Source organism: Faecalibacterium sp. Marseille-Q0746 (assembly GCF_017377595.1).
In the GTDB taxonomy this organism is placed as follows: Bacteria; Bacillota; Clostridia; order Oscillospirales; family Ruminococcaceae; genus Faecalibacterium; species Faecalibacterium duncaniae.
This window is the reverse complement of record NZ_JAFREI010000002.1, coordinates 1-56,677: the sequence shown is the minus strand read 5'-3', so window position 1 is coordinate 56,677 and position 56,677 is coordinate 1. Positions and strand designations below refer to the sequence as shown.

Here is a 56,677-nt window from a genome sequence, read left to right as displayed (position 1 = left end):
TATGCTGCCTACTTGTGGCGGCTGGAACATCTGGGGCACAACTGGAACCTGATCATGGCAAGCCCCGTACCGCCGCTGGACCTGTTTGCAGCAAAGTTTGCGGTGGTGACAAAGCTGGCGCTTCTGACCCACGGCTTTGTGTTTGCGCTGTTCGTGTTCTGCGGCAAGGTATTTGCCCATCTGCCCGGGCTGCCGCCGGTCACCTTACCTCTGTTTTTACTGCGGGGACTGTTGGGTGCGTTGGCTGTCATTGCCGCACAGCTGGTGCTGGCCATGGTCATCCGCAGCTTTGCTGTGCCCATTTTTCTGGGGCTGCTGGGCGGCATTACCGGCATCTTTATCAGCTCCAAGGGGCATGGGCTGTTGTGGCCCTATTCCCTGATGCAGCTGGGTATGAACTCCAACAGAAGTGCGGATGCTCTGGCTGGCAGCTACGGGCTGTTTGCCTTCAGCTGCATCTTCTGGCTGGGGACAATGTTCCTTCTGGCATGGCTCCTGCTGAAAAAACGGGATGTCCGGGCATAGCACAAAGGGGAGAGCACCTTCACGGTTGCCCTCCCCTTTTTTCAGCTGTTCAGCTGCCGCATGATTTCCCTGACCTCGCTGCTGGAGTATCCCTCCTTGAGCAGCTGGGTGCGGATGGCCGTATCACTGCGGCCCTGACTGCGCATCCTCGCCGCGCTGTACGGCACGGTGCCGCCGCTGGAAACGCCGCTTTTGCCCACCTTCAGGCCGGTGTCACCCGTCAGGCTGCCGCGCTTCGCCGCTGCATCGGCGCTGGCTTTTTCGGCAGTCCGGCTGGCCTTTTCCTGCTTGGCTGCCCACTGGCTCTTGCTCAGGTCCAGCCGCTCTGCCGCAAGGGCATTGCTGACCTGCTGCTGGCGGAGTTTGTCCTGATATTCCTGCTGTGCCTGCTCGTTTTTGTACTGCTGCTGTGCCAGCTCATCCTGCCGCAGCTGCTCCTGCATTTTCTGCTTCCATGCCGTGTCGGCCCGTTCGGCTTCATAGGCGCGGTTGCCTGCATAGATGTTGTACCCGGTGTTCAGCAGGCTGCCTGCCATGCTGCCCAGACCCGTGGTGCCGGTAATGGCCAGCTGGGCCGCATCGCCCAGAAGGCCCAGCACGGTCATCACATTGTTGAATCCCTGCTGGCGGCGGGCCGCCTCCTGCTGTTCCTGTGCCGCGTAGTAACCGTACAGGCTGTCCAACTGGCCCAGATAATCCTGATAGCGCCCGTAATCCTGGGTGTAAGCCGTGTTGTAGGCATTGCCCTTTTGTTCCAGCTGGGTGTAGTAATCCGCCAGCTCCCGCTCATACTTCTGCTGGGCATTCTGCTCCTGCCCGTTCAGCTGGTCGATCTGCTCCACCAAGGCATCGCCGCCGCTCTGGTAGGTATCCAGCGCCAGCCGGTACAGCGTGGGGATGGCCTCGCTCAACGCGCCGATCTGCTGCTGGTATGCCTGCCGGGCCGCACTGGCCGCGTAGCTGGAACCATAGCCACCGGTCAGGGCAGCGGCCTGCGCCGCCGCGTCGGCACTGGCGTTCTGGGCATTCTGGGTGTACAGCTGGGCGTACTGGCGGTACAGTGGGTCGGCACCATAGCTGTAACTGAATTCCTTCCGGTCCAGCAGATCCTCCATCAGGCCGTCAATGCGGCCCTGATAGGCGCTCTCGTAATCGCCGGGGCGGTTGGCCTGCCACTGCTTCAGGTCGCTGGCCGCGTCCGTCACCTCCTGCGAGGGCCGGTACTCTGCCGAAGCCAGCGCGTTTTCCACATCCTGCCGGTTTTTCAGTCCGCCTGTGGTGTACTCCTGCTTCTTTTTCTCGCTCATGTCTCCTCCTTTCCCAAACTGCCGGAAAGCCTGCCCCGCAGCTCCTCCGAGAAATTCTCGGTGTCCAGATTGCAGAGCACATACTGCAATTGCTCCTGCATCTGGTACAGATAATTCCGCAGGGCCCGGGCATCCTCCGGGTCCATATTCTCACTCAGCCTGGGCAGGCCGATCTTGCCCAGGCCCGCAATGCTTGCCATGGTTCATCCCTCCAGTTCCATCCAGTTTCCCTTTGCCCCGCTGAAGGTCTTGGCCAGGCTCCGCAGGGTGATCTGCCCATAGCCCCACAGCCGCAGCCGGAGCGAGGCGCACCGCCGGGGCACAAGGTGCAGATCACAATTGCGGCGCGGGCCCTCCACTGTCAGGGCAGCGGCGGTCTCCCAGGGGCCGCCGTCATAGCTCACTTCCACAGTCACCCGGCTCCTGCAGGCGGCATCCAGCCGCAGCGTCAGCCGGGAAAGGTACCGCTCCTCGGGGCTGTCCAACCCCAGATCTCCGGTGGTCAGGGCAAACTCCACGCCCTGTTCCGTTCCCTCGCTTCTCTGCCCTGCCGCTTCCCGGCTGGGATCAGCGGCCCAGAGCGCCCGGCCATCCCAGAGATAGAGCTGCCCGCCGGTGCTGGCCATCTCAAAGGAGCAGACATTCTCCTCGTGCCAGAGGCCCCGCTCGGTATCATAGACCAGCAGACGCACCTCGTTTTCCCGGCTGACATGCAGATAATACCGGCCATCCAGCGCACCGCCCACAGCCTGCTTCACATTGGCAAGCCGCCCGGCATCCAGCGCCGCCGACACCTTGGCCGGGATGCTGCCGTCCCACGCCATTACGCCGTCGGAGGAGAGATAGTACAGCGTCTCGTTCAGCACGCAGAGACTGCGGGCCGCGTTTCTGGCCACGCCCCGGCAGCGCAGGGAGCTGAGCTGGAAATCCGAGGGCTTGGAGCCGTAGAGCTTGTGCAGGGTGTTTTCCTTGAAGAACAGCGCATAGCCCATGCAGGTGGCCGCCCCGGTAAAGGGGCCGTCGCTGCCCACGGTCACGGCATAGCTGTCTGCCGCGATGCCCCGGTAGGAGAACCAGTTGGTGGGGTCGCCCAGCTTGCAGGCGTAGATGACATTCTCGCTGCTGGAACAGCCCCACACCCGGTTGTCGCATTCGGTCAGGTACTCAAGATCGGGCACCCGGCGCTCCACCTTCACACCCTCCGCCGGGAAATACTCTTCCCGCTGTGTGCCGTCCATGCTCACCCAGACAGCACTGCCGCCATTGTGGACAAGCCTGCCGTAAAAGTGTTCGCCGCCCGGGTCAGCCCGCAGGCGCAGGGTGGTCTCGGTCACACCGTACACGATGCGGTCGCCGTCCAGCCCGGCCCACTGGCCTGCCTGTTCAGCCCCCGTACCGGTCAGGGTCACAGTATCCCACACCCGGAACTCCGCCCCGATGCCCTCAGCGGTCACAAGGCAGTAGTCCAGCGGGATCACCGTCCAGTTGCCCGAAGCCTCGCTGTACACCTCCAGCGTATTCTCTGCGGAATAGGGCTTGTCCGGCTCGTTCAGCTTCAGAAACAGCTGGCCGTCCTGCGGGTGTTCCGGCTCCTTCGTGCCCTTGTCCTTCACCTCGTAGGTATTCCCCGAAGCATCACAGGGTGCAAAGCTCACGCTCAGGCTTCCCGCCTCCCAGGCAGCACCCAGCGGAGCCGCACTGCCGTCGGCCGTATCGAACGCCACCTTGTCCGGGAAGATCAGGATCTTTGTTCCGATGCCCACCATCGTCTTGCGGCTGTCTGCCACGGCATTTTTCACGGTGACGGGCTGGGCCGGGGCCTCGTCCGGGGTATAAACCAGGTCCCGCCCGCAGACGGTCAGCAGACCGTTCAGGTGATACATCCCGTTCAGCCCGGCCAGCTCCTGCAGCCTGCGGCGGGGCAGCCGAGTGCTCAGGGCCGGGAAATCCCGGGCCGAAAAATTCATTCCCCCGCTGTACTCAGCCTCGGTGCAGCCGTAGGTCTCGTTCAGGCCGCCAAAGGCCCGCAGCAGATCCCGGGTATTCTTCACACCGGTCCGATTTGTCAGAAGCATCCACTTTCCTCCCTTTCACCACCGCCACTGCGCACCGCGCTTCGGCTTTGCCCGCCGCCGCAGCCAGGCGCTCAGCTCGGCCAGAATGCTGTTATACCGGGCCTGCTCCCCGGCGTAACGTTCCGTCTCGCCCAGGGCAGCATCCAGCTTTGCGCAGAGGTAATGCGGGTAGAGCGCATCAAAAGGCACGGGTACCAGCAGCTCTACGGCATCGTCCAGACCGCCCTCCGCAGGCCAGGCAAGGTCTGCCCCCACTCCGGCCCGCAGCCCGCAGCCGGAGAACAGCAGGGCCCGCAGCATCCCGTCCTCCTCACAGAGCCAGCGCTGCCGGGTGCGGCTGTCCACCTTGCAGCCCGGCCGCAGTTCCTCGGCCCGTTCCAGAGCCTCTCCCACCGTCATGCGCTCACCCCTCGATCCTCTCGGCGGCGGCAATGCGGGCGGCGGTGCGCTCATCCTGCACCTGGCTGTGTTCCAGCACCTCTGCCACCTCGGGCGGCACTTCCACCTCCACGCCACGGCGGATCTTATAGCTCACGCCGTTCACACTCACAAACAGGTCGCCTTTGTACCGGCTGTTGTCCTTGAACAGCCGGATCCTTACGTTTTTCTTGTCCATTTTTCATCCTTTCTGCCCTCTGTCGCAGGGGCACTGCCTTTTACGCCTCGCCTAGTTTCGTTCATCCAGCAGGGCTTGCCCGGTTTGCCAAGGGCTCCCCTACTGGGGGAGCTGACACGAAGCGCCTGAGAGGTTCAGTTGGCACTCGCATTCTCCGAATAACTGGATACGCTCTCAATGCGCACCATGTACTGCTCCACCAGACGCTCGGCGGCGCGCATCCCCTTCCAGCCCACGGAAGCGCGCTGGTTCAGTGGGTCGTCGCCATAGCCCAGCTGCTTGACGATGTGTTCCAGGCCGCCGCCCTCCAGCTCGGTCACACCGTAGGCATGGGCACCCAGCACCAGCGTGCCGAACACGGCCAGACCGCTGGGGCAGGTGGTGTCCTTCCAGATCTTGGCCTCGCTGGTCTCCACAAAGCGGATATTGCCCAGCTTGCCGATCTCGCCGCGGTACATGGTCTCAGGGTCGGCATACTTGTGCGCCTCAATGAATTCCCTGCAGGTCTTCAGGTCATAGGCGGCATAGGGGTGGATGATGGCAATGTAGCTGTCGCCGATGGGGTCCGCGTTCATGGCACCCAGCTGCGCCGCCGCCCGGAAGAACAGCTTCGGGGTCAGGGTGCAGGTCTTGTCCAGCTCCTTGCGGCTCTTCACCTCCGTTTCGGTGCCGTCTGCATTCTGCTTGGGAGCATACAGCACATTGGTGCCGCCCGCCAGCACATCACGGGTGATGCTGTCCATGGTGCGGCCCGCCTGGCTTGCCAGCACACGGGTGGCCTGCACCACATTGTTGTCGATGGCGGTCATCTGCAGCACGTCAGTCAGCGGGGTCCAGCCGCCATACTGGTGCAGGTCGCTGGTGATGGTGGTCACGTTCAGAGCCTGACCGTCCGGGGTCACGCCCTCGGTCAGCGGAGTGGAAGCCTTGGGCAGGCTGTCGTACTTGCGGAACTCGATGGTCTTGCCGCCGTTCTGGGGCACAGGATAGTAATCCGCAAACTGGTCATGCACCAGCCGGGGCTCTGCCTGGTCGATGAGGCGCTTCTCGTAGAAGGTCTTCATCTCCGGGGTCATGGTGGTGGTGGAGTTCAGGGGAGTTTCGGCAAACAGCTGAATGTTGAAGTTGTTCATAGTCATTATCCTTTCTTTCATTGATTTCAAGCTCCCCCTTCGGGGGAGCTCCGCAAGACGCTGGCAAAGCCAGACCGAAGCGGTGAGAGGGTTTTCCCTCAAAAACTGATCTTTGCGCCATGGAGCGCCTGACGTTCCAGCGCTTCCCGCTGGCTGCGGGTCATCCGGTTCACATCCGCACCGGTCACGGCAGCGCTGCCGGGGTGGGTGCCGTTTTCAGCAGGGCGTGCCCCGCGCTGGCGGATGCGCTCCACCACGCCCTGCTCCACGGTGCGGGCAGTCTGGCGCATGGCATCCCCGTAGTGGGCCAGCCGGTAGGCATCCAGCATCCGCATCCCGGGCAGCTGCATCAGGCGGCGCATCTCGGGGTCTGCCAGCTCCTTTTGCAGGGAAAACTCCGGCACCGCCCGGCGCATCATGGCCTCCTCGGCAGCCCAGCGCCGGTGCAGGGCATCCACAGCCTGGCTTCCCGGGAAACGTTTTGGCAGCGCGGGGCGGGGCGGTTCCTGTTCCTGCCCTTCTTCCGCCTTGACCGGTTCGGTCTCTTTCACCTCCTTCTCCCCCTCCGGGGCGGTCGTCTCCTGCTTTGCGTCCGCTTTCTCACCGGGCTTCAGGGTACCCGATGCCACAGCCTGCTGCTCCTGGGCCGCGCTCAGGGCAGGAGCAGCCGCTTCGCCGCCGTCAGCAAACAGCTGCAGGTCCATCATCTCCTGCTTGCCCCGGGCACTCCGGTCGGCAAAGCGTACATTGTCCGGGTAGCGCTCGGCCAGCAGGGCAAAGCCCGCCTTGGCCAGCTCAAAGGCTCCCTCGACCCATGCGGTACAGGGCCGGGCAGCAGTCACCGTCAGGCGGGGGCCATCTGGCTCGTCAAAAGCATCGCTGTGGGCGTTTTCCTCGCCCGCCAGCAGGCTGACCAGTGCCTGCATCAGGGTGCTGACACCGGCGCACACGATATCCTGCCCTGCCGGGGCATAGCCTGCATGGCCCGCCGCCTCCAGACGCATGGCCGGGCCGTAAGGGCCGTCCAATTCCGTATAATTCACCTTGATCATTTCTGCCTCCTTCTCATGTAAAACCTCTCCGTCACCTGCGGTGACACCTCCCCTCATAGGGGAGGCAAGCCAGTAGCAGCGTGAACCTGGCTCTCCTGTCAGGAGAGCTGGCGCAAAGCGCCGGAGAGGTTCTTCGCCAATGCTCTTGTGCTCAGATTTTCCTCCGCGCCGCTCAATTTCTCGTTGAACCGCGCGATCTGCATCTGGGCCGCCGTCAGCTTCTGTGCCAGCGTGCCGTTCTGCCGCACCCTCTGGCGCACTTTTTCGATGCCCTCAAAGTCCATCATCTCCAGTGCCGCCAGGGCCGCGTCGGCATTCTGGGGTGCAAAGAAACCCAGCTGGTAGCACTCCTTCGCCGTTTCATTCTGGGAAAGGCGGCTGAAGGTGGATTTCTTCTCGGCGCTCACCACGATATCAAACACCGGTTCCCGGCTTCCCAGCTCCACGCCGCCCATCAACCCCATGGGGCGGGCACGCAGCGCTGCCCCGGAAAAGGGCACGAACTCCCTGCCTCCGGCAGGCCCGATGACACGGAACACCCGCTCCTCATCGTAAAACTGCCGCATCAGGTCAATGATGAGGTAGCACTCCCTTGCAAAGGCCCGGTAGGCGCTCTTGAGCATATCGCGGGAGAGTTTGCTGCCCGCCTCCTGCAGGGCCGCAATGGCACTTGCCGCCGTCACGCCGCCTGCGGTGCCGCCCTGGGTCATATCCCGGTTTCCGCTGATCTCCTTCAGCTCCTCAATGCGGCTGTTGCGGTAGCTCAGGCTGTTCCCCTGCAAACCGGCGGTCTGCAACGGGCGGAAACTCTCGTCTCCCAGCCGTCCGGCCACATGGACGATGTCCCGGCTGAGATCCGCCAGTTCCTCCTCGTTCACGCCCGCCGTGTCGCTGAGCACATACCGCTGCTTGGATGCCAGCAGGACATTTTCATCCATAGCATGGTTCATCCTGTCGATGGCGGTCTGGCATTCCTTCATCACATCGATATAGCCAAAGCCCGCCGGGCTGTCCTCCTCCATAAACAGCGGGTCGAACACGAAGGGATATTTCCCGTGGTCGTAGAAGCCCCGCCCGGCAAGGGCCGGGTCGTTCTCGCTGGCGTAGAGCACCACGCCGTTGCAGAACTTGCAGTAGTGGAGCAGGGTGTGTCCGGCCTCGTCCGGCTTTTTGTAGTACCAGTCCACCACCACGCTTTTTTCGGTGGTGTCCAGCCCGCCGTCGTGGAGAAAACGGGGCACATCCAGCACACTGGCGCTGTGGCCCTTCAGCTGGGGCCAGCGGTTTTCCAGCTGTTTGGTGTTTTCCATGCTCAGGGAGAAAAAGTGGGGCGAGGCCTGGATATCCGCCACGCCCGGCTCCCAGTAGAGCATGAGCAGGTTCATGGGCCGGATGGCGATCTCTCCCACGCCGCCCCGGGCCTCCGGGTCCCAGAACACGCCCTTGACCCCGGTGCCCTGCTTGAGCTTGCGCCACCAGGTGTCGCTGTACACCTGCTCATAGTCTGCCTGCTCCAGCACCACCGGCAGGATGCTGGAAAGCACCTGTGCGGTCTGCGCATCGTCTGCTGCCCGGGGCAGAACGTTGGGGGCCGGGTAATTGTCCATGGCATCGGCGTGCTTGTTGGCAATGCTGTTGAACAGCCACCCACTGGCAGGCTGGGGCTTGCCCTCCATCATGGGGTTCTGGTAGTTCTTCCAGTGTCCCATCCGGAACCACAGCTCGTTGTCCACAATGCGTTTGTCCAGCGCGGCTTTTCCGGCCTTGTATTTCTGTAAAATGGCAGTGGCTTCGGCCACCTGCTCTATACCGATCACGTCCATAATATTTTCCAAGTTTACCTCCTTGCTGCCTCTCAGGCAGGTTTCGTCTTTGTCCAACCTCTCCGTCATTGCTTCGCAATGCCACCTCTCCTAATAGGAGAGGCCTTGGCAGTCCCCGCAAAGTTCCCGGTTTCGCCAGAGGCTCCCCTACTAGGGGAGCTGTCGAGCGTATGCGAGACTGAGAGGTTGTACAGAGCAGAGCCTTTCCATAGCTACACCCTATACACCCTCGCCCTCCGGTGCAGCTCCAGCGGGTCGTCCCCCACCGGAGGCTGCACGGTCTGCCGGGGAGGGGAGATGGGATTTTCCATCAGCACATAGCGGCACTCGTCATAGATATGGTCCTCCTGCCGGGTGTCGATGTCCTCCACATTGCTCTCGTCATAGACCAGGTTCGGGAGGGTGCGGATGAAGTGCCTGCAGGTGTTGAACACCTGAAACATGGGCCGCCCCTCCCCATCGAACGCCAGCCGGTAGTGGAACTGCATCTTCCCCGCCAGCCGGGTGTGGTCACCGGGGACCCAGTGGAGAAAATGGGGGCCCCGCTCCATCATGGCGGCAATGCTCTCGCCCCGGCTCTCATCAAAGATAGCGGGGTCAGCCACCCCCAGAATGGTGCGGCCCTTGAGCATCGGGTCGTTCTGCTCCACCTCCCGGATCCGCCTTGCCTGCTCCACCGGATCGATGCGCAGGCCCTCGTTGGGGCGGCCCGTGCAGCCGTACAGCTCCTTGATGCGGTAAAGCCTGCCCTCCTCATCCGCCGCGTACCACCCCACCGAGAACGGCTTCGAGAAACCGAAATCGTACCCCCGGTAGATCTTCCAGTGTCTGGGGATGGCAAAGGGCGCAATGACATGGGTCCAGCGCTGGTCCTGATAATGCCCCGGGTCGTTCCTCCACTCGGTGAACACCTGCCCCGAAAAGCTGTCCCAGCTGCCATAGAGCAGGGCCTGCTTTTCTGCCTCGGGCAGGCTTGCCAGACTGGCAAGGTAGTCCGGGTCATTTTCCAGCAGAGCGGGGTTGTCGAACACGCTGGACGGGATAAACACCCTTGCCCGCTCCAGCACTTTCTCGGTTCCGTCCGGCATCCGCACCGGGAACTGTTCCACAATGGGGGTGCCGGGCGGGGCAGGCGTGATGAACCGTGCTTTCACCCAGCCGTGCCCCACACCGCCGGGATTGGTGGTGGCCCGCAGGTAGACCCGGGTGCCCGGGCCGGTAGGGCGGTTGCGGCTCATCATATAGCTGTACTCTTCCCACTCGAAATGGGTCAGCTCATCGAACCCGATGAAGTCGAAGGCCTTGCCCTGATAATTTGTGCGGTCCTTGGTGTACTGCATGGAACCAAAGTAGATCTTTGCCCCGCTGGGGAACACCCACACATGGCTGGTGGCGTTGTACTGCGCCGTGGGAAAAGCCCGCTTGTAGTAGGCCATGCTCTTGTCCACCAGATCACTGAGCTGGGGGTAGGTCTTGCGCAGGATGAGCCCCCGATAGTGGGGGATGTGCACCTGCCGCAGGGCCTCGATCACCAGCGCGTCACTCTTGCCGCCACCTGCCGCGCCCCCGTACAGGGCTTCCGGTTCCGGGCGGCGCATGAACTCCGCCTGCCGGGGCTGGGGCCGCCATACGATCTCTGCATTCATACGTCCTCCACGGCTGGCAGAAGCACCACACCGCACGCCCGGGCCTCGGCATCCGCCCCCTGATCGTTCAGGGTCTTGGCCACCGCGGCCAGATCCTTCAGCACCGCCGTAGCCTCCTTGAGCCCCTTCATCAGGGCGGGGTCAGAGCCATCGCCACGCTGGACCTTCTGCCGGGCGTTCAGTTCCTTGACCTCCTGTGCCAGCATGGTGCTCAGGGTGTCGGTGGCCTTGTGCAGGCTGGCAAGGCTCTTGTCCCTGCCCGGCTGTTTTGCTTGCGCCATCCTGTGTTCTCACATCCTTTCTGTTTGGCTTGGCACAAGGATACCAGCTTTTCGTCCCCTGCAACAGCGCGCACTTTTGCAAGGCCGTTTTGTACTTTTAGCGTCATAGAATCCCATCTGTATAAAATAATCTTTCATTTTTCATCGCTGTATCGCGCCGTGCGGAAATCTCCGTTTTTCTCCCGGATTTTCCATGCGCAGGCACATCAGGTGCGTGAAGTACCTTTTGCGCAAAAAAGCAGGCACTCCGCCCGCCCCGTCCGGGGCAAAGGCAGAGTGCCTGCTTTCGTTACAGATTCAGTTTCGGTTCTGCTTACAGGGTCTCGATGCGGTCAAACAGCTGCTTGCCTGCTTCCACAGCGTCCTTGCTGCCAAAGGCCACACGGGTGGCGTTTGCCATCCGGTCTGCAAGGTCTGCAGCCTGTGCCCGGATCGTTTCAGCTGTCACACTGCACATGGCCTTGCGGTCCGCGGCCAGCATGGCATCGGTGATGCCGCAGAAGTACCGGCGGTCCAGCTCCTTGGCCTCAGCGTTGGGCTTTTTGGGCGAATCCATCTCGGACACCGCGCCCACGATGAACTCGGTCAGGTCTTTTTCGGTGTACTCCCGGCCTGCCAGCACCTCGGGGGCCTTGGCAAAGGTCTCGTAGCTCTCGGTCAGGTGGGGGTCACGGTAGGTGTACAGTCCCTCGGTCTGGGCACGGGTCAGCATTCCGGTGCCGTAAGCGCCGCCCACCTCACGGATGTTGTGCCACAGGTATTCGTAGCTCATAATGCGGGCCAGCACCCGGCGGTCGGCCTGCCGCTCCATGGGCCAGGTCAGGATATCATAGTTCACGCCGCCGTCAATGATAAAGGCCTCGTTCACGGGGGCAGTCAGCACCTCTGTGTAGGGCTTGGCAGCGGTGCGGCCCTGGGCAGCAAAGGCACTGCCGGGCAGCAGGGCACGCAGCTTTTCCAGCGCTTCCTCGCTGCCATGCAGGCTGACGGTCAGGGCTGCATGGTTCAGCACCTTTTCCCGCACCGCTTCCAGCTTTTTGCCCATGGCGGCCCAGTCGGCCTGTTCCAGCAGGCCGCACAGGAAGTGGTACCCGGTCACGCCGCTGCACCGCTCACTCAGGGCATACTCCACTGAGTAGTGGGCGGCGGCACGCACGGCAGCGTACTGGTTGCCCTGCCGGATGAACTGCTGCTCCATGTTCAGCTTCTGCTGGCTCAGCACCCGGGCAAAGGCTTCCTCGGCCTTGGGGCCGGTCAGGCAGGTCTTGTAGAGATACTCACTGCCCAGCGCAATGGCCTTGTCCAGATTCCGCTCCAACAGGCTCATGTTCCAGGTGAGCTTTGCGTGGCAGGGGCTGCCCTCCTGCCGCCCGGTCCAGAAGCTGATGCAGGCCGTGCTGTTGCCCAGCCAGGTGGCGCGCTGGGTCTGCAGCTCCCGGGCAGTGTGCTCCGGGGTATCCAGCTCGTCCAGAATATCGGTCAGCAAGTCAAGATACTGCACCTCTTCCGGGGTGCACTCGCCCAGGTCGTAGTAGAAATTCAGATACAGGCTGCCCTTGGAGGGGTGGTGCAGCAGCTCCGCACCGGCCAGCGGTTCCACCGTACCGGCAGCGCTCCTGTCACCATCGCCCAGGTCGGCCACGGTCAGCGGATGGTCCAGCACCAGCTTGCCGTCGTTGCGGGCAGGGGCAGCATCCTCTTCGTCCTTCTTGGGCAGGGCCGGGGTCTGGATCACCTGCACCGGCTCGGCCAGCAGCAGATCCTTCAGCAGGTCGTTGAACCAGCCGGTGGAAAGCTTCTCCCGCAGGGAAGCAAACAGTTTGTCGGTGTGGAGCAGCAGGGCCGGGTCTCCGGTGTGGAGCCAGCCGGTGGCGGCATAGATGGCATCCAGCACACCGTCGGGCAGGCTGCCCGGGCGCTCCAGGGAGGCAAACTCCATGGCGTTCAGGCTGGCCAGCAGCAGTTCCTCGGGGATGCCCCCTGCCAGCAGGTCGGTCACAGCCTGTTTCACGCCAGCTGCAAATTTGGGGGCAGTCTCTGCGGTGGCCCCCCGCAGCACCAGCTCCAGCGTGGGCTGCAGGGTGCTGTCGTCAAAGCCAATGTCGATATCCGCGCCCAGCTTCTGCTCCAGCAGAGCTGCCTTCAGCGGGGACTGGTTGGTGCCCAGCAGGGCATCCAGCAGGATCTCCACGCCCAGCTGGCGCTCTCGGTCAGCAAACGCGCCGGTGTACCAGGCCAGCGCACACTGCACCTGATCCGGCTCGGGTTTTTCGGTGTAGTACGGGATGTGCACACGCACACCGTTCTGCTGGTCCTGCACCGTCAGCCGGGGGCGGCTGGTGCCCTTGGGCATCCTGCTCAGATAGTGCTCATCCAGAAACGCCAGCTTCTCGGCCATATCCATCTTGCCGTACAGGGTGATGCAGCAGTTGTCGGCGCTGTAATGGCGGCGGTACACCCGCTGGTATTTTTCATAGGTCAGGGCCGGGATGGAGGCCGGGTCGCCGCCGGACACAAAGCCGTAGGCCGTATCCGGGAACATGGCCCGCTCCAGCGCGTTCTGCAGCTGCGCGTCCGGGGAGGCCAGCGCACCCTGCATCTCATTGTAGACCACACCGCTCACCGTGCCGTCCGCGTCCCGGTGCCAGCCCTCCTGCTCGAACACGGCCTTGTCCACCATGGCCAGCGGGCAGAACACGGCGTTCAGGTACACGTCCATCAGGTTCCTGAAGTCGGTCTCGTTGGGGGTGGCAAAGGGATACACCGTCTTGTCCGGGAAGGTCATGGCGTTCAGGAAGGAGGCCATACTGCTCTTGAGCAGCTGCAAAAAAGGCGAGTTCACGGGGTACTTCTCGCTGCCCGCCAGCACCGAGTGCTCCAGAATGTGGAACACACCGGTGTCGTCGGAGGGGAAGGTGCCGAAGCCGATGCCGAACGCCTTGTTGGTGTCCTCGTTCTCCACCAGCAGGACAGTGGCCCCGCTCACATCGTGGTTCAGAACCGTCAGCACACCGTGCTGCTCCGGGCAGTCCTCGCGGCGCACCAGCGTATAACCGGGATAGTTCATGTTGTTTCTCCTTTGGGTCATATTTTTTCAAAGTGTTTGGCCCTATTGTACCACGCCTTCCGGTAAGACGCAACGAACAAAAAAGCCCTCCCAAAGGGAAGGCTCTTGCGGTTAAACCCCACCGTCATCCCTGCGGGATGCCACCGCCCCTGATAGGGGCGGCCTTGGCAAAGAGGTCAGGCTTTGCGAAATGCCAAGGGCCCCACTACTAGGGGGGCTGTCACCGCAGGTGACTGGGGGGTTCAATTCACTTTTGATCCGACACCCGGAACAGCACGAATCCCACAATGAACAGCACGATCAGGCTGCCCACGCCCACATTGGCGCTGCCGGTCAGCTGGCTGCCCACACTGACGATCATGGTGCCCAGAAAGGATGCGCCCTTGCCGCAGATATCGAACAGGCCGAAGTACTCGCCCGATTTTTCCGGCGGGATGATCTTGGCAAAATGGCTCCGGCTCAGCGCCTGGATGCCGCCCTGGAACATGCCCACCACAACGGCCAGCACCCAGAACTGCCACTGGTGCTTCAGGAAAAAGGCAAACAGCGCAATGCCCGCATAGGCTGCGATGCAGACCGGGATGAGGGTGCCCGAGGGGTATTGCCCGCTCAGCCGCCCGAACACCAGTGCCGAGGGGAAGGCCACGATCTGGGTGACCAGCAGCGCCAGCAGCAGGCCGGTGGTGTCCAGCCCCAGGGCCGTGCCGTAGGCCGTGGCCATATCGATGATGGTGTATACGCCATCGATGTAGCAGAAAAAGGCCAGCAGGAACCAGAACACCTGCCTGTCCTCTTTCAGGTGGCGGAGGGTGTGGCCGATGCGGGCAAAGCTCTGCCGGATGGCATGTTCCTGCACCTCCACAAAGTGTACCTGCTTATACTGGCGCAGCAGGGGCAGGGTGGTCACCAGCCACCAGACGGCGGTGATAAAGAGAGTAAGGTTCAGCGCCGTCATCTGGGAGATACCGATGCTCCCGGCCCCCAGCACCAGCGCCAGACAGACCACAAAGGGCACACAGCTGCCAATGTAGCCCCAGGCATAGCCTTTGGAGGAGACCTCATCCATCCGGTCCGGCACAGTCACATCGCTGAGCATGGAGTCATAGAACACCAGACTGCCCGAAAAACCCACCTTGGCAAAGATGAAGATGAGCAGGAACGGCAGCCAGGTGCTTGCCATCCCCATGGCGCAGCAGCCGATCACGCCCACTGCCACGCAGAAGGTGAAAATGGGCTTTTTGAAGTTGCGGGTATCGGCCAGTGTGCCAAGGATCGGGCTGAGCACCGCCGTGATGACCGTGACTGCCGAGGCTGCATAGCCCCAGTAGGCCAGATACTCCACCGAGCTCAGGCCGCCCCCCTCAGCCAGTGCGTTGAAGAAGATGGGGATCAGCGTTGCCACCAGCAGCACAAACGCCGAGTTGCCCACATCGTATAAGATCCACGCCCGTTCCAGGCTGGTCAGGCGAAATTTTTGCTTTGCTTCGTTCATTTGCATTCCTCTCAAAATTCTCCGAAGGTGTGGTCATAGGCCTTGTCCAGCGGTGCGCCGTTGGAGAGCCCTTCCACATATTCCGTGATGAGCCGCACTGCCAGCGGGAGAGCCTGCTGATACAGCGCTTCCAGCTCTTTGTCGCTGGTCTCGCACCGGGGATTGGGCTGGAGGTTCGCCACCAGCCCGTGCATGACATCATAGGTACCTGCCGCTTTCAGGGCCGTCAACACCACCCAGCGCTTGACCGGGCTGGTAGCCTGCAGCAGATGGTGCACCCGCACCATGCCCCGCATGGCTCCGTAGGTCTCGTCTGCCGTGACATTTTCGTAGAACGGCGCAATGATCTTTGCAAACTCCCGGTTGGGGCGGATATGCCCCGCCGTGAAAAAGTGCATCGGGTCAAGCCCGTCCTCCCGCATCAGCTGGTTGTCAAACTCCGTCTCGATCTCGCAGTGGCTCACACCGCTTTCCCGGGTGTAGCGCTCCACATAGGGGTGGCAGGTGCTGTCCAGTGCAAAGTGGCAGACGAACCCCAGCGCATAGGCCAACGCAGCATTCTTGTTGCGGGCCGTGTTCACCACGCCCCGGGCCCGGGTAAAGAACACCCGGCCCGGCTGCTCGTGCATGGCGTTGCCCAGCCGGTTCACGGGGTTGGACTGCAATGCCCGGTAGTAGAACATCAGGTCAGGCCCGTGCAGGCCCATATCATACAGCGGCCGGTACGGGGTGATCCTTTCCCGCAGCTCCCTGGGCAGCTGCACCAGAACATCCGCACCAAAGCGGCGATGTGCATACGTAGATGGCATATCCTCTCTCCTCCTTTTCGTACCAGAATCAGTATAGCAGAATCCCACCCCCGCCGCCACCCTTCCGGGTCTGATTTGTGTAAAATTTTTGAGATATTTTTCATCACGCCCATCCCATAGCGCAAAAACGCCCCGCCGGTCTCCCGGCAGGGCGCTTTCGCAGGGTGGTATTGCAGACCAGTTCGGTCTGTGAAACACCCGGCAGCCAAAAGCCGCCGGGCGTTTTTGACCCGGCGGCTTTCAGCTATTCCAAACGATCAGTCTTTCTTCACCATCATCTTGCTGGCCTTATAGATATCGCCGCAGCCCAGGGTGATGACCAGATCGCCCTCCCGGGCATTCTGCTTGACCCAGTCAGCGGCAGCCTCAAGGCTGTCCACCAGCACAGAGTTGGGGATCTGCGCCGCCAGCTTTGCGCTGGTAATGGTGGGGTCGTTGGGCTCGCGGCTGCCCATGATGGGGGTGATCACCGTGATATCAGGGATCTTGAACACATCCACAAAGTCGTTGAACAGCATCTTGGTCCGGCTGTATGTAAACGGCTGATGGACTGCGATGACACGATTGTAGCCCAGCTCCTTGGCGGTGTTCAGGGTCGCGCGGATCTCGGTGGGATGGTGGGCGTAGTCGTCCACGACCACCGCGCCGTTGCACTCGCCGTAGACCTCAAAACGGCGGCCTGCCCCCTTGAAGTTCAGGGCAGCGTTGGCGCACTCCTCCACGGTCAGGCCCACAGAGCGGCAGACAGCACACATGGCCAGTGCATTGTAAATGTTGTGGCGGCCCGGCACTGCCAGACGGATGTGGCCCAGCTCATTGGTATCCCACTCCTTCAGATCAAATTCAAAGAAGCCGGGCTTGTACTCCTGCACGTTGACAGCACGGTAATCAGCCGCATTGTCAATGGCAAAGGTGCGCACGCGGCGGTCCAGGGTGTACATGACATCCATGGTGTTCTTGTCGTCCGCATTGGCAAAGATCATAAAATGGGTCATCAGGGCAAAGCGCTTGAAGGCAAACTTCAGCTCGCCCATGCTGCCGTAATAGTCCAGATGGTCGTTATCGATGTTCAGCACCACGGACATATAGGGGGTCAGCTTGAGGAAGGTCTCGGAGAACTCGCAGGCCTCAATGACGATATCATCACCCTTGCCGGCCTTGCCGTAGCCGCCGATGAGGGGCAGCTTGCCGCCGATGACTGCAGAGGGATCACGACCTGCCAGCTCCAGTGCGGTGGTGATCATGGAAGTCGTAGTGGTCTTGCCGTGGGTGCCGGAAACGCAGATGCTGTCCTTGTACAGACGGCTCACATAGCCCAGCAGAACGCTGCGCTCCACAGTGGGGATGCCATAGGAAGCGGCGGCGTTCAGCTCCACGTTGTCCTTGGCAATGGCGGCAGAGTAGACCACCAGGTCAGAGCCGATCACGTTGTCCGCAGCATGACCCAGGCTGACCTTCACGCCCATCTCCCGCTCCGAGCGGATGATGCTGCCGTCCAGCACATCGCTGCCGGAGATATCATATCCCTTGGCAGTGAGGATCTGGATCAGCGGATACATACCGCTGCCACCGCAGCCGATGAAGTGGATCTTTTTTACATGATCCAGCAGATGCATGGTATAATCAGTAACGAACATAAGCAGGCAAACCTCCAATAAACAAACGGCCGCAAGGCAGACCGAATCCATCTTAATTCTTGGGTACTACTTATTATATAATTTTTGGCCGACAAAATAAACAGTTCCGAGCGAATTTTCGGAAAGAACCAGAAACTCCGGCACATTTTTGTTACAACTGTACAGATATCCCATGGATTTTCGCCCCTTTTGCACACTTCATAAAAGATTTACATTTTTTATCGGCTTGATAGCTAACAATTTTGAAGTATTTGTGGTATGATAGTTGCAAATTTCGAACTATCACGCTGCCGCCGGACGCGCGGCTGGAAAAGAGGAATCTCATTTTGAACATCAAGATCACTGCGGACAGCACCTGCGATCTGTCCGAAGCGCTGCTCCGGCAGTGGAACATCAGCCTGATCCCCATGCACATTCTCATGGGGGAGGAAAGTTATCTGGACGGCGTTACCATCCACCCCGCCGATGTATTCGCCCATGCCCAGAACGGCGGCAAAATGCCCAAATCTGCCGCCCCCAATCTGGTGGAGTACACCGACTTCCTCGCCCCCTTTGCCAGAGACTACGATGCCGTCATCCACATCAATGTCGGCTCCAAATTCTCCTCCTGCTTCCAGAACGCCCGGCTGGCGGCGCAGGAGTTCGACAACGTCTATGTTGTGGACAGCGAGAATATCTGCACCGGGCAGGGCTATCTCGTCCTGCAGGCAGCCAAGTGGGCCGCTGACGGCCTGCCGCCCAAGAACATTTCCATGCGCTTACAGGGCCTTGCCAAGCGCGTCGAGTTGAGCTTTGTGCTCAACCAGCTGGACTACATGGCCAAAAGCGGCCGCTGCTCCGGCGTGCTGGCCTTCGGGGCCAACATTCTGGGCATCAAGCCCAGCCTGGCCGTCATCGATGGTGAACTGAAAGTCGTGCGGAAGTACCGGGGCAGTCTGCCCATCTGCGTGGGCAAGTATATCACCGACCAGCTGGCGAACCGGGAGGACATCGACCGCAGCATGGTGTTCATCTCTTCCACCCAGGCGAAGCCCGGCTGCATGGAGGCCATCAAGGCCGGACTGCGGCAGTACGGCAATTTTGAGAATGTCTACGAGACCGACATCGGCACCACCATCGGCGGCTATTCCGGCCCCGGTACCATCGGCATCGTGTTTGCACGCAAGCAGTAAATTTCTCCCTGCACACAAAAAAGACGCGCTCATCACAGAGCGCGTCTTTTTTGCTTGATATCCGGTTTTCTCAGCTCAGCCGTCCGCTCTCTACCGAGAAGCTCAGGTCGGCCACGGCCATGGTGGATCTGCGATGGGAAACCAGCAGGACGGTCTTTTCCCTGCACTCATCCCGCACGGCCTTGAGGATGATCCCTTCGTTCAGGCTGTCCAGATTGGAGGTAGGCTCGTCCAGCAGGAGAAAGGGTGCATCGTGCAGGAAGGCACGGGCCACACCGATGCGCTGGCGCTCACCGCCGGAGAGTGCACCGCCCAGCTCGCCCACAGGGGTATCATATCCCTTGGGCAGGCTGTTGATAAAGCCATCCAGCGCGGCCTTTCTGCAGGCAGCCTCCACCTCGGCACGGGTGGCATCGCGCCGGGCGATCCGGATGTTGTTTTCAATGGTATCGTCAAACAGCTCCGTTTCCTGGGTCACAAGACTTTCCTGGGCGCGCAGGGCGGCAGTGTTCACGGTGCGGATGTCTCGTTCACCAAACCGGATGGTGCCGCTGCTCACATCCCAGAAGCGCATGAGCAGCCGCAGGAAGGTGGATTTGCCGCTGCCGGAACGGCCCGTGATGCCCACGATCTTCTTTTCCGGGATAGTCAGGCTCAGGTCGTGGAGCACCTCTTCCTTGGCGTAGGCAAAGCTGACATGCTCAGCCTGTGCACCGGTAAAGACGGTATCCGCGCCGTCGGTCACATCGGCAGTCACGGGGTCTTCGTCCAGCAGGTCAAGGACACGGTCGGCACTGGCGAACACCTGTGTCAGGCTGGCACCGAGGTTGGCCAGCGCCACCACCGGGCCAAAGGAGCTCAGGGCCGACAGGGTGCAGACCAGCACTCCCTCCGCGCCCAGCTGGCCATTCTGATACAGCCGGATGCTCACCCCCAGCACAGCCAGCGCCGTCAGCACGATGAGGGTGTTGGCGGCACCCACAGTCACGCCCTCGCGGTACTTCATGGCCTTCTGCTTCTCCCCCAGCGTCTCGCTGTGGGCCGTGATGCCCTCGGCACGCGCGGCGGTGTTCTGGTACTGCAGGATATCCCGCAAGCCGCGCAGGCTTTCCAGCAGATAGCTGTTGGTGTCGGCCAGGGCCTGCCGGTACTCGCGAGCGGCTTTGTCGCCCCGTCTGGCAGACCACACCGGCAGAGCAATGCCCACCAGCAGATAGCCTGCCAGCAGCACCAGTGCGGGCAGAATATGATAACTGGCCGTAAAGCAGGTCATGCCAGTCACACAGAGGATCGCGATGCAGACCGGCGAAATAGTGTGGGCATAGAACACCTCCAGCTGCTCGATGTCGGCGGTGATCAGAGAGATCAGGTCGCCCCGGTCACGGCCCTCCAGCTTGGCGGGGGTCAGGCGGCGGAGTGCGCCGAACACCTTATCCCGGATGAGGGCCAGCAGCTTGAAGGCGATATAGTGGTTGGAAGCCTGCTCTGCGTAGCGCAGCACGCCGCGCAGCAGGGCAAAGACAAGGATGCAGACAAAGGCCGTGCCCACGCCTGCCAGCGGGCTGGGCAGGCCTGCCGCCGTGAGCAGGACAAAACCGCCGAAGACCGTGATAAAGGTGGCGCAGAAGTGGCCGATGACACCCATGACAATGGCTGCCAGCATGATGGGCAGCATGGGCCGGACCAGCACGATCAGCCGTGCGGCAATGGCAAACGGACTGCGGTGTTTTGTGTTGTTCATGCGCTCACCTCCCCAAGGTCTTCCAGCTGTTTCTGGGCGTTGTACAGGCGGCTGTACACCCCCTGTGCCGCCAGCAGGTCGTTGTGCGTTCCCTGCTCGGCGATGCGGCCTGCCTCCAGCACATAAATGCAGTCGCTGTCCACCACATTGGCCAGACGGTGGGAGATCAGGATCACTGTTTTCTTTCCCGCCAGGCTGTGGATGGCTTTCATGATATCGTTCTCACTCTCGGCATCCACATTGGAGGTCGCCTCGTCGAACACATAGATAGGTGAATCATGCAGCAGGGCACGGGCCATGGCAAGGCGCTGGCGCTGCCCGCCGGACAGGTTGGAGCCGCCCTCGTGGAGCACCGTTGCAAGGCCGCTCTGGCTGCGGCAGAAGTCTGCAAGGTTCACCTGCTCCAGCGCCGCCCAGAGCTCGGCCTCGGCTACATCGGGCCGGGCCATCCGGAGGTTGGCCTCCACCGTGCCCTTGAAGATGGCCGCATTGTGGGGCACCAGTGTCAGCAGGCGCAGACGGTCGGCCTGCTTCCATTCGCTGACCGGGATGCCGCCCAGCGTGACCTCTCCCTCCGTCGCGGTGCGGGCACCGGACAGAATGGCCGCTATGGTGCTCTTGCCGCAGCCGCTTTCGCCCACCAGCGAGACAAAGCTGCCCTGCGGGATGGTCAGGGACACATCGTGCAGAATAGTGCGCTCCTTCTCGTAACCAAAAGTGACATGCTCCAGCGCAAGGGTGCTGTCGGCCGGGTCGGCGGTCTTTTCGCCATCTTCAGGCTCCTGGGCAGAGAGCAGCCTGAAGATCTTCTCAGCCGAAGCCGCACCATTCATGGCAATGTGGAAGTAGCTGCCCAGCAGGCGCAGGGGCAGGAAGAAATCCGCCGCCAGCAGGAGGATGGTCAGGGCGCTGGTCAGGCTGAGCTGGCCCTTGGCAAAGGCCGATGCCGCGCTGATGATGCCAAGACCCGCACCGCCGTAGGCCATCAGGTCCATCAGGGTCACGCTGTTCAGCTGCATGGTCAGCACCTTCATCGTGATCTTGCGGAACCGCTCGGCCTGGGCATTCATCTCCTCGTGCTTCCAGCCGTCTGCCTGATAGATCTTCAGGGTGGTCAGGCCCTGGATATTCTCCAGAAAGCTGTCGCCCAGGGTGGTGTACTCGCCCCAGTAGTTCGCCAGCAGCTTCTTGGCGAACTTCTGCACCGCCACAATGGACAGGGGGATGAGCGGCACACAGCACAGCAGAAGGATGGCCGAGCGCGCGTGCACGCCCACCAGCAGCACAAACAGGGTCACCGGGGCCAGCAGGCTGTAAAACAGCTGGGGCAGATACTTTGCAAAGTAGGTGTCGATCTGCTCTACACCCTCGCTGGCCAGCATCACGGCTTCACTGGTGGCCACCGTCTCGCTGTAACCGGCCCCCAGACAGGTGAGCTTTGCATAGATGCTGCTGCGCAGGGTGCGCTTGACATCCTTGGAAGCCCGGTCGCTCATATCGGAGGCGCAGAGGGTAAGGCCATAGCGCACCGGCACAGTCAGCAGGCAGAGCAGCATCCCCTGCCAGAGGGCATTGCCGGTCAGGCTGCCCGCAAACACACCGCCGATGAGGCGGGATACCGTCATCACCAGCACCACATTGCACAGCATCCCCAGCCACTGGAACAGCACGTTCAGCCCCACATAGCGCAGGGCCTTCCGATCGAAGGAAAGCAGTTTTTTGTTGATCACGAAGCGTTCTCCTTTTCAGATTCATCCGGGCCGAACAGGCGGTCATATTCACCGGTAAAAGCCCGTTCGGGCAGGGCCGAAGTCAGAGCCAAAGCGGCATTATAGCGTTCCTCCTCGGTCATGTCGATGCGCACGGGCGGAAAATGCGTCAGCACCGTTTCCAGTTGAGCCCTGACCGCCTTTGCCACAAAGATGCCCCGATCGGTCAGATAGATCTTGCCATAGTGTTCCTTCACGATCATTCCCCGATCCATCAGCAGGTTCATAATGCGCACCACGCTGGGCTTAGTCACGTTCAACTTTTCGGCAATGCTGCGGGAGCAGATATCCAGATGCGTCTGGGAGACCTCATAGATGGCCAGGAGATACCGCAGATGGGCTGCTGTCAGTTCCATAGTATCACTCTCTCCTATAATAATGTAAGCCGCTTCCAGTGTTATCCAAAGCTAACTTTTTTCATTCTAAAAAAGGGCGCGGGCCGATTGGATGTTCGACCCGCGCCCAGCGGTTTTTACCGATCAGTGGCAGCCGCTGCAGCCGCCGCAATTGCCATTGCAGCCGCCTTCGCCGCAGCCCCCACAGCCGCCATGCTTGTGGGAGTGCCATGTGGCCCAGCCCACACCGCCAAACACGATAGCACCTACAATAATGGTAGGCAGATTAAAGTTCGTGGCCAGGAATTCCATCATACAGAACACACCCTTTCAAACTGGACAGATGATTTTACTTGATCTTGGAAACGTCGATCTTGACCTCGTTGTCGCCAACGTACTTGTTGGGGCGGAACATCAGGTACAGGAATGCGGCAAAAATCACGATTGCCACGATGGTGAAGAAGTTGAAGCCAACCTCACCGGTGATCAGGCCGCCGATCTGGTACACGACCAGAGCCGCGCAGTAAGCCAGAGCGCACATATAACCGATGGCGATGGCAGTCCACTTGCCATTGTTCATCTCACGCTTGATCGCGCCCATAGCAGCGAAGCAGGGAGCGCACAGCAGGTTGAAGATCATAAATGCGTAAGCGGACAGAGCGGTGTAATCCTGCGCAACTGCTGCCCAGATCTCATCACCGTTCTCAGACAGCTCGCCGCCGAAGTGATACAGAACACCGAAGGTGCCAACCACGTTCTCCTTTGCGATCAGACCAGAGACGGAAGCAACGGTTGCACGCCAGTTGCCGAAGCCCAGAGGAGCGAAGATCCAGGCGATCTTGGTAGCGATAGCGGCCAGGACGGAGTTGTCCTGATCCTCGACCATGCCGAAGGCACCATTCTCGAAACCGAAGCCCTGCAGGAACCACAGCACAACGGTAGCTGCCAGAATGACGGAACCGGCACGCTTGATGAAGGACCAGCCGCGCTCCCAGGTGGCACGGAAAACGTTGCCCCATGCAGGCACATGGTAAGCGGGCAGCTCCATAACGAAGGGTGCGGGGTCGCCAGCGAAGAGCTTGGTCTTCTTCAGAATAACACCGGAGCAAATGATGGCAGCCATGCCGATGAAGTAAGCGGAAACAGCAACCAGAGAGGAACCACCGAACATTGCACCTGCGATCAGGCCGATGATGGGCATCTTAGCGCCGCAGGGGATGAAGCAGGTGGTCATAATGGTCATGCGGCGGTCACGCTCGTTCTCGATGGTACGGGAAGCCATAACACCGGGCACGCCGCAGCCGGTACCGACCAGCACGGGGATGAAGCTCTTGCCGGACAGGCCGAAACGGCGGAAGATACGGTCCATGATGAAGGCGACACGGGACATATAGCCCACATCCTCCAGGATGGACAGCAGGAAGAACAGAACCAGCATCTGGGGAACGAAGCCCAGCACCGCGCCGACACCGGCCACGATACCGTCCATGATCAGGCCGTACAGCCAGCCTGCCACACCAATGCTCTCCAGGAAGCCGCCCAGCGCGCCCGGCACGATCTCACCAAACAGGACATCGTTGGTCCAGTCGGTCGCAAAGGTACCGATAGCCCAGCCGCCATCTGCAATGGAGGTGCCCATGGACAGGGAGTACATCAGGAACATGACCAGCGCGAAGATGGGCAGAGCCAGCACACGGTTGGTCACGATCTGGTCGATCTTATCGGAAACGGTCAGGTGCTCCACACGGGCCTTCTTTTTGACCGCCTTGTCAACGACACCGTTGATGTAGGAGTAGCGCTGGTTGGTGATGATGCTCTCCGCATCATCGTCCATCTCCTTCTCGCAGTCTTTGATGTGCTCATCAATGTGGTCAGCCAGAGCCTTGTCGAGCTTCAGCTCTTCCATGACCTTCTCATCCCGCTCGAACAGCTTGACCGCGTACCAGCGCAGGAAGCGGTCATCGACCTTGCCCTGGATGGACTCCTCGATGTGTGCGATGGCATGCTCCACACTGCCGGTAAAGACGTGGGGCAGCTCACCGGCCTTCTGCTTCTGGGCAGCGGCAACCGCAGCCTTGGCAGCAGCCTCGGTGCCCTCGCCCTTCAGAGCGCTGATCTCAACTGCCTGGCAGCCCAGCTCGCTGCTCAGCTTCTTCAGGTCGATCTTATCGCCGTTCTTGCGGACCAGATCGATCATGTTGACCGCCATAACAACGGGGATGCCCAGCTCGATCAGCTGAGTGGTCAGGTAGAGGTTGCGCTCAATGTTGGTGCCATCGATGATGTTCAGGATGGCATCGGGCTTCTCCTTGACCAGGTAAGTACGGGAGACGACCTCCTCCAGCGTGTAGGGAGACAGGGAGTAGATACCGGGCAGGTCCTGGATGATGACATCCTTATCGCCCTTCAGCTTGCCTTCCTTCTTTTCCACGGTAACGCCGGGCCAGTTGCCAACGTACTGGTTGGAGCCGGTCAGGTTATTGAACAGGGTAGTCTTGCCGCAGTTCGGGTTACCGGCCAGTGCAATTTTAATACTCATTGCGTGTCCTTTCCTCTCTTTGGAATCAAACCACTTCGATCATTTCAGCGTCGGCCTTGCGCACACTCAGTTCGTAGTTGCGCACGGTCAGCTCCATGGGGTCGCCCAGAGGTGCCACCTTACGGACATAGATCTCAACACCCTTGGTGATGCCCATGTCCATGATGCGGCGCTTGACCGGGCCTTCGCCATGCAGGCGTGCCACGGTGCAGGTCTCGCCGACCTTCACGTCCTTCAGAGTTTTCATGCAAATTTCCTCCTCTACTTGTCTTTATTCAGAGACCATTCCAGTGTCGGAGCAGGTCCCAAACAGCGTACTGCGCTGTTCAGCCGATCATAATGCGATTTGCCATCGTCCTGTCGAGTGCCAGGCGGCTTTCCTTGACCTGTACGATCAGGTTGCCTGCAATCTCGTTGACCACGGTCACTTCGCTGTCCACCACAAAACCAAGCTCTGCCAGATGCAGGCGGACTTCATCTTTGCCGGTAATCTTCTTGATGGTGACGGTCTCGCCCGCCTTCGCCATTGTCAGTGGCATCATAACATTCCACTCCCTTTTTCATACTGTTTGTGGGCTGCTGATGCACCGGAACAGTTAGTCAGTCGGAACTATCAGCATAGATAGTTTACGCTTACTAACCTTTGTTGTCAACAGTTTTTTCATTATTAAAAGTTAGTTTATATGAACAAACAGTTTTTCTGCCCAAATATCCCAGTTTTTTTATCACAATCAACAACAACTAACTCAAATTCCTGAGTAAAAGTTAGCCATTGTTTACATTTTACCGTTATTTTTTCTATCCATGAAATGACACAGCCGCCCGGTGCAGTGGTCAAGGCTGCAACGGACGGCCGCGTGTCAAAAGGAGGATTTCTTCCCACCGGAGCGTGGTTTGTTCCGGTGGGTGCCAGGATAAAAAGAGAGTATTGGTAGAGAATGACTTGTCAAGCCGCCACAGCAAGGCGGAAAATGGGGGTACCCTCATGGAACAGGCGCAGATATACTCTGGTGCACTTGTTCAACTGGGCAAAATGACGTGCGGCGGCATCAGGGTCGCCGTAAGCCTTCCAGCAGCCGCAGCAGGTGAAGTTGCGGCCCTGATTTTCGATAAAGCCCACCACATCGGTGAGCGGATAACCAAGAAACACACCGATCTCATGGGGAAAATCGGCTTCGCAGCACAGCCGCCGGGACAGCTGCCGCAGCATACCGTCACAATCGGAAGCATCTTCCGGCAGGGCATAGCCCTCGCGTTGCAGGAACTCCCGCACCGCCTCATCGGCCAACACCTGACGCAGGCGGCTCTCGCGGTAAACATAAATGAGATACCGGTGGGTTTGAGCACAGCCCTTGAGGACCCGGACCTTCAGCCCCTTCTCCCCCAGCTGGTCATTCCAGCGGCGCACCCGGGCAGCCAAGTCGGTACAGTCCCGAGTCTCATAGCGGAACAGCCCGGCAGGCTTCAGCCCTGCCAGCACAGGTGCGCACTGTTCGATCATCACGGTCTCAAAATTACGCTCCATGGCTGCTTTCCCTCCGCTTTTATCCATTTAAGGAACAGCGTTCCCCGCCGCACCGCATTCTATGCAGGCGTTGCAGTTAGATATTTCTAACCTCAAACTTTAAAAGAATGCGGCTCAGACCATTTGTTTGCTGACCGCTTCGTGGTTAGTTATTTCTAACATGGCATTATCTTACCACAGCTCTGGGGTGGTGTCAAGGGGTTTTGACAAGTTTTCTGCATCAAACTTTTTGCGCGTGTTGCGGCGTGTCGAAATTCATGGTATAGTATAGTCAGCCGCCCGCAAAGGCGGCGAAGGCGCTGTCTGCATCATTGGTGGTCATGCTTTCCAATCCCGTATCGCTGATTCTTCCTACATGGAATAAAGCAGGATACCGGGGACGGAACTTTTTTGAAGGAAACTTCCCGGAGCCTGATGGCGAAGGGAGGGATGTCGAATGACGCTGTTGGAAACTCTGGCACTGCTCACTTTCATGCTTGGCTTGCTGAGCCTGATTGTGGATGTGGTCCGCCTGACTCTTGAGGTCATGGATAAGTTTTCGCAGAAGAAAAACGATGATAGCAAAAAAGATTGACTGCCTCAGCGTACCAAACCTGACAGTCAATCTTTTTTGATTCTCGGGAAGGAAAGCTGACCGATGTGGATCAGCGCCTTTTCTATTTGTAGTATAGTCAATTTCCTTTATTTTGTCAAGGAAAGGCCGGATATAAACCTATGCCATCAATCTTTGATTACAAGCACTTCTTTGATGATTATTGTAAAGAACGCTCCCTTGATCTGCACTTATCCTTTGATATGCCCTCTGATTATGAGACCGCTTGCGGAACATTTGACCCTGCAAGCAAAACTGTGTTCATCAATGCAGAGCATCTGAACGCCAAACCTGACTATGAGAAAGCATTTTTTCTGTTTCACGAACTGCGTCACGCATCGCAGTATCTCTGTCCGGAACACTTCGGTTCCGAAATACACCGAAGCCTTCAATATGTCATTGGCTATGATGGTACATGCTATAAGCTGGTAAATGGCCATTACATCTCCTGCAAATTGGATGGCAATGAAGATTATTTTACCAACCTATATCTTGGTCAGCCGCACGAAGTCGATGCCAATACATTTGCTTACAAACAAGTCAAACAGCTCTATGGAGATTCTAAAGAGTTAAAAGCACTGTTTGATTTTTGGATGCCTCGCCATCCTCTCCCTGCCCACGCATACGATCTCATATTTTCGCAAATCGACAAAAGTATTTCTTGTATATCACCTTTGGAGGAAACGATATGACTTTCACACCTTTTGAAACCGCCCGGCTTCGCCTGCGCCCGCAGGAAGCTCGGGATGCCGGGTTTGCACTCTGCATCTGGGGTGACCCCATCACCGGAAAATATTTGTCCGACCCGGTGCTGGACGATATCGATGACCTGAACGAATATATGGAATTGCTCCGCAACCTGAGCGACAGCACCGACTGCTATTATGTCATTGCAGAGGACAAAGTCACCCACCAGCCCATTGGTACCTGCTGTGCTGTGGTCAAGGATGGCGGCAGCTGCTGGGATATCGGTTACTGCATCCACCCTACCTGCTGGCGCAAGGGTTATGCCAAAGAAATGGTAAACGCTCTGGTGCAGTTCGGTGCACAGAACGGTATAAAAACCGTTCTGGCCGATGTTGCCGCCGAAAATGCCGGTTCCTGCGGTGTGATGCGTGCACTAGGTTTCACACCCACTGAAAATGGAACCTTCCGCCGAAGCGGCTCTCAGACCGAATACAAAAATCTGACGTTTAAGAAGGAATTATGATTTCAACCACCCTTTCCCCTCTCGTGGAAAAACTCTCCAATTTTCTCTCTGCCCATCCTGCCGCCCCGGTGCTGGTGGCGCTGGACGGCCGGTGCGGCAGCGGAAAAACCACGCTGGCGGCACAACTGGCCCGGCAGTTCCCCCAGAGCATCACGGTGCATACCGATGACTTCTATCTTTCTCCAGCCAGCCGTGTGGCAAACTGGGAGCAGATCCCTTGCGCCAACATGGACTTGGAGCGTCTGCGTGCCCAGGTGCTCACCCCCGCCCGGGCCGGGCAGGCAATCCCCTACCGTGCCTACTCCTGCCGGGCGGGTGCCTACCTGCCGGAACAATGCTTTGCGCCCCAGCCGCTGGTCATCGTGGAGGGCAGTTACAGCTGCCACCCCACCCTTGCGGACTGTTATGATCTGAAGGTTTTCGTCACCTGCTCCAAGGAAGAGCAGGCCCGCCGTCTGCTGGCGCGGGAGGGAGAACGCTATTCCGGCTTCACCGCCCGGTGGATCCCGCTGGAAGAGGGGTATTTCGCAAAATTCCAGATCGAGCAGACCGTTGACTTTATCCTTGATACGACCTGTTAACTTTTTGCAAATTCCAGCGCTTTGCCCCTGCAAACCTGCTGCAAAATATGTTATAGTTAGGATGGAACAATCATTTTTTCAAGGCAAGGAGCAGCATATGGAACATTTTGTGCAGTTTGAGGATGTTTCCAAATATTATCAGACCGGCAGTGTCCGCATTGCGGCGGCCGATCACCTGAATTTTTATGTAGATAAGGGCGAGTTTTGCATCATTGTGGGTCCCTCTGGTGCAGGCAAGACCACCCTGCTGAACATTCTGGGCGGCATGGACACCTGCGATGAGGGCCATGTCTGGCTGGACGGGCAGGATGTGAGCCATTTTTCCGAAAAAGAGCTCACCACCTACCGCCGGTATGATGTTGGCTTCGTGTTCCAGTTCTACAATCTGGTGCAGAATCTGACTGCACTGGAAAATGTGGAGCTGGCCAGCGAGATCTGCCGTGATCCGCTGGACCCCGCCGCCACGCTGGAAAGTGTGGGTCTGGGCGAGCGGCTCAACAACTTCCCTGCCCAGCTTTCGGGCGGCGAGCAGCAGCGCGTTTCCATTGCCCGGGCGCTGGCCAAGAACCCCAAGCTCCTGCTCTGCGATGAGCCCACCGGTGCGCTGGACTACAAGACCGGCAAGCAGGTGCTGGCCCTGCTCCAGCGCACCTGCCGCGAAACAGGGCGCACCGTCATCGTCATTACCCACAACACGGCCCTGACGGCCATGGCGGACCGGATCATCCAGGTCAAGAGCGGACAGATCCTGTCCAACAAGGTCAACGAACACCCGGTGCCGGTGGAACAGATCGAGTGGTGACCGCTATGCAGAAAAGCTATCGTAAAAATATCCGGCGTGACTTCCGGAGCAATCTGAACCGGTTTCTTTCCCTGTTCGGCATCGTGGCGCTGGGCGTGATGATGCTGACAGGCCTGGTCAGCTTTGCCCCCAGTATGCGCACCGCCGGGCAGAAGTACTATGTCCAGCAAAATGTGTTCGACCTGCGGGTGCTCTCCACGCTGGGCCTTTCGGAATCAGATCTCTCCGCCATTGCCGCCACGGAGGGCGTGAGCGCCGTGATGCCCGTGAAGTATCTGGACACCGAGGGCCGCTGGTCAAGCTCTACCGACGGAGCCGTGCTGCGGGTGCAGCAGCTTCCCGCCGACCCGGCTGCGGATACCGAGGCCAATATGAACCGCCTGACCCTGCTGGAGGGGCGGATGCCCGAAACCGCCAACGAGTGTGTGGTACAGGTGCTGGGCCACGCGGACCCCATCCCGCTGGGCACCGTGGTCACCCTGCCCGAGGACACCGAGGATATCCGCCGCACCGAATATACCGTGGTGGGCCAGGTGCAGGACCCTCAATATTTTTCTGCCAATCAAGAGACCAGCACCGTCGGCGACGGCATCCTGGATGCTCTTGTGTTCGTGCAGAACGGTGAATTGACCGCAGATTATTATACCGTCTGTTATCTCAAAGTAGCAGATGCCGCACAGTATGACAATTACAGCGACGAATACCAGACCGCTGTGGATACTGTGGCTGACCGGCTGGATGCCATCAGCAAGGAGCACTGTGTGGCCCGCCGGGCCCAGCTTATTGAGGATGCCACTACCCAGCTGGACGATGCCAAACAGACCTACAGCGAACAGAAGGCCGAAGCCGAGCGCCAGTTTGCACAAGCCGAGCAGAAGCTGACCGACGCGCAGCGGGAGCTGGATGCCGCCAAGGCCCAGCTGGACGCAGGCGAAGCCGAGCTTGCCGCCCAGAAGGCCGCCCTGCCCGATACCATGCAGAGCGGTGCCTCTACGCTGGTGAGCAGCGAAGAGCAGGTGCTGGAATTTGAGGATCAGCTTCAGCAGATCCAGCTGCTGGTCAATCTGAAACAGGTGGCTGACCCCCTGCTGGGCTATGCCGAGACTGCCCTGAACAATGCCCAAAAGGCGCTGGATGAGGCCGAGCCCGAGGACGAGGAATACACCGAGCTGCGGGACGCGCTTGCCAAGGCACAGGCAGCCTACGATAACATCAAGGGCCAGCTGGACGGTTATCAGGCCCAGCTGGATGCCGGCAAGCAGCAGATGTACGCCAAAGGGCTCATCTCCTCGCCCAACCTCTCCAACACAGACCTTGTCACCGAGGCCAAAGCCGCCCTGCGCAAAATGAAGGTACAGCTGCTGCAGGGCCAGCTCCAGCTGAGCACCGGTACTGCCACAGCCTACACCCAGTTTGAGGCCGCCCGCGCCCAGCTGGACGAGGGCTGGGCACAGTACCGGTCCGGGCAGGAGCAGCTGGACGCTTCCCGCACCGAGTACGAGACCCAGAAGGCCGATGCGGAGCAGAAGCTCGCCGAAGGCCAGCAGCAGATCAACGATGCGGAAGAGAAGATCGCGGACATCCAGAACGGCGAGTGGTATGTGCTGGACCGCGGCAGCACCCTGAGCATTGTCACGCTGGAACAGTACGCTGACCGGATGGCCGCCATTGCCCGGGTGTTCCCGGTGTTCTTCTTCCTGGTGGCGGCACTGGTGGCTTCCACCACCATGACCCGCATGGTGGACGAGAACCGCCTGCAGATGGGCACCCTCAAGGCGCTGGGCTACTCCAACGTCAGTATCGCAGGCAAGTACTTACTGTACGGCATTGCCGCCAGCATTCTGGGCAGCATCGTGGGCATTGCCGTAGGCTTTGTGGTGTTCCCCACCATCTTCTGGTACGCCTACCGCACCATGATGTTCTCCATCCCCACCTTTACGCTGCACTTCTACCCGGGCCTGGCATTGGGCAGCATGGCCCTCAGCGCGGCGGTCATCGGCCTTGCCACCCTGCAGGCTTGCCGCGCCAGCCTCAAGGAAAAATCCGCCGCCCTGCTGCTGCCCCGTGCGCCTGTAGCGGGCAAGCGCATCCTCCTTGAATATCTCACCCCGCTGTGGAAGCGGATGAGCTTCTCCCAGAAAACCACCGCCCGCAACCTGTTCCGCTATAAAAAGCGCTTCTTTATGACAGTTCTGGGCGTGGCGGGCTGCACAGCCCTGCTCCTCATCGGCTTCGGCATCCAGGATTCCCTGCTGCCCATGCTGACCAAGCAGACCACCGAGCTGACCCACGCCGACCTGACCATCTCCCTGAGTGACGAAAAGGCGCTGACCATGGAGAACGGTCTGGCCGACCTGCTGGATTCCAGCAGCGGCATCACCAGCTGGGGCCGCTATTACACCAAGAGCGTCACCCTCTACAATGATGCGGGGGAAAAGGAGACCGTCAGCCTGGTTGCCGCCAATGACGAAAGCCAGATGACCGAATACTTCACCTTCCGCACCCGGCAGGGCCACAAGGCCATTGCCTTTGACGATTCCAGCGTCATCCTGACCGAAAAGACCGCCGAAAAGCTGGGGCTTTCGGTGGGCGACAGCTTTGAGGTGGAGACTGCTGACGGCGGGCGCAGGTCCCTGACCCTGACCGGCATCACCGAAAACTATGTCTTTACCCGGCTGTACCTCTCGCAGGCGCAGCTCAAAACGCTGAACGGTGGTGCTCTGCCCGCCTGGAACGCCGTTTACGGTCAGACCGACTGCCCCACCGATGCAGCCCGTGCCTCCCTCTCCTCCGCCATTCTGGCCTGCAACTATGTCAGCTCCGTCTCCTTCATCGAGGACACCACCCAGATGTTCGATGGCCTGATCGGCTGCCTGAACTATGTGGTCATGTTGGTCATCGTCTGCGCTGCCGCATTGGCCGCCGTGGTGCTCTACAACCTCATCAGCGTCAACCTGGGCGAGCGCAAAAAGGAGCTTGCCACCATCAAGGTGCTGGGCTTCTATGACAAGGAGGTCTACCGCTACATCTTCCGGGAGATCGACCTGCTCTCTCTCATCGGCTCCCTGGTGGGTCTGGTGGTGGGCATTCCCCTGCACCAGTTCATCATCCGCACTGTGGAAATGGACCAGATGATGTTCATCCGTTCCATCGCCCCCCGCAGCTTTGTGTTCAGCGTGGCGCTCACCATGCTCTTCAACTTTGCCGTCTGCCTGCTCATGCGCCGCCATGTCCGCCAGATCAGCATGGTGGAAAGCATGAAAGCGCCGGAATAATTCCCTTATAGACAGAACAACGCCCGCCGGGTGTGGTACTTCTCGTACCGCCCGGCGGGCGTATTGTTTTTGCGTTCTATCCGGCTGCAGTCTCAGCCGCCCAGATAAGCGTTGCGGACGCGCTCATTGGTCAGCAGCTCTGCACCAGTGCCGTCCATGACCACGTGGCCTGTCTCAAGAACATAGGCGCGGTCGGCCACGGAAAGGGCCATCTGTGCGTTCTGCTCCACCAGCAGGATGGTCATGCCTGCCTTGTGGATATCGCGGATGATATCAAAGATCTCCTGCACCAGCAGCGGGGAAAGGCCCATGGAGGGCTCGTCCAGCATCAGCATGGAGGCGTTGCTCATCAGGGCACGTCCCATGGCCAGCATCTGCTGCTCGCCGCCGGACATGGTGCCCGCCAGCTGCCTGCGGCGCTCCTTCAGGCGTGGGAAGAGGGTGAACACCTTCTCCTTGTTGGCCGCAATGGTGGAAGCGGGCTGGGTGTAGGCCCCCATATCCAGGTTTTCCTCCACGGTCATGTGCAGGAACACATGGCGGCCCTCCGGCACCTGTGCCAGACCGGCCTCCACGATCTTATGGGCGCGCACGCCCTTGATGCTCTTGCCCTTGTACAGGATGTCGCCCGTTTTGGGGTGGAGCAGGCCGGAGATGGTTTTCAGGGTGGTGGACTTACCGGCACCGTTGGCACCGATCAGGGTCACGATCTCGCCCTCGTTCACCTCAAACGAAACATCCTTGACAGCGTGGATGTTGCCGTAATAAACGTTGATGTTATCAACTTTCAGCATCGTTTCTGCCATCGGTTCAGCCCTCCTTCTTGCCCAGGTAGGCCTCGATGACCTGGGGATTGTTGCGGATCTCATCCGGGGTGCCCTTGGCGATGATGCGGCCAAAGTTCAGCACCGCAATGCCCTCGCAGATGCCCATGACCAGGCTCATGTCATGCTCGATCAGCAGCACGGCAATGTTGAACTCATCGCGGATGCGGCGGATGGTCTCGGTCAGCTCAGCGGTCTCCGAGGGGTTCATACCCGCGGCAGGCTCATCCAGCAGCAGCAGCTTCGGGCTTGTGGCCAGCGCGCGCATGATCTCCAAACGGCGCTGTGCGCCATAGGGCAGGCTGCCAGCCTGCGTATAGGCCATATCTGCCATGTGGAAGATGTCCAGCAGCTCAAAGGCACGCTCGGTGCAGTGCTTTTCCTCTTTCCAGTAGTTGGGCAGGCGGATCAGCGAAGAAGCAAGATCGTACTTCATGGATTCATGCAGGCCGACCTTGATGTTGTCGATGACGCTCATCTCCTTGAACAGACGGATGTTCTGGAAGGTGCGAGCCACGCCCATCCGGTTGACCTGATAGGTCTTTTTGCCCGCCGTGGGCATTCCATCGATCAGGATGGAGCCGCGGGTAGGCTGGTAAACATTGGTCAGCAGGTTGAACACCGTGGTCTTACCGGCACCGTTGGGGCCGATCAGGCCGGTGATCTCGTTGCGGCCGATCATCAGGTTGAAGCCATCCACAGCGGTCAGGCCGCCGAAATCGATGCCCAGCTCACGGACATCCAGAATGGGCTTTTTGTCCTTATCGCGGTCCGTCAGGAAGCCGCCGGAGGGGACACTGTTCAGTCTGGTCTGGAACTCACTCATGGTCTGCACCCTCCTTCTTTTTCTTGCCAAACAGGACACGCTCCACAAGGCGGCTCATGGAGAAATCGTAGCTGCCCAGCAGTCCGCCCGGGCGGAAGATCATCATCAGGATCAGCACCAGCGAGTAGATGACCATGCGATAGCTGTCGAAGCTGCGGGTCGCCTCAGGCAGGATGGTCAGGACCGTTGCAGAGAGGATGGAGCCCAGCATGGAGCCCATGCCGCCCAGAACCACCATGACCAGGATCTCAATGGACTTCATAAAGCCGAAGGTGGAGGGGTTCAGCACGCCGATGTAGCAGGCATACAGGCCGCCTGCCAGACCCGCAAAGGCAGCGGAAAAGGCAAAGGCCATGACCTTATAGTAGGTGGTCTGGATGCCGCAGCTCTCGGCGGCGATCTCATTGTCGCGGATGGCCAGCACAGCACGGCCGTGGCGGCTCTTCATCATGGCGTGGATCAGGAAGCAGGTGATGACCACGCAGAGGAACACATTGGTGAAGTTGGAGTACTTGGGGATGTTCTTCAGGCCCTTGGAGCCATAGAACAGCTTGAAGCCCAGCACATCATCGATGTTGTTCAGGGTAATGCGGATGATCTCACCAAAGCCCAGCGTCAGGATGGCCAGATAGTCGCCGGTCAGGCGCAGGGCCGGGATGCCGATGAGCACACCGAACAGACCAGCCACGATGCAGGCCAGCACCAGACCGATGGCAAAAGAGACACCGTCCGGCAGCGGGCAGAACTTGGTGAACAGGGCGCAGGTGTAGGCACCCACAGCCATGAAACCAGCATGACCCAGCGGCAGCTGCCCCAGATAGCCGGTGGCAACGTTCAGGGAGACCGCCAGGATGATATTGATGCCCACCGTCATCAGCACCTTGTTCTGGTAGGTAGACAGGATATTCCGGGTCAGGTAGGAAAGCGCTACGAACAGCAGAGCCACTAGCACCGCGTTCATCAGATAGCGCACGGGCATTTTGATCGTTTTACGGTTCTTATTCATCTTCCTGCCCTCCTTACACCTTTTCCTGCACCTTGCGGCCGAGGAAGCCGGTGGGCTTGAACAGCAGCACGATGATCAGGATGGCAAACGTAACGGCATCCTTCCAGGCGGAAAGGCCGATGGCGGAGACAAAGCACTCGCACAGGCCGATGGCAATGCCGCCGATCATTGCGCCCGGGATGGAGCCGATGCCGCCCAGAACGGCAGCAACAAAGGCTTTCAGGCCCAGCATGGAGCCCATGGTGGGGGTAGCCTGCGGGTAGGAGCAGCAGTACAGCACCGAGCCGATACCGGCCAGCGCGGAGCCCACCGCAAAGGTAAAGGAGATGGTGCTGTTGACATTGATGCCCATCAGGCGGGCAGCGTCCATATCCTCAGAGACGGCGCGCATGGCCTTGCCCAGCTTGGTTTTCTGCACCAGAAAGGTCAGTACCAGCATGGACAGCACGGTGACCACCAGCGTGATCACGGAGGTCAGGCCCAGGGGCACACTGCCGATCATAAAGGTCTTGTTGCCGTAGTAGGAAGGGATGACCTTTGCGCCGGAACCCATCACCAGCTCAGCGGTGTACTCCAGGAAGAAGGAGACACCAATGGCTGTGATCAGCAGGGAGATGCGGGGCGCGTTGCGCAGCGGGGTGTAGGCGACCTTTTCGATCACCACACCCAGCAGGGTGCAGGTAAGAATGGTGGCGCACACAGCCGTCACCGGGCCAAGGCCCAGCTGGTTCATAATGAACCAGGACATGTATGCACCCACCATGATGACATCGCCGTGGGCAAAGTTCAGCAGCAGGATGATGCCGTACACCATGCTGTAACCCAGTGCGATCAGTGCATAGATGCTGCCAAGGGACAAGCCGTTGATCAGCTGACTAAAGAACACTGTCATTGGATGGACACTTCCTTTCTTTCTACCAAAAAAGCGGAGACAACCTGTTCCGGCGGCCTCCGCAAGGGTACATCATTCTCTGGTTCCGGCATTCAGGCCGCACACCGGTGTGCGGCGCAGAAGCGGGATCAGAACATTTCCTTCAGTTCGGGCTTGCCGTCCACGTAGGTCAGGATTGCAGTCTTCTTGACGGGATCGTGGTGCTCATCAAAGGTAAAGGTGCCGGTGATGCCCTCGATGGTGCCGGAAGCAATGGCATCGTTGACAGCCTGCTTGTACTCATCGGTACCGGCCTCCAGGCCGGCATCCTCAGCAGCCTGCACGCCGTAAACCACGGTCTTGGCGGCATCGTAGCCCAGAGGAGCAAAGCCGTTGGGGTAATCCTCGCCGTACTCTGCCTTGTAAGCATCCTCGAACTCAGGGCTGGAGCCCTTTGCGTAGTTTGCGCAGAAGTAGCTGTCCTTCAGCTGATCGGCAGTGGCATAGCCCTCCAGGCCATCCCAGCCGTCGCCGCCCAGGAAGGGAACATTCAGGCCGACGCTCTCAGCCTGAGACAGGATCTGGCCCACTTCCTCGTAGTAGTTGGGGCAGAACACGGTCTCGGGGCCCTTGCCCATGATGCTGGTCAGCTGGGTCTTGAAGTCCACGTCGCCCTCGGAGTAGCTCTCCTGATCGACGATGGTGCCGCCCAGGCTCTCGAACTCGTTGACAAAGTTCTCAGCCAGACCCTCGTTGTAGTCAGCGCCCTTCTTGAAGATGACAGCTGCCTTGGTGTAGCCCAGCTTCTGGTAAGCATAATCAGCCATCTTGATGCCCTGGAACGGGTCGGTGAAGGTGGCACGGAAGACATTCTCGTTCACGGTGTCGGTCTCGGCATCGTAAGTAACGGCCTCAGCGGTAGCGGAAGCAGTGACCATGGGCATGTTGTAATCTGCGCTCTCGGCAGCAACTGCCAGGGTGGGGGTGGTGGTGACATCGCCCACCAGAGCGGTGATGCCCTCGTCCACCATCTTGGTGAAGCAGTTGACAGCCTGCGTAGCATCACCCTGCTCATCCTCGGTCAGGATCTCGATCTGCTTGCCATTGATGCCGCCGTCGGCGTTGACCTGCTTCAGGTACAGGGAAGCGCCGTTGACAACGGCCTGGCCGTAAACGGAAACGTTGCCGGTCAGGGGGCCCATCACGCCAATCTTGATGGTGTCACCGGAAGCAGCGGCAGAGCCTGCAGCGGATGCGGCAGTGGAAGAAGCGGCAGTGCTGGAAGAGGAGCCGCCGCAGGCGGTCAGGACACCGGCAGCAGCCACGACACCGGCAGCGGTCAGAAAGTTGCGGCGAGAAATCATCTTTTTCATAATACAATATCCTCCTGTTGGAAGTTTTTCGTGTGATAGATGCACAAAGCAGGGCGCTTCCCTCAAAGCCGCCCTGCTTTGTGTGTGTATTCATTATAGTCTCGCCGGGCGGGTTGTGCAATTCACAAACCGTCCATACTTTTCCGGGCATTTTCCGGCATTTTATGTGAAAGCCACCAAAAAATCCATGTTGTTTTTGGTTATTTTTTCATTTTGTTCACTTTGTTTCATCGTGAAATGAAGGGCTTTCACCCATGTCAAAAAGGTTACAGCGTCGTTTTTTCTTCTGCCTGCCGGTAAATAGAGGTACGATAAAACACCATGGAGAGCACGGTGCCCACAAACCAGCCCACAGGCCAGGACAGCCAGATGCCGTTCACGCCCAGCCAGCGGGAAAACAGCATGGCCAGCACCACGCGCAGGAACAGGTCGGAAAGGGTGGTCGCCATAAAGCGGCCCATCATGCCGCAGCCGCGCATCAGGCCGTCTGAGGTCAGCTTGAAGGCCAGCAGCAGGTAGAAGGGAGCGATCGTCTGCAGGAAGGTCAGCCCGGTGTTGATGGCCTCACCCGTGGGGCTGTTCATAAAGAGCATGAGCAGCTGGCGGCCTGCCAGCAGGTACAGGGCCGTGAAGCAGAGGCAGATGCTGCCCAGCAGTCTGACACCGGCCCCAAAACCCGCCTTGACACGCTCGTTCTTCCCGGCACCCAGATTCTGGGAGGCGTAGTTGGAAATGCCGCTGCCCAGCGTGGTCAGGGAGGAAATGAGCACATTGTTCAGCTTGGTGGCCGCGGCAAAGCCCGCGATCACGCTGGCACCGAAGGAGTTGACCACGCTCTGGATGATGATATTGCCCACTGAGACAAAGCTCTGCTGCAAAATGCTGGGAATGGCCACCACTGCGATCTGGCCCAGCATCTTCCAGGAGAACCAGACCCGCTCCCCCTCACTCGGGACAGCACGCACCCGCCGGGCCACCACCCACAGGGAGAGCACGCAGCTCACCCCCTGGCACAAAAAGGTCGCCCAGGCCACACCGGCAACCCCCAGATCAAAGGCAGCCACGAACAGCACATCCACCGCGATGTTTGCGGTAGAGGAACCCGCCAGAAACAGGAACGGGGTGCGGCTGTCGCCCAGCGCCGTAAAAATGCCCGTTGCCACATTGTAAAGGAACAGGAAGGGCAGGCCCAGGGCGTAGATATCCAGATACTCTGCCGAGTCGGCCATCAGCTCCGCCGGGGTGTGGATGAGCACCAGCAGGCTCCGGCAGCCCAGCAAGCCCACCGCCATCAGGGCACCGCAGAGCACCACCGTACCGATGAGCGCCGTGGAGATGGCGGTTTTCATGGTGTTGTAGTCCTTTGCACCGAAGTACCGGGAAACGATGACAGAGCCGCCGATGTTGCAGCCGAATGAGAACGCCAGAAAGATCAGGGTGATCTCGTAGCTGTTGCCCACAGCGGCCAGGGCGTTTTCACCGATCAGCTTGCCCGCCACAAGGCTGTCGGCAATGTTGTAGAGCTGCTGGAACAGGATGCTGCCGAACATGGGCAGGCAGAACTGCCACAGCACCTTGGACGGGGAGCCCACGGTCAGGTCTTTGTTCATGTAAAAAAATCCTCCACAATCTTTGGTTCTCTCTTGTCCATCTATCATTTTACCGTCCCCTCTTCGGAATGTAAACTCACAAATCCACACACTCCCCCATCCTTTTCCCGCTTTCTGCTGGATACGCACCCGCCCCGGCGGGCATCCTATCAATGTTTACAGCGGCAAACATCCGCAGACCCTCTTGCGCAAGGGTGCGGGACGTGGTAGGATAAAGGCAGTTAGTTAGTTTTGACTATCTATATAATATCTCATCGAAGATCGGGAGGTTACTGTGATGAACTATCTGGAAATTGAATCTGTGATCGGCCGCGAGATCCTGGACTCCCGCGGAAATCCCACCGTTGAGGCCGAGATCACTCTGGCCGACGGCACGGTTGCCCGCGGCTGTGCCCCCTCCGGCGCTTCCACCGGCGAGTTCGAGGCTCTGGAGCTGCGCGACGGCGACAAGGGCCGCTATCTGGGCAAAGGCGTGACCAAGGCTGTGGAGAACATCAACACTGCCATCGCTGACGCGGTGGTAGGCATGGATGCCTCCGACATCTATGCCATTGATGCCGCCATGCTCCGGGCCGACGGCACCAAGGACAAATCCAATCTGGGCGCAAACGCCATTCTGGCGGTCTCCATTGCCGCCTGCCGCGCTGCCGCCGCTTCTCTGGAGATGCCCCTGTACCGCTTTCTGGGCGGCGTGAACGGCAACCGCCTGCCCGTGCCCATGATGAACATCCTGAACGGCGGCGCACACGCTACCAACACTATGGACACGCAGGAGTTTATGATCATGCCCGTGGGTGCACCCAGCTTCAAAGAGGCCCTGCGCTGGTGCGCCGAGGTGTTCCACGCTCTGGCTTCCATCCTGAAGGCCAGGGGCCTGGCCACCTCCGTGGGCGACGAGGGCGGCTTTGCCCCCAACCTGTCCAGCGACGAGGAGACCATCGAGACCATTCTGGCCGCCATCGAAAAGGCCGGTTATCAGTCCGGTAAGGACTTCATGCTGGCCATGGATGCTGCTTCCTCCGAGTGGAAGAGCCCCAAGGGCAAGGGCTTTTACAAGCTGCCCAAGGCCGGCACCGAGTACACTTCCAGCGAGCTGATCGCACACTGGAAGAGCCTGGTGGAGAAGTATCCCATCATCTCCATTGAAGATGGCTTGGATGAAGAAGACTGGGAAGGCTGGCAGGAGATGACCCGGGAACTGGGCAGCAAGGTCCAGCTGGTGGGCGACGACCTGTTCGTTACCAATACCGAGCGTCTGGCCAAGGGCATCCAGCTGGGTGCAGGCAACGCCATCCTGATCAAGCTGAACCAGATCGGTTCTGTTTCCGAGACGCTGGAGGCCATTAAGATGGCCCACAAGGCCGGCTACACCGCCATCAGCTCTCACCGCTCCGGCGAGACCGAGGACACCACCATTGCTGATCTGGCCGTTGCCCTGAACACCTGCCAGATCAAGACCGGTGCCCCCAGCCGCACCGAGCGCGTTGCCAAGTACAACCAGCTGCTCCGCATTGAGGAGGACCTGGGTGCAAGCGCCGTTTACCCCGGCATGGCCGCCTTCAACGTTAAGCGCTGATCTCCGCGGCTGCAATCTGCTTTCTTTCCTGTTTCCGCAAAAGAGGGTCGCTGCACATTGCTCCGTGCAGCGGCCCTCTTTCTGTTTTGATGGCTCACCCTCTCAGTCTCGCTGACGCTCGCCAGCTCCCCCAAAGGGGGAGCCAAGGGCAATCCCAGATATTGCAGCATCTGTCCTCTGTGATGTCTTGCCTCTCCCTTCGGGAGAGGTGGCATTGCGCAAGCAATGACGGAGAGGGTGAGGATGCTTTCCTTTTCAATTCACTCTCAGCTGCCGTTTGGCTGTCTGCAGCGCTCTGCGCAGGGGGCGGTAGAGCAGCAGCATGATAACAAAATTCCCCATGCCGTGCATGGCATCGTAGGAAAGGCCGCTGAGCCACCAGCTCAGAGCAAAGGCCGGGGTCTTTGCCACCAGATACACTGCCGCACACAGGCCGCCGAAGCACAGACCGTAGATGCCGCTGAACACCGCCCATCCAAGGGCATTGTCCATCCGGCGCAGCAGCCATGCCAGCAGGGCCAGCAGATACCAGACATACAGGTACATGGCCCACCACAGCCCAAAGCCGTACAGCACGCCCTGCAGCAGGATGAACACCGTAACAGCCCCCGGCGTTTCCCGGGGCAGCTCCAGCGCAAACAGGATGACGAGCAGCGTCACCGGTTCAATGTTGGGCAGGCCGCTCATGGCCTGCTTGCTCACCACCAGCAGCGCACCCATCAGGCCGCTGAGCACCAGCCGCAGCACCCGGATGTGCACAGGCTCCTTACTTCGTGTAGATAAAGGCATAGCTGTCGCCATCGTGCAGCGCAATGTCTGCCACACCCACGGTGGTCATCTCGCCGGTGGCATCGGTCAGGCACCACCATGCCTGATCCTTATCCCAGTCGGCGGTCTCGCCGTTGACGGTGGTCACAAAGCCTGCCGCAGCCTCTTCCTCGCTGATAAGACCGGCTTCCACCAGAGCATCGCTCAGTTTTTCGCCATCGGTCACTTCCAGCGTAAAGGTCTGGCTCTCGCCATCCGCGCCGGTCACGGTAAACTCTGCCTTGACCTTGGCATCCTCAGCCTGCCCGGAAGCAGCCTCAGAGGAAGTGGCTTCACTGGAAGCTGCCACAGAGGACACGGCCTCAGAAGAGGCGGCACTGGAAGCCGTGCTGGAAGCTGCACCGCAGCCTGCCAGCAGCCCGGCAGCCAGAGCGGCACTGATCACAACGGCCAGAAATTTATGCATGGTTTTCATAGAAAAAGAACTCCTTTATTGGTTTTCCGCGCGCCCTGCGCGCAGGGTCTATCATATCATGGGTGCGCCCAAAAATCAAGGCACAGCGCAGTTACGATGATGCACCAGCGCTGTGCCGTTGTGTTTTATTTCAGGATGCCTTTTCCAACGGGTCAACGACCACCGGACAGGTCTCATACAGCTCTATCGGGTCAAGGTCAATACAATTGCAAGGGTCCATGTCACCGCTCACATCCCATGCCGCCGTGTCATTCAGCACCGTCAGCCGGTCACGGAAATAATCCGGGTCGCGCATAGGCTCGAACACTCCCCCCAGCTGCAACAGGGGCTTTGCATCATACAGGCGGACAGAGCCATCACTGAAATACAGGTAGATGGTAAAATCTTCTCCTGCAACAGCCTGCAACACTTTTGGAATATATTCCATACTGTACTCCCCTTTCAGATCAATGGTGCCACATGATTCAAAGGCTTTGCATCCCTGGCAAGTTCCCAGTTCTGCATCAACTCATCTTTATGCAGCTCACACCATGCCAGAATCAATTTCAACTGGCGACTGGGCAATGCACCACGGATAACACAGGAGTGCTGAATATCCACCAGTGCTTTACATCCACCATATTCCGCATGGAAATGCGGTGGGTTATGGTCACTGTAAAACATTGTGATCCGAATCCCGCAAAACAAACTGATCTCCGGCATTGTTCCGCCCTCCTGTCACGCCCAGTATAACACAGCTTCGTGCGTTTTGTCCATCAATTTTCCAAAAACGCCTTCTGGTAGCTTGCAAAGGCACCGATCTGGTTGGCCTCGCTCAGGAACCGGCAGGGCACGATCTCCGGGCGGGGCAGGCAGCGGGCCTGCGCTTCGCTGAAGGGATGGCCCCGCAGGATGTACTCCTCATACACCTCGTTCAGGGTCTCCACAAGGATGGGCTGCTTGCTGATGCCGCCGCCGATGGCCACCTTTTCCAGATCCAGCAAAACGTTCAGGTTGTAGATCTGCACGGCAACGGCCCGGCAGAAGCTGCGCAGGGTCTCGTTGGCCTCGGTCTCCCCGGCGTGGACCGCCTCAAAGAAGATGCGTCCATCCATGGGTGCATCGGCGGGCAGGCCCTTGCGGGCGCGGTAGCCGCTCAACAGGCCGCTGGTACTGCACTGGCAGGCAACGCTCTTTGTGGGGTCGCTCCAGGCATCGGCGTTGGTGTTCATAAAGCTGTACTCGCCTGCCGTGCAGTCCCGGCCGCGCACCAGCTTCCCATCAATGATCAGGCCGCCACCCACACCGGTGCCGATGATGAACACTGCTGCGTTCCTGCAGCCCTTCAGCACACCCCGCTCCAGCTCTGCAATGGCGGCCGCTTTGCCGTCATTCTCGATCCAGACACGGCAGCCGCAGGCCTCGGCCAGCCGGGGGCCGACAGGCGTGCCCACATTGTAGGCCAGCGAGGTTGCTCCGCCGCCCCTGACCACACCCTGCTCGGCATCGATAAAGCCGGGCAGGCTCAGGGCAATGCCGTCCACCTCGTCCTTGTGGGGCAGGTAGATCTCCCGCAGAGTGTTCAGGAAGTGCTCCTGTGAATCCGCCGGGGTGGGCGTGCTGCCCGTATCGGTCCGGTTCAGCTGCTCATCCATCACAGAATACTTGATCCCGGTGCCGCCCACATCAAAAACCATTACTTTCATGTACAGACCCTCCTGCGCTTTTTTTCTATTATTGCAAATCGCTCTCCAAATGTAAAGAGCCATGCGCTCCGCCATGCCGGAAAACAAAAAAATCCCGCGCTGCGGCAAAGCAAAACGCAGCGCGGGAACGAAGATAGCTTAATTCAGGATCGTGTCAGCGCTCAGCGGGCGACAACGTACTTGTGCAGGGTCTTGCGGACTGCGCCGTTGCCAGCGTACAACTCCTTGACCATGCCCTCGATCTGCTCACCCAGGCCGACCTCGTACAGGTCAACACCGAACACATCGGCACGGCTGTACAGGTTCTTCAGGCAGCTGAAGTCCTGCTCGCCTTCCTTGACCTCCAGAGGAGCCACGATGGCCTGCAGTTCAGCCAGCATCGGATCGGGAGAGATCTCGAAGGCCTTGCCGTTGTCATCAATGCCCTTCAGGTAGCGGGCATAACCTGCCAGCACCAGGGGGATCAGCACCAGGTTGGACTTGTCCAGACCGCGTGCCTGATATGCCTTGATGGTCTCGCCGAAGCGGATGGCCAGCTTCTGAGAGGTATCGGTAGCGATACGCTGGGGAGCATCGGGCATGAAGGGGTTGGGCAGACGGCGGTTGATGACAGCACCGATGAACTCGTAGGGGTTCAGGACACCGGGATCAACGACCACGGGCATTGCCTCGATATAACCGATCTTCTGGATGAAGGAACGCAGATCCTCGTCGGCCATCTCGGCGCTGATGAGGGTGTAACCCAGCATGCAGCCGTAGATGGACATTGCGGTGTGCAGGGGGTTCAGGCAGGTGCACACCTTCATCTTCTCGATCTTGTCAACGGTCTCGCGGTCGCAGTACAGCACACCGCCCAGCTCCAGCGGAGGACGGCCGTTGGTGTAGTGATCCTCGATGCACAGGTACTGGGTCTCCTCTGCGTTGACAAAGGGAGCAGTAAAGGTGTGCTTCTCGGTCACGATGGTGTAGTTGTCCTCAAAGCCGTCCTTGGCCAGCATATCCTGGACCTTTGCGTCGGGACGGGGGGTGATCTTGTCGATCATGCTCCAGGGGAAGGTGATCTTGGTCTCGTCCTGAACGTATGCCAGGAACTCAGCGGGAACCAGACCCTGCTCGACCCACTTGGAAGCATAGGCGTGGACAGCGCTCTTGACCTTGTCGCCGTTGTGAGAGCAGTTATCCATGCTCTGAACGGTCAGGGGCAGCTTGCCGGCCTTGAAGCGCTCGTACAGCAGAGCGGTGACCTTGCCCATGGCCAGAACGGGGGTCAGGCCGCGCTCCAGGTCAGCAGGAGCAACGCCGTAGCCCTTCTCGGTGATGGTGAAGGAGATCATCTGCAGGCTGGGATTCTGGAAGATCTCGACCAGACGAGCCCAATCCTTGCCGAAGGAGTAATCAGCCTTCAGGCTCTCAGTCACGGAAGCAATGACCTTCTTCTCGATGTCGCCGGTGGACTTCAGGCAGACCAGCAGGCTCAGGTTGTCGTAGGGCTGGTAAGCCTTGTCGATGATCTCGTAGTCAAAGCTCTCAGCAACGATGACACCGCGGTCATACTTGCCGCTGTTCAGGGCCTCGTTCAGGATGGCAGCGGGGAAGGCACGGAAAATATTGCCTGCGCCGAAGTGCACCCAGGTGGGCTCTGCGTGGGTCTTGGCCTTGACAGCCTCCACGTCAAACTTGGGCAGCTCGTAGCCCTTTTCTGCCCACTCGGCGGACAGATTGCCGTTCTTGATATCAGACAGCTTCATAATAGTACTCAGCCTTTCTTTTTCTCTTCATCCAGACGATCCAGCAGGTCCCAGACACCCAGCATGTACTGGATACCCAGAGCACGGTCATACTTGCCGTAACCGGGGCGGCAGTTGCCGGGGCCTTCCTCCCACAGCTGACGGCCGTGGTCGGGGCGGATATAGCCCTCGTAGCCGCAGTCATGGTAGGCGCGCAGGATCTCGATGATGCCAGTCTCGCCGCAGCAGTCGCGGTGAGCAGCCTCGGAGAAGTCGCCATTGGGGAAGTGGTGGATATTGCGGATGTGAGCAAATGCAATGCGGTCGCAGTGCTTGCGGACGATCTCGGCAACATTGTTGTTGGGGTTTGCGTTCAGGCTGCCGGAGCACAGGGTCAGGCAGTTGTACTCGTCGTCCACCATGCTCAGGAAGCGGTCGATGCTCTCAGCATCCACCAGCAGGCGGGGCAGGCCGAAGATATCCCAAGGGGGATCGTCCATATGGATAGCCATCTTGATGTCGCACTCGCGGCAGGTAGGCATCAGAGCTTCCAGGAAGTACTTCAGGTTCTCCCACAGCTTTTCCTTGGTGACAGGGGCATAGGCCTTGAACAGCTCGTCCAGCTTTGCCATACGCTCAGGCTCCCAGCCGGGGAAGGTCATGTTGTACTTCTCGGTGAAGCCCAGGATGTAGTCGGCCATGGCCTTGTAATCGTCCTGGATCATGTCCTTCTGGTAGAACAGAGCGGTGGAGCCGTCGCCGACGGGGTGGAACAGATCGGTACGGGTCCAGTCAAAGATGGGCATGAAGTTGTAGCAGATGACCTTGACACCGAACTTGGACAGGTTGCGGATGCACTGCTTGTAGTTCTCGATGTACTTGTCGCGGGTGGGCAGGCCGATCTTGATGTCATCGTGGACATTGACAGACTCGACCACGTCCATGTCGAAGCCGTAGGCGTGGATCTGATCGGCGACCTTCTGGATCTCGTCGATCTCCCAGATCTCACCGGGCATCTTGTTGTGCAGTGCCCAGACGATGCTGGTCACGCCGGGAATCTGCTTGATGTCGTTGAGGGTGATGGGATCGTTGCCCTCACCGTACCAACGCCAACCCATTTTCATAGGCATAGTGGGTTCCTCCTTGTTTGTTGCTTTGCTTCTTAAATGCCGCGGCGGATGCCGTGGCACATTCTTGTTTATATTCTAATATATCAGTTTCAAATTGGCAATTGACGTTTTGACAAGTTTTGATGTTTTTTCTTGTATACTTTACACAAAGAAACGGCCACACATGGGATTTTGCCCCCATCCGGCCGCAAAATACACGCCTTTGGCAGTTTGACGAAAGAAATTTTTACCAGGTATCACCGTTGCCGATAAAATAATCCGGGTGGGCGGCACGGGCCTGATCCACACTGAGCTTATACCGGTGCAGATGTTCACTCAGCGCCCGGCTCACATCCTCCTCCGTGCCGTGGAGCACAGCCTCCAGGATGCGGGTGTGGGCACCACAGACCGATTTGTTCTCATCCGTCTGCAGGCTGAACTTACGCAGCCGCTCGATGTGCTGAAAGGTGGAAAGCATGTGGTCAAAGTGTCCCTCCATGCCGCAGAGCTCAAAGGCGCGGCGATGGAAGGCGTTGTCCAGATCCAGCATCCGGGTCTCACGGTTTTCAGCCTCCGGGTGGCTTTCCAGCACACGGTACTGCTCGATCAGCAGCCGGTAGGCTCTCTCCTGCTCGCCGGTCAGGCGGCCCCGGATATGGTTCAGAAGCTCTTTTTCCAGCGTGAAGCGCGCAAACTGCTCCATCTCCATCAGCTCCAGATCAATGGGGGCCACATAGGTGCCGCTCTGGGGCTTGATGGTCACCATGTGGGCAATGTTGAGCATGATCAGCGCTTCCCGCATGGGGGTGCGGCTGATGCCCAGTTCCTGGGCCAGCTCGTGGTCGTTCAGTTCATCCCCGGGTTTGAGCTCCATGGTGATGATCCTGCTGCGGATGGTTTCGTAGGCTGCCTCGCGGGCGCTCCGAACTGCCATACTGTCTTCGCTCCTTTTGTGCTTCTGCACGCCTGTTATCTTTGTGTTTTACTAATATATCAGTTTCATTTTTATTGTACTCCACACACTTTGTCCGCGTCAATTGGGAAACTGCCAAAATTGAGAACTTTTTCTTGTCAATCCTGCCGCTTTTTCCACGGGCCGTAAAGGATCACGCCCCACACAGCCGCCAGCGCCAGACCGCAGACCACGTCAATGATGGAATGCTGCTTGGTGAACACGGTGGAAGCGCAGATGAGCGCTGCCCACACCCAGGCCGCTGCTTTGAGCCAGGGGCGCTGCTTTGTCAGCGTGCTGCCCGAAAAGGCAATGGCCATGCAGGCCGTGCTCTGGCAGTGGATCGAGGGGCAGACATTGACCGAGGCATCTGCTTTCCAAATGAGCTGCATCAAAGTCATGGCAAAATTCTCCCGGCCGATGGCTTCCGCCGTGGGGCGGATGTCAAGGCCGTTGGGCAGTACCATATAAATAATGAGGCAGAGCGTCATGCCCGAGAACATCATCAGGCAGAGCTTGTCATAGCTGGCGGTGTCGAACCACCACAGCAGGGCCGTGACCGCCGCCAGCAGCACGAACCAGCTGCAGTACGGGAAAATGAACCACTCGTTGAAAGGGATGAGGTCATCCACCGGGGAGTGGATGATGTATTTGGGGTCAGTGATGGTCAGATCCAGCCAGAAGAACCAGATGAGGTAGATCACCCAGTAAGCCTGATACCACAGGTGGGGCTTGAGCCGCATGCGCAGAGTCTTTGCGTTCATATTCTTTTCTCCTATAAAATCACTCGCCGCATAGCGATTATTTTAACACAGAACCAGCGCTTGCGCAAATATTATTTATGGGATAAAATAAGGGTATCAGTCTCTCCGTCACCTATCGCGGCAGCTCCCCTGGCAGGGGAGCCATGTTTACGCTGCTGCCGGAGAGGTTCTTAAATCAAAGGAGAAACTATGTCACCTTCTACCCCGATCCGTCTTGTCGCCCTTGATCTGGACGGCACCCTGCTCGATTCCCAGAGCCAGATTTCCCCCCGCACCCGGCAGGCCATTGCCGATGCCGTCGGGCGCGGGGTCATCGTGCTGCCCTGCACCGGGCGGCCTCTTGCCAGCCTGCCGCCGTTGGTGGCGCAACTGCCCGGCATCCGGTACGCCATCACCACCAACGGTGCCGCTGTCTGGGATATGGGCACAGACCCGCTGGGTGCCGTTTACAGCCGTTACTCCGATGCCATCCAGCGTCCGACCCATGAACCGGTTCTGCTGGAACGTCATTGTTTGCCCCCGGAAACCGCCCGGGAAGTGTTTGCCCTCTACCGGGAATATCATGGCCCACTGAGCATTTTTTCGGACGGGCGCTCTTATTTGGACGGTACCGGTATGGCCCTGTTTCAGGACCGTCATATCCAGCGCCATTCCACCGAGGCCAGACAGCCGGACGATGGCCGTACCCATGTTGTGCGGGATCTGGACGAATGGATGAGCCGCCACGCCCACGAAGTGGAAAAATTCTGTATGTTCTTCGACAGCATCGAGATCGCACAGGCCGCTCTCGTCCGTTTCCGGGCGTTTCCCGGCATCGAGGCCGTACAGGGTGCCCCGGACAATGTAGAAGTCACCGCCGCAGGGGTGGACAAGGGTACCGCCCTGCTGGCTCTGGCCGACCGGCTCGGCATCCCCCGGGAGGCCACCCTTGCCATCGGCGACAGCGACAACGACCGCGCCATGCTGGCCCGGGCCGGTGTGGCCGCCGTGATGGCCAACGCCCTGCCCGAGATCCGGGCACTGGGGGATATCGTCAGCACCCGCGACAACGACCACGACGGCGTTGCAGAGCTGTTTGAGCGGCTCGGACTGTGACCGTTGGGCATTTTTGTGCAATGTATACAAGCTCTTATGCAAAACATTGTGCTTGTTGAGCATTACCAAAAGCGGCCGGGTCGTTTATACTAATACTGTGAACGTATGGTGGGGAGAGTGTGCCCATCCGGCCCTGCCCCGCCCTGAGTGTCAAATAAAAAGGAGAAATGCGTTATGAATCCCATCGTTGAAAAGGTCTATCAGATCGGCATTATCCCTGTTATCGCCTTCAACAGCGTGGACGAGGCCCTGCCCCTGTGCAAGGCTCTGGCCGAGGGCGGCCTGCCCGCAGCCGAGGTCACCTTCCGCACTGCATGTGCTGAGGAGTGCATCCGCAAGATCCACGAAGAGATGCCCGAGATGCTGCTGGGTGCAGGCACTGTCCTGACCTGTGAGCAGGCTGACCGTGCAATGGCAGCTGGTGCTTCCTTCATCGTTGCTCCCGGCTTCGACCCCGAGGTCTGCAAGCACGTGATCGACAAGGGCGGCATTATGATGCCCGGTACCGCTTCTGCCGGCGAGATGCAGCAGGCCATGAACATGGGCTGCGAAGCCCTGAAGTTCTTCCCCGCTGAGGCAAACGGCGGTGTCGGCATGCTGAAGAACATCGGCGCTGCCCTGAAGGGCGCACGCTGGATGTGCACCGGCGGTGTCAACGCAAAGAACGTCAACGATTACCTGGGCTACGACCAGATCTTCGCTGTCGGCGGCACCTGGATGTGCAAGAGCGATGTCATCAAGGCTGGCGATTGGGCAAAGATCACCGCTCAGAGCAAGGAAGCTGTTGACACCATGCTGGGCCTGCGCCTGCACCATGTCGGCATCAACACCGGCAACGAGGAAGAGGCCATGAAGGTCGCCACCCTGCTGGGCGGTCTGCTGAACATGAAGGTCGCTCCCGGCAACTCCAGCATCTTTGTGGGCAACAAGGAATTCGAGATCATGAAGAAGCCCGGCCGCGGCACCAATGGCCACATTGCCATCGCCTGCAACAACGTTGACCGTGCCATCTATCACCTGTCTCAGCGCGGCGTGAAGTTCGATCTGGACAGCAAGAATGTCAAGAACGGCAAGACCATCGCCTGCTACTTTGCTGACGAGATTGCCGGCTTTGCAATGCACCTGGTTCAGGCCTGAGTTCCTGAGCATTTCCACGGCGTTTCCCGCCGCACCGGTCCACCCTGCGGCGGGTGATATAAAACACATCTGATTATAAAGGAGTACACCACAATGAAAGTCGTTACTTTTGGCGAACTGATGGTCCGTCTGCAGCCGTTCAACTATGAGCGCTTTGTCCAGGCTAACAGCCTGGAGTTCACCTTCGGCGGCGGCGAGGCCAACGTTGCTGTTTCTCTGGCCAACTACGGCCTGGACGCAGCTTTCGTCACTAAGCTGCCCGCACACGCCATCGGTCAGGCCGCTGTCAACAGCCTGCGCCGCTACGGCGTTGACACCAGCATGATCACCCGTGGCGGTGACCGCGTTGGTATCTACTACAACGAGAAGGGCGCTTCTCAGCGTGGTTCTGTCTGCATCTACGACCGTGCCAACAGCGCTATCCAGCTGGCACAGCCTTCCGATTTCGATTGGGAGAAGATCTTCGAGGGCGTGGATTGGTTCCACTTCACCGGCATCACCCCGGCTCTGGGCGAGAATGTTGTCGAGATCTGCCGCGAGGCCTGCAAGGCTGCTAAGGCTCACGGCGTGAAGATCAGCTGCGACCTGAACTACCGCGGCAAGCTGTGGACCCGTGAGCAGGCTCGTGCTGCCATGACCGATCTGTGCCAGTACGTTGATGTCTGCATCTCCAACGAGGAGGACGCTAAGGACGTGTTCGGCATCGAGGCCGAGGCTACCGATATCTACGGCGGCAAGCTGAATGCTGAGGGCTACAAGAGCGTTGCCAAGCAGCTGGCTGACAAGTTCCACTTCGAGAAGGTCGCTATCACCCTGCGTGAGAGCCACAGCGCATTCGACAACGGCTGGAGCGCTATGCTGTACGACGTTGCTTCCAACGAGTACTGCTTCTCCAAGAAGTACGACCTGCACATCATCGACCGCGTTGGCGGCGGTGACTCCTTCGGCGGCGGCCTGATCTACAGCCTGCTGACCGGCAAGAGCACTCAGGAAGCTGTTGAGTTCGCTGTTGCTGCTTCTGCTCTGAAGCACTCCATCGAGGGCGACTACAACATGATGACCGTGTCCGAGGTCGAGAAGCTGGCTGGCGGCGACGGTTCCGGCCGTATCCAGCGCTAAGCAAGCGTTACAGGAGGTCGTCCACAATGGATATCCGTTATTCCTGCAACCAGAAGGATTTCAAGCGCTACACCACCGAGGAAATGCGGGACGAGATGCTCATCACCGGCCTGTACAAGGCAGATGAAGTTGTTGCTGTTTACAGCCATGTGGACCGCATGGTCACGCTGGGCTGTATGCCGGTGCACGAGACCGTGTCCATCGACAAGGGCATCGACATCTGGGCAAACTTCGGCACCCACTATTTCCTGGAGCGCCGCGAGATCGGTATGTTCAACATCGGCAAGGATTCCACCGGCATCGTGGTGGCTGACGGCGTGAAGTACGAGCTGGGCTACAAGGACTGCCTGTACATCACCCAGGGCACCAAGGAAGTGACCTTTGCTTCCGCCGATCCCGAGCACCCTGCCAAGTTCTATATGGTGTCTGCTCCGGCACACTGCGCTTACGAGACCCGCCTGATCAAGATGGCCGATGCAAATCATCGTCCTCTGGGCAGCGTGGAGACCTGCAACAAGCGCACCATCAATCAGTTCATCCACCCGGACGTGCTGAAGACCTGCCAGCTGAGCATGGGCATGACCGAGCTGGACCCCGGTTCCAACTGGAACACGATGCCCAGCCACACCCATGAGCGGCGGATGGAGATCTACACCTACTTTGAACTGCCCGAAGGGCAGGTGGTGTTCCACATGTGCGGTGAGCCTACCCAGACCCGCCATATCGTGATGCACAACGAGGATGCTGTCATCAGCCCCTCCTGGAGCATCCACAGTGGTGTCGGCACCTCGAACTATACGTTTATCTGGGCTATGGGCGGCGAGAACATGGAGTTTGACGACATGGACAACATCGCTACCACCGACCTGCGCTAAGCACAAACCAGACCCCGCACCGGCGAACCGGCGCGGGGTCTTTCAGTAAAGGAGTTCTACTTATGGATCTTACTGCATTTGATCTGAAGGGCAAGGTTGCCCTGGTCACCGGCGGCGCACACGGCATCGGCTTCTCCATTGCCGAGGGCATGGCAAAGTGCGGCGCTACCGTCTGCTTCAACTGCTCCAACGAGGGCAGCCTGGAAAAGGGACTGGCCGCCTACAAGGCTGCCGGCATCGACGCGCACGGCTATGTGGCCGATGTTACCGATGAGGCTGCCGTGAACGCCATGATCGCCCAGATCAAGGCTGATGTCGGCCCCGTGGACATTCTGGTGAACAACGCCGGTCTGATGAAGCGCGTGCCCATGATCGAGATGAGCCACACCGATTTCCTGCGTGTCATCGACGTGCACGTTGGCGGTGCCTTCAACTGCTCCAAGGCTGTTCTGCCCGATATGATTGCCAAGCGCGAGGGCAAGATCATCAACATCTGCTCCATGATGAGCGAACTGGGCCGCGAGACTGTCTCCGCCTACGCTGCCGCCAAGGGCGCACTGAAGATGCTGACCCGCAACATCGCCTCCGAGTACGGCGAGTACAACATCCAGTGCAACGGCATGGGCCCCGGCTACATTGCCACCGCTCAGACCGCTCCCCTGCGCGAGATCCAGCCCGATGGCAGCCGCCATCCCTTCGATACCTTCATCTGCGCCAAGACCCCCGCAGGCCGCTGGGGCACCCCCGAGGACATGGTCGGCCCCTGCGTGTTCTTGGCCTCCCATGCTTCCGACTTTGTCAACGGCCAGATCCTGTACGCTGATGGCGGCATCCTGGCTTACATCGGCAAGCAGCCCAAGTAAGTAAAGCACCTCGAAATAGAAAAGACCCTCTCCGTCATTGCTGCGCAATGCCGCCCCTCCCTTTTGGAGGTGCTGGCGGGCATCAGCAGGACGGAGAGGGTCTTTGTCATACTTTTCACACTTTTGTAAAGGATTTGTTATTGTATTCTTCGACACATCCTTGTATAATAGTTGCTTGTGGGCAGCCTTTCACGAGAGCTGCCCACGAGAAAAGATTTTCGTCACAAACAAGGAGAGATTACACAATGAAACTCAAGAATGTTGCTGTTGTTGCCGCTGCTCTGGCACTGGCTGTTGGTATGACCGCTTGCGGCGGTTCTGCTTCTTCCACCACCGCTTCTTCCGCTGCTTCTTCCGTTGCTTCTTCCGCTGCCGCTTCCTCTGAGGCTGCAAGCTCTGAGGCAGCTTCCAGCGAGGCCGAGGTCGAGCCCGCCGAGTACACTGTCTACAACACCACCGGCGAGAACGTCACCGATCTGTACCTGTACGTTGCCGGCTCTGAGGACAAGGGCGAGAACCTGGCTGCTGACGGCCTGGCTGACGGCGACAGCGTTGTGCTGACCCTGCCCGAGGACGCTGACAAGAGCGCTGAGTATGTCCTGGAGTTCACCACCGAGAGCGGCGACACCCAGAGCTTCGACACCCTGAGCTACGAGGTTGCTCCCATCTCCCTGCTGAGCGTTGATGCTGCTGCAGGTGCTACCCCCATCAGCTTCACCGCTCCGGAGCAGTAAAAAAACGCAGGCCTGAGCCTGTAACATAAAAACTCCCCTGCACTCCATTTTACCGGAATGCAGGGGAGTTTTTTGCGTATCAAAGGTTTCGCAGCGGGGTCTTAGACCTTCTCAATGGTGATGGTCCACTCGCTGGTCATGGCCTCATCGGGCTCCAGCACCTCGTGCTTGCCCTCTTCGTTCACGCTGTTGGCCCAGCCGTTCCAGGGCTCCATGCAAACGAAGTTTTCGGCATCCTGCTGCCACAGCACACCGTTGGTAAAGCTCTCATCGGCATTCACGGTGACCTTGTGGCCGTTGCCCTTATCCGTAAAGGTCATGGGGAACTCCACACCGGTCATCAGACGGATGGAGTTGTCAGAGCCTTCCTTGCGGGTCAGGGTGATCTTCTCAGGTGCGGCAGGCTGCTCACCCTTGGCATCCTCGGAGCAGGTGGCACACTTGATGTCAAAGTCCACATTCCCCAGAGCAGAGGCCACAAAGTAGGGATGATAGCCAAAGCTGAAGGGCATCGGAACATCGCCCTCATTGATGACGGTCATGCTCAGGAAAGCGGTGTTGCCTTGCAGGTTGTAGTTCATCAGGACAGTGAAATCGAAGGGGTAGAGGAACTTGGTCAGGGGGCTGGACTCCAGAATCAGGGTCACGCCGTCGGGACCGACGCTCTCCACCTCCCAGGGACACAGGTCAGCCATGCCGTGGATCTCCATGGGATAGGCCTGGCCGTTGAAGATGTGCACGCCGTTGTCGGGCTTGCCGCAGTTGGGGAACAGCACAGGGATGCCGAAGCGGGGGCGGTTGCACTCGCTGAAGTTGGGGCGGCGGGTCCAGATGTACTCGTCGCCGTCCAGGGTAAAGCCGGTGACCATGCCGCCGCGCTCGGGGGTGATGGTCAGGGCAGTTTTTGCCACGGGGTCGGTGATGACATACTGCTCAAAGCATGCGCCGCCCTCGGTGACGTACTGGGTGGTGATCTGGTTCATAAGTTGTACCTCCATATCATTTGATGCAAAAAGGCCGCCGTACGCGCAAAAAGCACGCACAGCAGCCATTTTTCAATTAAAGAACAACGCCATCCTTGAAGATGGAGATCTCGCGGAAGCCGTGCTTCTCGGCCTTGGTCTGCTCACCGCCTGCAACGCGGATGACCAGATCCAGCAGGTCGCGGGCGGCCTCGTCGATGGTCTTTTCACCGTCCGCGATGACACCGGTGTTGAAGTCGATCCAGCCGGACTTCTTCTCGGCCAGCGGGGTGTTGGTGGAGATCTTCAGGGTGGGAGCCGGGGCAGAGAACGGGGTGCCGCGGCCGGTGGAGAAGAGGATCAGGTGCGCGCCTGCGGCGGTCATGGCCGTTGCGGACACCAGATCGTTGCCGGGGCCGTAGAGCATGTTCAGGCCCTTGGTCACCACGGGGTCACCGTAGCCGATGACATCCATGATGGGGGCGGTGCCGCCCTTCTGGACACAGCCGCAGCTCTTGTCCTCCAGGGTGGTGATGCCGCCCTGCTTGTTGCCCGGAGAGGGGTTGTCGTAAACCACCTCGTTGTGGCTGATGAAGTATTCCTTGAAGCCGTTGATCATGTGCTCGGCCTTGACGAATACCTCCCTATTGATGCAGCGGTCCATCAGGAAGCCCTCGGCACCGAACATCTCGGGCACCTCGGTCAGGACGGTGGAGCCGCCGCGCTGACCCATCATATCGGAGAAGCGGCCGATGGTGGGGTTGGCGGTGATGCCGGACAGGCCGTCCGAGCCGCCGCACTTCATGCCGACCACCAGCTCGCTCACAGGGATAGGCTCACGCTTGAACTGACCGGCGTAAGCAGCCAGCTCCTTCAGGATCTCACGGGCGGCGGTGAACTCGTCGTCCACATCCTGGCAGGTCAGGAACTTGACACGGTCGTGGTCATACTCGCCCAGCTCTTCCACGAACTGATCGTGCTGCAGGTTTTCGCAGCCCAGATGCAGCACCAGAACAGCGGCGGCATTGGGGTGGCGAACCAGCGCGGCCAGCAGCTTGCGGGTCTGTGCATGGTCGTGGCCGGTCTGGCTGCAGCCAAACGGATGGGTAAAGGTGTACAGGCCCTCAATGGAGCCGGTGACCAGATCCTGGTTGTCGTTCACCATCTTCTTGGCGATGTCGTTGACACAGCCGACCGTGGGAATGATCCAGATCTCGTTGCGGATGGCGGCACGGCCATCCTTGCGGCGGAAGCCCATAAAGGTCTCGGGCTCCACCTTGGGCAGGGGGGCCAGGTCGGGGGAGGGGTGGTAGCTGGAGTCC

Annotated in this window: 54 protein-coding genes (1 of these 54 cut by a window edge); 15 read left to right on the top strand and 39 right to left on the bottom strand. The window is 59.3% G+C overall.

Annotation, left to right across the window (positions count from 1 at the left end; all coding sequences use genetic code 11):
• Positions 1-525, top strand: partial view of an ABC transporter permease gene (locus J3351_RS01630; protein ID WP_207696966.1) — the 3' portion only. 210 nt of this gene lie to the left of the window's left edge; 525 of the gene's 735 nt are visible here — the last part of the coding sequence; the start codon falls outside the window, past its left edge; its stop codon occupies positions 523-525.
• A gap of 41 nt (positions 526-566) precedes the next feature.
• On the opposite strand, the gene J3351_RS01625 is transcribed toward J3351_RS01630, so the two are convergent.
• The 14 genes from J3351_RS01625 to murC form a co-directional block, all read right to left on the bottom strand.
• On the bottom strand, positions 567-1,832 hold the full coding sequence (locus J3351_RS01625) for a cell envelope biogenesis protein TolA (RefSeq protein WP_097786513.1): 1,266 nt from the start codon (positions 1,830-1,832) through the stop codon (positions 567-569).
• Complete coding sequence (locus J3351_RS01620) at positions 1,829-2,032, bottom strand: hypothetical protein (protein WP_005931258.1); 204 nt, start codon at positions 2,030-2,032, stop codon at positions 1,829-1,831. The genes J3351_RS01625 and J3351_RS01620 overlap by 4 nt, the downstream gene beginning before the upstream one ends.
• 3 nt (positions 2,033-2,035) lie before the next feature.
• Entirely contained in the window at positions 2,036-3,907 is a 1,872-nt protein-coding gene (locus J3351_RS01615; RefSeq protein WP_207696965.1) for a hypothetical protein, read from the bottom strand.
• Between the two features lie 15 nt (positions 3,908-3,922).
• Entirely contained in the window at positions 3,923-4,306 is a 384-nt protein-coding gene (locus tag J3351_RS01610) for a hypothetical protein (RefSeq protein ID WP_005931264.1), read from the bottom strand.
• Positions 4,307-4,310: 4 nt separating this feature from the next.
• Positions 4,311-4,523, bottom strand: a complete 213-nt coding sequence (locus tag J3351_RS01605) for a hypothetical protein (protein ID WP_005931267.1) — start codon at positions 4,521-4,523, stop codon at positions 4,311-4,313.
• 134 nt (positions 4,524-4,657) lie between these two features.
• Positions 4,658-5,677: a N4-gp56 family major capsid protein gene (locus J3351_RS01600; protein WP_005931270.1), complete on the bottom strand. Its 1,020-nt coding sequence runs from the start codon at positions 5,675-5,677 to the stop codon at positions 4,658-4,660.
• 77 nt (positions 5,678-5,754) lie between these two features.
• Entirely contained in the window at positions 5,755-6,708 is a 954-nt protein-coding gene (locus J3351_RS01595; RefSeq protein ID WP_097773541.1) for a ribosomal-processing cysteine protease Prp, read from the bottom strand.
• Between the two features lie 98 nt (positions 6,709-6,806).
• Positions 6,807-8,531, bottom strand: coding sequence for a hypothetical protein (locus J3351_RS01590; protein ID WP_156065671.1), 1,725 nt, complete (start codon positions 8,529-8,531; stop codon positions 6,807-6,809).
• 212 nt (positions 8,532-8,743) lie between these two features.
• Positions 8,744-10,177 carry a phage terminase large subunit gene (locus tag J3351_RS01585; protein ID WP_156065585.1) on the bottom strand — a complete coding sequence of 478 codons (1,434 nt, stop codon included), beginning with the start codon at positions 10,175-10,177 and terminating at the stop codon, positions 8,744-8,746.
• A complete protein-coding gene (locus tag J3351_RS01580; RefSeq protein WP_097770410.1) occupies positions 10,174-10,458 on the bottom strand; it encodes a chemotaxis protein in 285 nt (94 codons plus the stop codon). Before J3351_RS01580 ends, J3351_RS01585 begins: the two co-directional genes overlap by 4 nt.
• A 313-nt stretch (positions 10,459-10,771) precedes the next feature.
• Positions 10,772-13,525, bottom strand: a complete 2,754-nt coding sequence (locus tag J3351_RS01575; protein WP_242699266.1) for an insulinase family protein — start codon at positions 13,523-13,525, stop codon at positions 10,772-10,774.
• 247 nt (positions 13,526-13,772) lie between these two features.
• Positions 13,773-15,023 (bottom strand): MFS transporter, encoded by a 1,251-nt coding sequence (locus J3351_RS01570; RefSeq protein WP_207696964.1) that lies wholly within the window; start codon positions 15,021-15,023, stop codon positions 13,773-13,775.
• Positions 15,024-15,028: 5 nt separating this feature from the next.
• The gene (locus J3351_RS01565; RefSeq protein WP_207696963.1) at positions 15,029-15,826 is read right to left on the bottom strand and encodes a zinc dependent phospholipase C family protein; all 798 of its coding nucleotides are present in this window, start codon (positions 15,824-15,826) and stop codon (positions 15,029-15,031) included.
• 257 nt (positions 15,827-16,083) lie between these two features.
• A complete protein-coding gene (gene murC / locus J3351_RS01560; RefSeq protein ID WP_035393696.1) occupies positions 16,084-17,463 on the bottom strand; it encodes a UDP-N-acetylmuramate--L-alanine ligase in 1,380 nt (459 codons plus the stop codon).
• 326 nt (positions 17,464-17,789) lie between these two features.
• Here murC and J3351_RS01555 point away from each other — a divergent pair, with 326 nt between their 5' ends.
• A complete protein-coding gene (locus tag J3351_RS01555) occupies positions 17,790-18,635 on the top strand; it encodes a DegV family protein (RefSeq protein WP_207696962.1) in 846 nt (281 codons plus the stop codon).
• 70 nt (positions 18,636-18,705) lie between these two features.
• Here the strand turns inward: J3351_RS01555 and J3351_RS01550 are convergent, their stop codons facing one another.
• The 8 genes from J3351_RS01550 to J3351_RS01515 all read right to left on the bottom strand — a co-directional run bounded on the left by J3351_RS01550 (position 18,706) and on the right by J3351_RS01515 (position 26,544).
• The gene (locus J3351_RS01550; RefSeq protein WP_207696961.1) at positions 18,706-20,376 is read right to left on the bottom strand and encodes an amino acid ABC transporter ATP-binding/permease protein; all 1,671 of its coding nucleotides are present in this window, start codon (positions 20,374-20,376) and stop codon (positions 18,706-18,708) included.
• A complete protein-coding gene (locus J3351_RS01545; RefSeq protein ID WP_207696960.1) occupies positions 20,373-22,106 on the bottom strand; it encodes an ABC transporter ATP-binding protein/permease in 1,734 nt (577 codons plus the stop codon). The genes J3351_RS01550 and J3351_RS01545 overlap by 4 nt, the downstream gene beginning before the upstream one ends.
• The gene (locus J3351_RS01540) at positions 22,103-22,501 is read right to left on the bottom strand and encodes a metal-dependent transcriptional regulator (protein WP_005931315.1); all 399 of its coding nucleotides are present in this window, start codon (positions 22,499-22,501) and stop codon (positions 22,103-22,105) included. Before J3351_RS01540 ends, J3351_RS01545 begins: the two co-directional genes overlap by 4 nt.
• Before the next feature lie 123 nt (positions 22,502-22,624).
• Positions 22,625-22,795: a FeoB-associated Cys-rich membrane protein gene (locus J3351_RS01535; protein ID WP_005931317.1), complete on the bottom strand. Its 171-nt coding sequence runs from the start codon at positions 22,793-22,795 to the stop codon at positions 22,625-22,627.
• A gap of 34 nt (positions 22,796-22,829) precedes the next feature.
• Complete coding sequence (gene feoB, locus J3351_RS01530; protein WP_156072934.1) at positions 22,830-25,019, bottom strand: ferrous iron transport protein B; 2,190 nt, start codon at positions 25,017-25,019, stop codon at positions 22,830-22,832.
• Between the two features lie 25 nt (positions 25,020-25,044).
• Positions 25,045-25,266 carry a FeoA family protein gene (locus tag J3351_RS01525; protein WP_005931321.1) on the bottom strand — a complete coding sequence of 74 codons (222 nt, stop codon included), beginning with the start codon at positions 25,264-25,266 and terminating at the stop codon, positions 25,045-25,047.
• Between the two features lie 79 nt (positions 25,267-25,345).
• The gene (locus tag J3351_RS01520) at positions 25,346-25,561 is read right to left on the bottom strand and encodes a FeoA family protein (RefSeq protein ID WP_005931323.1); all 216 of its coding nucleotides are present in this window, start codon (positions 25,559-25,561) and stop codon (positions 25,346-25,348) included.
• 404 nt (positions 25,562-25,965) lie between these two features.
• Complete coding sequence (locus J3351_RS01515) at positions 25,966-26,544, bottom strand: DUF3793 family protein (RefSeq protein WP_156060622.1); 579 nt, start codon at positions 26,542-26,544, stop codon at positions 25,966-25,968.
• A gap of 436 nt (positions 26,545-26,980) precedes the next feature.
• Here J3351_RS01515 and J3351_RS01510 point away from each other — a divergent pair, with 436 nt between their 5' ends.
• From J3351_RS01510 to J3351_RS01485, 6 genes are all read left to right on the top strand, one after another.
• Positions 26,981-27,118, top strand: coding sequence for a hypothetical protein (locus tag J3351_RS01510; protein ID WP_005931339.1), 138 nt, complete (start codon positions 26,981-26,983; stop codon positions 27,116-27,118).
• A gap of 140 nt (positions 27,119-27,258) precedes the next feature.
• Positions 27,259-27,828 (top strand): hypothetical protein, encoded by a 570-nt coding sequence (locus J3351_RS01505; protein ID WP_227622518.1) that lies wholly within the window; start codon positions 27,259-27,261, stop codon positions 27,826-27,828.
• A complete protein-coding gene (locus J3351_RS01500; RefSeq protein ID WP_156058454.1) occupies positions 27,825-28,346 on the top strand; it encodes a GNAT family N-acetyltransferase in 522 nt (173 codons plus the stop codon). Before J3351_RS01505 ends, J3351_RS01500 begins: the two co-directional genes overlap by 4 nt.
• A complete protein-coding gene (locus J3351_RS01495; RefSeq protein ID WP_156060620.1) occupies positions 28,343-28,927 on the top strand; it encodes a uridine kinase in 585 nt (194 codons plus the stop codon). The genes J3351_RS01500 and J3351_RS01495 overlap by 4 nt, the downstream gene beginning before the upstream one ends.
• A 97-nt stretch (positions 28,928-29,024) precedes the next feature.
• On the top strand, positions 29,025-29,729 hold the full coding sequence (locus J3351_RS01490; protein WP_005931348.1) for an ABC transporter ATP-binding protein: 705 nt from the start codon (positions 29,025-29,027) through the stop codon (positions 29,727-29,729).
• A 5-nt stretch (positions 29,730-29,734) separates the two neighbouring features.
• A complete protein-coding gene (locus tag J3351_RS01485) occupies positions 29,735-33,004 on the top strand; it encodes an FtsX-like permease family protein (protein WP_207696959.1) in 3,270 nt (1,089 codons plus the stop codon).
• A gap of 92 nt (positions 33,005-33,096) precedes the next feature.
• Here the strand turns inward: J3351_RS01485 and J3351_RS01480 are convergent, their stop codons facing one another.
• From J3351_RS01480 to J3351_RS01455, 6 genes are all read right to left on the bottom strand, one after another.
• Positions 33,097-33,798 (bottom strand): ABC transporter ATP-binding protein, encoded by a 702-nt coding sequence (locus J3351_RS01480; protein WP_097770478.1) that lies wholly within the window; start codon positions 33,796-33,798, stop codon positions 33,097-33,099.
• A 16-nt stretch (positions 33,799-33,814) separates the two neighbouring features.
• Positions 33,815-34,654, bottom strand: a complete 840-nt coding sequence (locus J3351_RS01475; RefSeq protein ID WP_097770421.1) for an ABC transporter ATP-binding protein — start codon at positions 34,652-34,654, stop codon at positions 33,815-33,817.
• On the bottom strand, positions 34,647-35,660 hold the full coding sequence (locus tag J3351_RS01470; RefSeq protein WP_005931359.1) for a branched-chain amino acid ABC transporter permease: 1,014 nt from the start codon (positions 35,658-35,660) through the stop codon (positions 34,647-34,649). Before J3351_RS01470 ends, J3351_RS01475 begins: the two co-directional genes overlap by 8 nt.
• 13 nt (positions 35,661-35,673) lie before the next feature.
• Complete coding sequence (locus tag J3351_RS01465; RefSeq protein ID WP_207696958.1) at positions 35,674-36,552, bottom strand: branched-chain amino acid ABC transporter permease; 879 nt, start codon at positions 36,550-36,552, stop codon at positions 35,674-35,676.
• A gap of 128 nt (positions 36,553-36,680) precedes the next feature.
• A complete protein-coding gene (locus J3351_RS01460; RefSeq protein ID WP_207696957.1) occupies positions 36,681-37,904 on the bottom strand; it encodes an ABC transporter substrate-binding protein in 1,224 nt (407 codons plus the stop codon).
• Positions 37,905-38,170: 266 nt separating this feature from the next.
• A complete protein-coding gene (locus J3351_RS01455; protein WP_207696956.1) occupies positions 38,171-39,514 on the bottom strand; it encodes an MATE family efflux transporter in 1,344 nt (447 codons plus the stop codon).
• Positions 39,515-39,791: 277 nt separating this feature from the next.
• On the opposite strand from J3351_RS01455, the gene eno reads away from it, so the two are divergent.
• Complete coding sequence (eno, locus tag J3351_RS01450; protein WP_207696955.1) at positions 39,792-41,090, top strand: phosphopyruvate hydratase; 1,299 nt, start codon at positions 39,792-39,794, stop codon at positions 41,088-41,090.
• 255 nt (positions 41,091-41,345) lie between these two features.
• On the opposite strand, the gene J3351_RS01445 is transcribed toward eno, so the two are convergent.
• From J3351_RS01445 to J3351_RS01405, 9 genes are all read right to left on the bottom strand, one after another.
• The gene (locus J3351_RS01445) at positions 41,346-41,879 is read right to left on the bottom strand and encodes a hypothetical protein (RefSeq protein WP_242699265.1); all 534 of its coding nucleotides are present in this window, start codon (positions 41,877-41,879) and stop codon (positions 41,346-41,348) included.
• Entirely contained in the window at positions 41,857-42,333 is a 477-nt protein-coding gene (locus J3351_RS01440; protein ID WP_207696954.1) for a DUF4430 domain-containing protein, read from the bottom strand. Before J3351_RS01440 ends, J3351_RS01445 begins: the two co-directional genes overlap by 23 nt.
• A 130-nt stretch (positions 42,334-42,463) precedes the next feature.
• Entirely contained in the window at positions 42,464-42,760 is a 297-nt protein-coding gene (locus J3351_RS01435) for a DUF2442 domain-containing protein (RefSeq protein ID WP_005931388.1), read from the bottom strand.
• Positions 42,761-42,774: 14 nt separating this feature from the next.
• The gene (locus J3351_RS01430) at positions 42,775-43,035 is read right to left on the bottom strand and encodes a DUF4160 domain-containing protein (protein ID WP_097773522.1); all 261 of its coding nucleotides are present in this window, start codon (positions 43,033-43,035) and stop codon (positions 42,775-42,777) included.
• A 53-nt stretch (positions 43,036-43,088) separates the two neighbouring features.
• Positions 43,089-44,018, bottom strand: a complete 930-nt coding sequence (locus J3351_RS01425) for an ROK family protein (protein WP_242699264.1) — start codon at positions 44,016-44,018, stop codon at positions 43,089-43,091.
• A gap of 161 nt (positions 44,019-44,179) precedes the next feature.
• Positions 44,180-45,766, bottom strand: coding sequence for a mannitol dehydrogenase family protein (locus J3351_RS01420; RefSeq protein ID WP_207696953.1), 1,587 nt, complete (start codon positions 45,764-45,766; stop codon positions 44,180-44,182).
• 8 nt (positions 45,767-45,774) lie between these two features.
• The gene (uxuA, locus tag J3351_RS01415) at positions 45,775-46,875 is read right to left on the bottom strand and encodes a mannonate dehydratase (protein WP_005931401.1); all 1,101 of its coding nucleotides are present in this window, start codon (positions 46,873-46,875) and stop codon (positions 45,775-45,777) included.
• 226 nt (positions 46,876-47,101) lie between these two features.
• Complete coding sequence (locus tag J3351_RS01410; RefSeq protein ID WP_097773519.1) at positions 47,102-47,788, bottom strand: GntR family transcriptional regulator; 687 nt, start codon at positions 47,786-47,788, stop codon at positions 47,102-47,104.
• A gap of 137 nt (positions 47,789-47,925) precedes the next feature.
• Positions 47,926-48,570, bottom strand: coding sequence for a phosphatase PAP2 family protein (locus tag J3351_RS01405; RefSeq protein WP_156065607.1), 645 nt, complete (start codon positions 48,568-48,570; stop codon positions 47,926-47,928).
• Positions 48,571-48,759: 189 nt separating this feature from the next.
• Here J3351_RS01405 and J3351_RS01400 point away from each other — a divergent pair, with 189 nt between their 5' ends.
• The 6 genes from J3351_RS01400 (at position 48,760) to J3351_RS01375 (ending at position 54,393) form a co-directional block, all read left to right on the top strand.
• Positions 48,760-49,665, top strand: a complete 906-nt coding sequence (locus tag J3351_RS01400; protein ID WP_156065609.1) for a Cof-type HAD-IIB family hydrolase — start codon at positions 48,760-48,762, stop codon at positions 49,663-49,665.
• Positions 49,666-49,839: 174 nt separating this feature from the next.
• Positions 49,840-50,802 carry a bifunctional 4-hydroxy-2-oxoglutarate aldolase/2-dehydro-3-deoxy-phosphogluconate aldolase gene (gene eda, locus J3351_RS01395; RefSeq protein WP_097770432.1) on the top strand — a complete coding sequence of 321 codons (963 nt, stop codon included), beginning with the start codon at positions 49,840-49,842 and terminating at the stop codon, positions 50,800-50,802.
• Positions 50,803-50,895: 93 nt separating this feature from the next.
• On the top strand, positions 50,896-51,921 hold the full coding sequence (locus tag J3351_RS01390) for a sugar kinase (protein WP_005931436.1): 1,026 nt from the start codon (positions 50,896-50,898) through the stop codon (positions 51,919-51,921).
• A 26-nt stretch (positions 51,922-51,947) separates the two neighbouring features.
• Positions 51,948-52,796, top strand: coding sequence for a 5-dehydro-4-deoxy-D-glucuronate isomerase (kduI, locus tag J3351_RS01385; protein ID WP_005931438.1), 849 nt, complete (start codon positions 51,948-51,950; stop codon positions 52,794-52,796).
• A gap of 62 nt (positions 52,797-52,858) precedes the next feature.
• Complete coding sequence (locus tag J3351_RS01380) at positions 52,859-53,659, top strand: gluconate 5-dehydrogenase (RefSeq protein ID WP_117504564.1); 801 nt, start codon at positions 52,859-52,861, stop codon at positions 53,657-53,659.
• Positions 53,660-53,904: 245 nt separating this feature from the next.
• Positions 53,905-54,393 (top strand): hypothetical protein, encoded by a 489-nt coding sequence (locus J3351_RS01375; protein WP_005931443.1) that lies wholly within the window; start codon positions 53,905-53,907, stop codon positions 54,391-54,393.
• Between the two features lie 101 nt (positions 54,394-54,494).
• Here J3351_RS01375 and J3351_RS01370 read toward each other — a convergent pair whose 3' ends face one another.
• Together J3351_RS01370 and J3351_RS01365 are read right to left on the bottom strand one after the other, a co-directional pair.
• Positions 54,495-55,376, bottom strand: coding sequence for an aldose epimerase (locus tag J3351_RS01370; protein ID WP_207696952.1), 882 nt, complete (start codon positions 55,374-55,376; stop codon positions 54,495-54,497).
• A gap of 76 nt (positions 55,377-55,452) precedes the next feature.
• Positions 55,453-56,677 (bottom strand): UxaA family hydrolase (locus J3351_RS01365; protein ID WP_207696951.1); only part of this gene is annotated, 1,225 nt, incomplete at its 5' end.

What these genes read in the sequence shown, in the direction of transcription:
- J3351_RS01625 (WP_097786513.1), bottom strand. Translation starts at nt 1,832, where the DNA reads ATGAGCGAGAAAAAGAAGCAGGAGTACACCACAGGCGGACTGAAAAAC.
- J3351_RS01620 (WP_005931258.1), bottom strand. Translation starts at nt 2,032, where the DNA reads ATGGCAAGCATTGCGGGCCTGGGCAAGATCGGCCTGCCCAGGCTGAGT.
- J3351_RS01615 (WP_207696965.1), bottom strand. Translation starts at nt 3,907, where the DNA reads ATGCTTCTGACAAATCGGACCGGTGTGAAGAATACCCGGGATCTGCTG.
- J3351_RS01610 (WP_005931264.1), bottom strand. Translation starts at nt 4,306, where the DNA reads ATGACGGTGGGAGAGGCTCTGGAACGGGCCGAGGAACTGCGGCCGGGC.
- J3351_RS01605 (WP_005931267.1), bottom strand. Translation starts at nt 4,523, where the DNA reads ATGGACAAGAAAAACGTAAGGATCCGGCTGTTCAAGGACAACAGCCGG.
- J3351_RS01600 (WP_005931270.1), bottom strand. Translation starts at nt 5,677, where the DNA reads ATGAAAGAAAGGATAATGACTATGAACAACTTCAACATTCAGCTGTTT.
- J3351_RS01595 (WP_097773541.1), bottom strand. Translation starts at nt 6,708, where the DNA reads ATGATCAAGGTGAATTATACGGAATTGGACGGCCCTTACGGCCCGGCC.
- J3351_RS01590 (WP_156065671.1), bottom strand. Translation starts at nt 8,531, where the DNA reads ATGGACGTGATCGGTATAGAGCAGGTGGCCGAAGCCACTGCCATTTTA.
- J3351_RS01585 (WP_156065585.1), bottom strand. Translation starts at nt 10,177, where the DNA reads ATGAATGCAGAGATCGTATGGCGGCCCCAGCCCCGGCAGGCGGAGTTC.
- J3351_RS01580 (WP_097770410.1), bottom strand. Translation starts at nt 10,458, where the DNA reads ATGGCGCAAGCAAAACAGCCGGGCAGGGACAAGAGCCTTGCCAGCCTG.
- J3351_RS01575 (WP_242699266.1), bottom strand. Translation starts at nt 13,525, where the DNA reads ATGAACTATCCCGGTTATACGCTGGTGCGCCGCGAGGACTGCCCGGAG.
- J3351_RS01570 (WP_207696964.1), bottom strand. Translation starts at nt 15,023, where the DNA reads ATGCAAATGAACGAAGCAAAGCAAAAATTTCGCCTGACCAGCCTGGAA.
- J3351_RS01565 (WP_207696963.1), bottom strand. Translation starts at nt 15,826, where the DNA reads ATGCCATCTACGTATGCACATCGCCGCTTTGGTGCGGATGTTCTGGTG.
- murC (WP_035393696.1), bottom strand. Translation starts at nt 17,463, where the DNA reads ATGTTCGTTACTGATTATACCATGCATCTGCTGGATCATGTAAAAAAG.
- J3351_RS01550 (WP_207696961.1), bottom strand. Translation starts at nt 20,376, where the DNA reads ATGAACAACACAAAACACCGCAGTCCGTTTGCCATTGCCGCACGGCTG.
- J3351_RS01540 (WP_005931315.1), bottom strand. Translation starts at nt 22,501, where the DNA reads ATGGAACTGACAGCAGCCCATCTGCGGTATCTCCTGGCCATCTATGAG.
- J3351_RS01535 (WP_005931317.1), bottom strand. Translation starts at nt 22,795, where the DNA reads ATGATGGAATTCCTGGCCACGAACTTTAATCTGCCTACCATTATTGTA.
- feoB (WP_156072934.1), bottom strand. Translation starts at nt 25,019, where the DNA reads ATGAGTATTAAAATTGCACTGGCCGGTAACCCGAACTGCGGCAAGACT.
- J3351_RS01525 (WP_005931321.1), bottom strand. Translation starts at nt 25,266, where the DNA reads ATGAAAACTCTGAAGGACGTGAAGGTCGGCGAGACCTGCACCGTGGCA.
- J3351_RS01520 (WP_005931323.1), bottom strand. Translation starts at nt 25,561, where the DNA reads ATGATGCCACTGACAATGGCGAAGGCGGGCGAGACCGTCACCATCAAG.
- J3351_RS01515 (WP_156060622.1), bottom strand. Translation starts at nt 26,544, where the DNA reads ATGGAGCGTAATTTTGAGACCGTGATGATCGAACAGTGCGCACCTGTG.
- J3351_RS01510 (WP_005931339.1), top strand. Translation starts at nt 26,981, where the DNA reads ATGACGCTGTTGGAAACTCTGGCACTGCTCACTTTCATGCTTGGCTTG.
- J3351_RS01505 (WP_227622518.1), top strand. Translation starts at nt 27,259, where the DNA reads ATGCCATCAATCTTTGATTACAAGCACTTCTTTGATGATTATTGTAAA.
- J3351_RS01500 (WP_156058454.1), top strand. Translation starts at nt 27,825, where the DNA reads ATGACTTTCACACCTTTTGAAACCGCCCGGCTTCGCCTGCGCCCGCAG.
- J3351_RS01495 (WP_156060620.1), top strand. Translation starts at nt 28,343, where the DNA reads ATGATTTCAACCACCCTTTCCCCTCTCGTGGAAAAACTCTCCAATTTT.
- J3351_RS01490 (WP_005931348.1), top strand. Translation starts at nt 29,025, where the DNA reads ATGGAACATTTTGTGCAGTTTGAGGATGTTTCCAAATATTATCAGACC.
- J3351_RS01485 (WP_207696959.1), top strand. Translation starts at nt 29,735, where the DNA reads ATGCAGAAAAGCTATCGTAAAAATATCCGGCGTGACTTCCGGAGCAAT.
- J3351_RS01480 (WP_097770478.1), bottom strand. Translation starts at nt 33,798, where the DNA reads ATGCTGAAAGTTGATAACATCAACGTTTATTACGGCAACATCCACGCT.
- J3351_RS01475 (WP_097770421.1), bottom strand. Translation starts at nt 34,654, where the DNA reads ATGAGTGAGTTCCAGACCAGACTGAACAGTGTCCCCTCCGGCGGCTTC.
- J3351_RS01470 (WP_005931359.1), bottom strand. Translation starts at nt 35,660, where the DNA reads ATGAATAAGAACCGTAAAACGATCAAAATGCCCGTGCGCTATCTGATG.
- J3351_RS01465 (WP_207696958.1), bottom strand. Translation starts at nt 36,552, where the DNA reads ATGACAGTGTTCTTTAGTCAGCTGATCAACGGCTTGTCCCTTGGCAGC.
- J3351_RS01460 (WP_207696957.1), bottom strand. Translation starts at nt 37,904, where the DNA reads ATGAAAAAGATGATTTCTCGCCGCAACTTTCTGACCGCTGCCGGTGTC.
- J3351_RS01455 (WP_207696956.1), bottom strand. Translation starts at nt 39,514, where the DNA reads ATGAACAAAGACCTGACCGTGGGCTCCCCGTCCAAGGTGCTGTGGCAG.
- eno (WP_207696955.1), top strand. Translation starts at nt 39,792, where the DNA reads ATGAACTATCTGGAAATTGAATCTGTGATCGGCCGCGAGATCCTGGAC.
- J3351_RS01445 (WP_242699265.1), bottom strand. Translation starts at nt 41,879, where the DNA reads ATGCCTTTATCTACACGAAGTAAGGAGCCTGTGCACATCCGGGTGCTG.
- J3351_RS01440 (WP_207696954.1), bottom strand. Translation starts at nt 42,333, where the DNA reads ATGAAAACCATGCATAAATTTCTGGCCGTTGTGATCAGTGCCGCTCTG.
- J3351_RS01435 (WP_005931388.1), bottom strand. Translation starts at nt 42,760, where the DNA reads ATGGAATATATTCCAAAAGTGTTGCAGGCTGTTGCAGGAGAAGATTTT.
- J3351_RS01430 (WP_097773522.1), bottom strand. Translation starts at nt 43,035, where the DNA reads ATGCCGGAGATCAGTTTGTTTTGCGGGATTCGGATCACAATGTTTTAC.
- J3351_RS01425 (WP_242699264.1), bottom strand. Translation starts at nt 44,018, where the DNA reads ATGAAAGTAATGGTTTTTGATGTGGGCGGCACCGGGATCAAGTATTCT.
- J3351_RS01420 (WP_207696953.1), bottom strand. Translation starts at nt 45,766, where the DNA reads ATGAAGCTGTCTGATATCAAGAACGGCAATCTGTCCGCCGAGTGGGCA.
- uxuA (WP_005931401.1), bottom strand. Translation starts at nt 46,875, where the DNA reads ATGCCTATGAAAATGGGTTGGCGTTGGTACGGTGAGGGCAACGATCCC.
- J3351_RS01410 (WP_097773519.1), bottom strand. Translation starts at nt 47,788, where the DNA reads ATGGCAGTTCGGAGCGCCCGCGAGGCAGCCTACGAAACCATCCGCAGC.
- J3351_RS01405 (WP_156065607.1), bottom strand. Translation starts at nt 48,570, where the DNA reads ATGAACGCAAAGACTCTGCGCATGCGGCTCAAGCCCCACCTGTGGTAT.
- J3351_RS01400 (WP_156065609.1), top strand. Translation starts at nt 48,760, where the DNA reads ATGTCACCTTCTACCCCGATCCGTCTTGTCGCCCTTGATCTGGACGGC.
- eda (WP_097770432.1), top strand. Translation starts at nt 49,840, where the DNA reads ATGAATCCCATCGTTGAAAAGGTCTATCAGATCGGCATTATCCCTGTT.
- J3351_RS01390 (WP_005931436.1), top strand. Translation starts at nt 50,896, where the DNA reads ATGAAAGTCGTTACTTTTGGCGAACTGATGGTCCGTCTGCAGCCGTTC.
- kduI (WP_005931438.1), top strand. Translation starts at nt 51,948, where the DNA reads ATGGATATCCGTTATTCCTGCAACCAGAAGGATTTCAAGCGCTACACC.
- J3351_RS01380 (WP_117504564.1), top strand. Translation starts at nt 52,859, where the DNA reads ATGGATCTTACTGCATTTGATCTGAAGGGCAAGGTTGCCCTGGTCACC.
- J3351_RS01375 (WP_005931443.1), top strand. Translation starts at nt 53,905, where the DNA reads ATGAAACTCAAGAATGTTGCTGTTGTTGCCGCTGCTCTGGCACTGGCT.
- J3351_RS01370 (WP_207696952.1), bottom strand. Translation starts at nt 55,376, where the DNA reads ATGAACCAGATCACCACCCAGTACGTCACCGAGGGCGGCGCATGCTTT.